The sequence below is a fragment of the candidate division WOR-3 bacterium genome, from assembly GCA_013177935.1.
Classification (GTDB): domain Bacteria; phylum Hydrothermota; class Tepidihabitantia; order Tepidihabitantales; family Tepidihabitantaceae; genus Tepidihabitans.
The window spans coordinates 57,672-115,342 of sequence record JABLXZ010000004.1 but is presented as its reverse complement, the minus strand read 5'-3'; the positions used below and the strand labels follow the sequence as shown (position 1 = coordinate 115,342).

The 57,671-nt window shown below is 50.5% G+C and carries 58 protein-coding genes and 1 tRNA gene (2 of these 59 cut by a window edge); 22 read left to right on the top strand and 37 right to left on the bottom strand.

The window, feature by feature from the left end:
• From HPY86_07170 to dprA, 5 genes are all read left to right on the top strand, one after another.
• Positions 1-2,924, top strand: the 3' portion of a protein-coding gene (locus HPY86_07170) for a S8 family serine peptidase (protein NPV14696.1). The gene continues 37 nt to the left of window position 1, outside the view; the window shows 2,924 of its 2,961 coding nt (coding positions 38-2,961); the start codon falls outside the window, past its left edge; its stop codon occupies positions 2,922-2,924.
• Between the two features lie 99 nt (positions 2,925-3,023).
• Positions 3,024-3,557: a 16S rRNA (guanine(966)-N(2))-methyltransferase RsmD gene (gene rsmD, locus HPY86_07165; protein NPV14695.1), complete on the top strand. Its 534-nt coding sequence runs from the start codon at positions 3,024-3,026 to the stop codon at positions 3,555-3,557.
• Entirely contained in the window at positions 3,554-4,078 is a 525-nt protein-coding gene (gene coaD / locus HPY86_07160; GenBank protein ID NPV14694.1) for a pantetheine-phosphate adenylyltransferase, read from the top strand. The genes rsmD and coaD overlap by 4 nt, the downstream gene beginning before the upstream one ends.
• A 6-nt stretch (positions 4,079-4,084) precedes the next feature.
• Complete coding sequence (gene obgE / locus HPY86_07155; protein ID NPV14693.1) at positions 4,085-5,062, top strand: GTPase ObgE; 978 nt, start codon at positions 4,085-4,087, stop codon at positions 5,060-5,062.
• A complete protein-coding gene (dprA, locus tag HPY86_07150) occupies positions 5,059-6,135 on the top strand; it encodes a DNA-protecting protein DprA (protein ID NPV14692.1) in 1,077 nt (358 codons plus the stop codon). The genes obgE and dprA overlap by 4 nt, the downstream gene beginning before the upstream one ends.
• Here dprA and nadC read toward each other — a convergent pair.
• Genes nadC through HPY86_07135 form a run of 3 tightly spaced genes read right to left on the bottom strand, consistent with a single transcriptional unit; the run spans position 6,132 to position 8,968 of the window.
• A complete protein-coding gene (gene nadC / locus HPY86_07145; protein ID NPV14691.1) occupies positions 6,132-6,950 on the bottom strand; it encodes a carboxylating nicotinate-nucleotide diphosphorylase in 819 nt (272 codons plus the stop codon). The two genes, dprA and nadC, sit on opposite strands and share 4 nt — an antisense overlap.
• Before the next feature lie 11 nt (positions 6,951-6,961).
• Positions 6,962-7,483: a response regulator gene (locus tag HPY86_07140; protein ID NPV14690.1), complete on the bottom strand. Its 522-nt coding sequence runs from the start codon at positions 7,481-7,483 to the stop codon at positions 6,962-6,964.
• Entirely contained in the window at positions 7,484-8,968 is a 1,485-nt protein-coding gene (locus HPY86_07135; protein ID NPV14689.1) for a PAS domain S-box protein, read from the bottom strand. It abuts the gene before it with no gap.
• A 162-nt stretch (positions 8,969-9,130) separates the two neighbouring features.
• Between HPY86_07135 and HPY86_07130 the strand changes: the two genes are divergently transcribed.
• A complete protein-coding gene (locus HPY86_07130) occupies positions 9,131-13,036 on the top strand; it encodes a hypothetical protein (protein ID NPV14688.1) in 3,906 nt (1,301 codons plus the stop codon).
• Here the strand turns inward: HPY86_07130 and HPY86_07125 are convergent.
• The 14 genes from HPY86_07125 to HPY86_07060 all read right to left on the bottom strand — a co-directional run bounded on the left by HPY86_07125 (position 13,019) and on the right by HPY86_07060 (position 25,379).
• Positions 13,019-13,756 (bottom strand): metallophosphoesterase, encoded by a 738-nt coding sequence (locus HPY86_07125; protein ID NPV14687.1) that lies wholly within the window; start codon positions 13,754-13,756, stop codon positions 13,019-13,021. The genes HPY86_07130 and HPY86_07125 overlap by 18 nt on opposite strands.
• Positions 13,753-15,099: a GHKL domain-containing protein gene (locus tag HPY86_07120; GenBank protein ID NPV14686.1), complete on the bottom strand. Its 1,347-nt coding sequence runs from the start codon at positions 15,097-15,099 to the stop codon at positions 13,753-13,755. The genes HPY86_07125 and HPY86_07120 overlap by 4 nt, the downstream gene beginning before the upstream one ends.
• A gap of 9 nt (positions 15,100-15,108) precedes the next feature.
• Positions 15,109-15,798, bottom strand: a complete 690-nt coding sequence (locus HPY86_07115; protein ID NPV14685.1) for a response regulator — start codon at positions 15,796-15,798, stop codon at positions 15,109-15,111.
• A gap of 19 nt (positions 15,799-15,817) precedes the next feature.
• Positions 15,818-16,486 carry a phosphate signaling complex protein PhoU gene (phoU, locus tag HPY86_07110; protein NPV14684.1) on the bottom strand — a complete coding sequence of 223 codons (669 nt, stop codon included), beginning with the start codon at positions 16,484-16,486 and terminating at the stop codon, positions 15,818-15,820.
• Positions 16,487-16,551: 65 nt separating this feature from the next.
• On the bottom strand, positions 16,552-17,310 hold the full coding sequence (gene pstB, locus HPY86_07105; GenBank protein ID NPV14683.1) for a phosphate ABC transporter ATP-binding protein: 759 nt from the start codon (positions 17,308-17,310) through the stop codon (positions 16,552-16,554).
• Between the two features lie 3 nt (positions 17,311-17,313).
• A complete protein-coding gene (pstA, locus tag HPY86_07100) occupies positions 17,314-18,213 on the bottom strand; it encodes a phosphate ABC transporter permease PstA (protein ID NPV14682.1) in 900 nt (299 codons plus the stop codon).
• The gene (gene pstC, locus HPY86_07095) at positions 18,210-19,130 is read right to left on the bottom strand and encodes a phosphate ABC transporter permease subunit PstC (protein ID NPV14681.1); all 921 of its coding nucleotides are present in this window, start codon (positions 19,128-19,130) and stop codon (positions 18,210-18,212) included. The genes pstA (HPY86_07100) and pstC (HPY86_07095) overlap by 4 nt, the downstream gene beginning before the upstream one ends.
• Positions 19,131-19,164: 34 nt before the next feature.
• Positions 19,165-20,028: a PstS family phosphate ABC transporter substrate-binding protein gene (locus tag HPY86_07090; GenBank protein ID NPV14680.1), complete on the bottom strand. Its 864-nt coding sequence runs from the start codon at positions 20,026-20,028 to the stop codon at positions 19,165-19,167.
• A 14-nt stretch (positions 20,029-20,042) separates the two neighbouring features.
• On the bottom strand, positions 20,043-21,233 hold the full coding sequence (locus tag HPY86_07085) for a hypothetical protein (protein ID NPV14679.1): 1,191 nt from the start codon (positions 21,231-21,233) through the stop codon (positions 20,043-20,045).
• A 151-nt stretch (positions 21,234-21,384) separates the two neighbouring features.
• Positions 21,385-22,146 carry a phosphate ABC transporter ATP-binding protein gene (pstB, locus tag HPY86_07080; GenBank protein NPV14678.1) on the bottom strand — a complete coding sequence of 254 codons (762 nt, stop codon included), beginning with the start codon at positions 22,144-22,146 and terminating at the stop codon, positions 21,385-21,387.
• Between the two features lie 10 nt (positions 22,147-22,156).
• Positions 22,157-22,906, bottom strand: a complete 750-nt coding sequence (locus HPY86_07075) for a phosphate ABC transporter ATP-binding protein (protein ID NPV14677.1) — start codon at positions 22,904-22,906, stop codon at positions 22,157-22,159.
• Positions 22,907-23,743 carry a phosphate ABC transporter permease PstA gene (gene pstA / locus HPY86_07070; protein ID NPV14676.1) on the bottom strand — a complete coding sequence of 279 codons (837 nt, stop codon included), beginning with the start codon at positions 23,741-23,743 and terminating at the stop codon, positions 22,907-22,909. It abuts the gene before it with no gap.
• The gene (gene pstC, locus HPY86_07065; protein NPV14675.1) at positions 23,740-24,579 is read right to left on the bottom strand and encodes a phosphate ABC transporter permease subunit PstC; all 840 of its coding nucleotides are present in this window, start codon (positions 24,577-24,579) and stop codon (positions 23,740-23,742) included. The genes pstA (HPY86_07070) and pstC (HPY86_07065) overlap by 4 nt, the downstream gene beginning before the upstream one ends.
• Positions 24,576-25,379, bottom strand: a complete 804-nt coding sequence (locus HPY86_07060; GenBank protein NPV14674.1) for a phosphate ABC transporter substrate-binding protein — start codon at positions 25,377-25,379, stop codon at positions 24,576-24,578. Before HPY86_07060 ends, pstC (HPY86_07065) begins: the two co-directional genes overlap by 4 nt.
• Positions 25,380-25,483: 104 nt before the next feature.
• Here HPY86_07060 and HPY86_07055 point away from each other — a divergent pair, with 104 nt between their 5' ends.
• The 12 genes from HPY86_07055 (at position 25,484) to HPY86_07000 (ending at position 38,849) form a co-directional block, all read left to right on the top strand.
• The gene (locus HPY86_07055; protein ID NPV14673.1) at positions 25,484-26,125 is read left to right on the top strand and encodes an outer membrane lipoprotein carrier protein LolA; all 642 of its coding nucleotides are present in this window, start codon (positions 25,484-25,486) and stop codon (positions 26,123-26,125) included.
• Between the two features lies 1 nt (position 26,126).
• Positions 26,127-26,522 (top strand): PaaI family thioesterase, encoded by a 396-nt coding sequence (locus tag HPY86_07050; protein ID NPV14672.1) that lies wholly within the window; start codon positions 26,127-26,129, stop codon positions 26,520-26,522.
• Between the two features lie 3 nt (positions 26,523-26,525).
• The gene (gene rimO / locus HPY86_07045) at positions 26,526-27,758 is read left to right on the top strand and encodes a 30S ribosomal protein S12 methylthiotransferase RimO (GenBank protein NPV14671.1); all 1,233 of its coding nucleotides are present in this window, start codon (positions 26,526-26,528) and stop codon (positions 27,756-27,758) included.
• 635 nt (positions 27,759-28,393) lie between these two features.
• The gene (locus tag HPY86_07040) at positions 28,394-29,122 is read left to right on the top strand and encodes a hypothetical protein (protein ID NPV14670.1); all 729 of its coding nucleotides are present in this window, start codon (positions 28,394-28,396) and stop codon (positions 29,120-29,122) included.
• A gap of 291 nt (positions 29,123-29,413) precedes the next feature.
• Positions 29,414-30,496: a hypothetical protein gene (locus tag HPY86_07035; GenBank protein ID NPV14669.1), complete on the top strand. Its 1,083-nt coding sequence runs from the start codon at positions 29,414-29,416 to the stop codon at positions 30,494-30,496.
• 364 nt (positions 30,497-30,860) lie between these two features.
• Positions 30,861-31,277, top strand: coding sequence for a hypothetical protein (locus HPY86_07030; GenBank protein ID NPV14668.1), 417 nt, complete (start codon positions 30,861-30,863; stop codon positions 31,275-31,277).
• Between the two features lie 87 nt (positions 31,278-31,364).
• Complete coding sequence (locus HPY86_07025) at positions 31,365-32,804, top strand: hypothetical protein (protein ID NPV14667.1); 1,440 nt, start codon at positions 31,365-31,367, stop codon at positions 32,802-32,804.
• A 165-nt stretch (positions 32,805-32,969) separates the two neighbouring features.
• Complete coding sequence (locus HPY86_07020) at positions 32,970-33,596, top strand: phosphoribosylglycinamide formyltransferase (protein ID NPV14666.1); 627 nt, start codon at positions 32,970-32,972, stop codon at positions 33,594-33,596.
• Positions 33,542-34,633 carry a Gfo/Idh/MocA family oxidoreductase gene (locus HPY86_07015; GenBank protein NPV14665.1) on the top strand — a complete coding sequence of 364 codons (1,092 nt, stop codon included), beginning with the start codon at positions 33,542-33,544 and terminating at the stop codon, positions 34,631-34,633. The genes HPY86_07020 and HPY86_07015 overlap by 55 nt, the downstream gene beginning before the upstream one ends.
• 29 nt (positions 34,634-34,662) lie before the next feature.
• Positions 34,663-36,111 carry an apolipoprotein N-acyltransferase gene (gene lnt, locus HPY86_07010; GenBank protein ID NPV14664.1) on the top strand — a complete coding sequence of 483 codons (1,449 nt, stop codon included), beginning with the start codon at positions 34,663-34,665 and terminating at the stop codon, positions 36,109-36,111.
• Between the two features lie 32 nt (positions 36,112-36,143).
• Positions 36,144-36,584: a hypothetical protein gene (locus tag HPY86_07005; GenBank protein ID NPV14663.1), complete on the top strand. Its 441-nt coding sequence runs from the start codon at positions 36,144-36,146 to the stop codon at positions 36,582-36,584.
• 123 nt (positions 36,585-36,707) lie between these two features.
• Positions 36,708-38,849, top strand: a complete 2,142-nt coding sequence (locus HPY86_07000; GenBank protein ID NPV14662.1) for a hypothetical protein — start codon at positions 36,708-36,710, stop codon at positions 38,847-38,849.
• 8 nt (positions 38,850-38,857) lie between these two features.
• Here HPY86_07000 and HPY86_06995 read toward each other — a convergent pair whose 3' ends face one another.
• Positions 38,858-39,352: a hypothetical protein gene (locus HPY86_06995; GenBank protein ID NPV14661.1), complete on the bottom strand. Its 495-nt coding sequence runs from the start codon at positions 39,350-39,352 to the stop codon at positions 38,858-38,860.
• A gap of 170 nt (positions 39,353-39,522) precedes the next feature.
• Between HPY86_06995 and HPY86_06990 the strand changes: the two genes are divergently transcribed.
• On the top strand, positions 39,523-40,743 hold the full coding sequence (locus tag HPY86_06990; GenBank protein NPV14660.1) for an imidazolonepropionase: 1,221 nt from the start codon (positions 39,523-39,525) through the stop codon (positions 40,741-40,743).
• Entirely contained in the window at positions 40,736-41,080 is a 345-nt protein-coding gene (locus HPY86_06985) for a VOC family protein (protein NPV14659.1), read from the top strand. The genes HPY86_06990 and HPY86_06985 overlap by 8 nt, the downstream gene beginning before the upstream one ends.
• Before the next feature lie 67 nt (positions 41,081-41,147).
• Here HPY86_06985 and HPY86_06980 read toward each other — a convergent pair whose 3' ends face one another.
• The 19 genes from HPY86_06980 to HPY86_06890 all read right to left on the bottom strand — a co-directional run bounded on the left by HPY86_06980 (position 41,148) and on the right by HPY86_06890 (position 55,156).
• The gene (locus HPY86_06980) at positions 41,148-41,417 is read right to left on the bottom strand and encodes a hypothetical protein (protein ID NPV14658.1); all 270 of its coding nucleotides are present in this window, start codon (positions 41,415-41,417) and stop codon (positions 41,148-41,150) included.
• An 84-nt stretch (positions 41,418-41,501) separates the two neighbouring features.
• The gene (locus tag HPY86_06975) at positions 41,502-42,521 is read right to left on the bottom strand and encodes a hypothetical protein (protein ID NPV14657.1); all 1,020 of its coding nucleotides are present in this window, start codon (positions 42,519-42,521) and stop codon (positions 41,502-41,504) included.
• A complete protein-coding gene (locus tag HPY86_06970) occupies positions 42,518-43,339 on the bottom strand; it encodes a phosphatidate cytidylyltransferase (GenBank protein ID NPV14656.1) in 822 nt (273 codons plus the stop codon). Before HPY86_06970 ends, HPY86_06975 begins: the two co-directional genes overlap by 4 nt.
• Positions 43,317-44,033, bottom strand: coding sequence for a di-trans,poly-cis-decaprenylcistransferase (gene uppS, locus HPY86_06965; protein ID NPV14655.1), 717 nt, complete (start codon positions 44,031-44,033; stop codon positions 43,317-43,319). The genes HPY86_06970 and uppS overlap by 23 nt, the downstream gene beginning before the upstream one ends.
• Positions 44,034-44,081: 48 nt before the next feature.
• Positions 44,082-44,639 (bottom strand): ribosome recycling factor, encoded by a 558-nt coding sequence (gene frr, locus HPY86_06960; GenBank protein NPV14654.1) that lies wholly within the window; start codon positions 44,637-44,639, stop codon positions 44,082-44,084.
• Positions 44,633-45,313, bottom strand: a complete 681-nt coding sequence (locus tag HPY86_06955; protein NPV14653.1) for a uridine monophosphate kinase — start codon at positions 45,311-45,313, stop codon at positions 44,633-44,635. Before HPY86_06955 ends, frr begins: the two co-directional genes overlap by 7 nt.
• Positions 45,306-45,899, bottom strand: coding sequence for a translation elongation factor Ts (gene tsf / locus HPY86_06950; protein NPV14652.1), 594 nt, complete (start codon positions 45,897-45,899; stop codon positions 45,306-45,308). Before tsf ends, HPY86_06955 begins: the two co-directional genes overlap by 8 nt.
• Before the next feature lie 2 nt (positions 45,900-45,901).
• Positions 45,902-46,630 (bottom strand): 30S ribosomal protein S2, encoded by a 729-nt coding sequence (rpsB, locus tag HPY86_06945; GenBank protein ID NPV14651.1) that lies wholly within the window; start codon positions 46,628-46,630, stop codon positions 45,902-45,904.
• On the bottom strand, positions 46,615-47,004 hold the full coding sequence (rpsI, locus tag HPY86_06940) for a 30S ribosomal protein S9 (GenBank protein ID NPV14650.1): 390 nt from the start codon (positions 47,002-47,004) through the stop codon (positions 46,615-46,617). Before rpsI ends, rpsB begins: the two co-directional genes overlap by 16 nt.
• A gap of 1 nt (position 47,005) precedes the next feature.
• Positions 47,006-47,437 carry a 50S ribosomal protein L13 gene (gene rplM / locus HPY86_06935; GenBank protein ID NPV14649.1) on the bottom strand — a complete coding sequence of 144 codons (432 nt, stop codon included), beginning with the start codon at positions 47,435-47,437 and terminating at the stop codon, positions 47,006-47,008.
• A gap of 77 nt (positions 47,438-47,514) precedes the next feature.
• Positions 47,515-47,982 carry a single-stranded DNA-binding protein gene (locus tag HPY86_06930; protein NPV14648.1) on the bottom strand — a complete coding sequence of 156 codons (468 nt, stop codon included), beginning with the start codon at positions 47,980-47,982 and terminating at the stop codon, positions 47,515-47,517.
• On the bottom strand, positions 47,975-48,346 hold the full coding sequence (gene rpsF, locus HPY86_06925; GenBank protein NPV14647.1) for a 30S ribosomal protein S6: 372 nt from the start codon (positions 48,344-48,346) through the stop codon (positions 47,975-47,977). The genes HPY86_06930 and rpsF overlap by 8 nt, the downstream gene beginning before the upstream one ends.
• A 12-nt stretch (positions 48,347-48,358) precedes the next feature.
• Positions 48,359-49,411: a redox-regulated ATPase YchF gene (gene ychF, locus HPY86_06920; protein ID NPV14646.1), complete on the bottom strand. Its 1,053-nt coding sequence runs from the start codon at positions 49,409-49,411 to the stop codon at positions 48,359-48,361.
• Positions 49,408-49,998, bottom strand: coding sequence for an aminoacyl-tRNA hydrolase (locus HPY86_06915; protein NPV14645.1), 591 nt, complete (start codon positions 49,996-49,998; stop codon positions 49,408-49,410). Before HPY86_06915 ends, ychF begins: the two co-directional genes overlap by 4 nt.
• 1 nt (position 49,999) lies before the next feature.
• On the bottom strand, positions 50,000-50,713 hold the full coding sequence (locus HPY86_06910; GenBank protein ID NPV14644.1) for a 50S ribosomal protein L25: 714 nt from the start codon (positions 50,711-50,713) through the stop codon (positions 50,000-50,002).
• A 9-nt stretch (positions 50,714-50,722) separates the two neighbouring features.
• On the bottom strand, positions 50,723-51,661 hold the full coding sequence (locus HPY86_06905; GenBank protein NPV14643.1) for a ribose-phosphate pyrophosphokinase: 939 nt from the start codon (positions 51,659-51,661) through the stop codon (positions 50,723-50,725).
• Between the two features lie 36 nt (positions 51,662-51,697).
• Positions 51,698-51,769, bottom strand: a tRNA-Gln gene (locus tag HPY86_06900).
• A complete protein-coding gene (ispE, locus tag HPY86_06895; GenBank protein ID NPV14642.1) occupies positions 51,755-52,648 on the bottom strand; it encodes a 4-(cytidine 5'-diphospho)-2-C-methyl-D-erythritol kinase in 894 nt (297 codons plus the stop codon). Before ispE ends, HPY86_06900 begins: the two co-directional genes overlap by 15 nt.
• A complete protein-coding gene (locus HPY86_06890) occupies positions 52,649-55,156 on the bottom strand; it encodes a prolyl oligopeptidase family serine peptidase (protein ID NPV14641.1) in 2,508 nt (835 codons plus the stop codon).
• Positions 55,157-55,651: 495 nt separating this feature from the next.
• Here HPY86_06890 and HPY86_06885 point away from each other — a divergent pair, with 495 nt between their 5' ends.
• Both HPY86_06885 and HPY86_06880 read left to right on the top strand, forming a co-directional pair.
• Positions 55,652-57,184, top strand: coding sequence for an acyl-CoA carboxylase subunit beta (locus tag HPY86_06885; GenBank protein ID NPV14640.1), 1,533 nt, complete (start codon positions 55,652-55,654; stop codon positions 57,182-57,184).
• A gap of 16 nt (positions 57,185-57,200) precedes the next feature.
• Positions 57,201-57,671, top strand: partial view of a methylmalonyl-CoA mutase family protein gene (locus HPY86_06880; GenBank protein ID NPV14639.1) — the 5' portion only. It continues 1,197 nt past the right edge of the window; only the first 471 of its 1,668 coding nucleotides appear in the window; it begins with the start codon at positions 57,201-57,203; its stop codon lies beyond the right edge, outside the window.

The window sequence follows — 57,671 nt, the reverse complement described above, 5'->3', positions numbered from 1 at the left end:
TCGCTGCAAGTTTCGGGCTAATCAGTCCGGACTTAGAGCGGCGTTTGGCTGAGGCGGATGGTGGTCGTCTGCCGGTGCAGATTGTGTTGAAGCGGCAGTTTGACCGTGATTTGCTGTACTCTTTGGTTGATGGTATGCCGCGGCGCGAGCGGCGGGTGGAGGTGGCGCGGATATTGAGTGATTTTGCGGCGCGGGAGCAGGCGGATTTGCTGAAGGAACTCAACGCTTATGTGGAGTCGGGAGCGGTGGCGGACATCAGGCCGATGTGGATAGTGAATGCGGTGTACTGTGAGGCGACGCCGGAGGTGATTCGGCGGATTGCGGCGCGTGCGGATGTGCACTATGTGAACTACGACCTGGTGCAGTGTCCAGATTTGCTTGACCCGCAGATTGAGGTTGATGGAGGTGATGAGATTGCCTGGGGTGTGCGTAAGATACGGGCGCCTGAGGTGTGGGCGCAGGGATTTACCGGTGCTGGTGTGGTGTGTGGTCACATAGACACCGGTTGTGATTACACCCATCCGGACCTTGCCGACCACATGTGGGAAGACCCCAACTATCCTCGATATGGCTGGAACTTTGAGAACAACACCAACGACCCGATGGATGTGCAGGGTCATGGTACGCATACGGCGGGCACGGTGGCGAGTGATGGGACGAGTGGCAGTCAGTGTGGAGTGGCGCCGGATGCGCGGATAATGGTTTGTCGGGTGCGCACGGTGGCGGATTCGGTGGCAGAGAGTCAGTGCTGGCAGGCGATGCAGTTTGTGGTAGCGCCGCCCTTGTCGCCGGGCAATGGTGCGGATTTGTACACGATGTCACTGGGCTGGATGATTGCGTGGGCGCCGCATCAGGCGACCTGGCGTCAGGTGGCGGACAATGTGAATGCGGCGGGAGTGATTCAGATTGTTGCGGCGGGCAATGAGCGGCAGAGTGCCACGCCGCCCAATGCGTTGCGTTGTCCGGGCAATGTGCCGCCGCCCTGGTGGAATCCGCAGAACACGGGCAGTGGTAGTTTATCCGGGATAATATCGATTGGTGCGACCGACTCGCTGGATGCGATTGCCTACTTTTCCAGTCCGGGACCTGTGACCTGGCAGACGGTAGCGCCCTACAACGACTATGTGTATCCGCCGGGATTGACCAAGCCGGATGTGAGTGCGCCCGGTGTAGCGGTGAAGTCCTGTCTGCGGGGTGGTGGTTATACTTTGATGGATGGGACATCGATGGCGACGCCCCATGTGGCGGGTACGGTTTGCCTGATGTTGTCGAAGAATCCGAATTTGATGCCGGCGGTGGTGGATTCGATACTTGAGGTGACCGCGGTTGACCTTGGTCCTTCGGGCAAGGACAACGACTTTGGTGCCGGCAGAATCGACGCCCTCGCGGCGGTGCAAGCGGTTCCCCGTGGCCCGGTGTTAAAACTGCGCCGGGTAATTGTTGGCGATTCGACCGGTAACAACGATGGCTATATTGACCCGGGAGAAACTGCTTCATTGGCGGCATGGCTTTTCAATGAGGGCAATGCCAATTGTGCCAATACGGTGGCACGATTACTTTCGTATGATAGTCGACTGAGGGTTGTTGATTCGCTCGGGACCTGGGGGATGGTGGTTCGCCAGGAAAGTGTTGCCAATTTTAGTGACCGTTTTTTGGTCCTGGCTGATACCGCACTCGTTCGGGGTACAGTGGTGCGCTGCAGTCTTTTTGTAAGTGGAGACAGTACCGATTATGCGACTACGCTGGGATTTGAGCTTCTGATCGGGATGCCAGGAAGACTCGTAATTGACCACGATACCAATAACTGCCGGTTGAGCGTTACCTGCCAAGGGACTATTGGCTATCTGGCCCCGGACAGTGAAGGAAGCGGATTTTGTTATCCGAAAAACAGCGCAAGTGTCCTGCGGTACGCCTCTTTTGCGTTCGGGACCGACACCAACTATGTCGTTGACCGATATTATACCCAGCCGGTTACCGCACCGCCCGACACCGAGTTTTATCTGGTGGACAGTGTGCGCAATATCTATCCACCCTTGAAGGGCGATGAGCATTTTCGTGCGTGGTATTCAGACCGCAATCATCCCCGTCAGCGTTATCTTGTTACTACACAGAATTCGTATGCCGATGGCAGAAGCGGGTACCGAAACTTTGTGGTAATGGTATTTGATGTCCAGAACAATGGTACTTCGCGTGTCGACAATTTTCATCCCGGCATTTTTGCCGACTTTACGATTGATACGACGGGCGATGTCTGCCGAGCTGATACAATACGACATTTCATTTATCTGTTGCCAGGGGTTGATTCGGGACCAGTGGTCGGTATTAGAGTGTTAGAGCCGGATTCTGGTGTCCATTTGAGTGCGATTGACCCGCAGATTTACTACCTACCCGACTCCGCTTTTCGAGATGCCCAGAAGTGGCGGTTTTTAAGCGGGGCGATTCAGTTACTGAACCCAGCGCGTCAGGACAACTGGGCGGTGGTTGCTGCCGCCGGACCATTCACAATAAACCCATTTGGTATCCGGCGTTTTGCAGTGGCGTTTGTCGGCGGCGCGAATGAAGATGAGGTACTGGTTAATGCCGATAGTGCCCGTGCCTGGTATCACCGTTATATTGGTTTTCACGAAGACCCGCGAGATAGAAGCAAGTTGTCGACCTTAATGACTAATCCTGGGATAGAGATTTTGCCTAACCCCAGCCGAAATCGGGCAGTTGTGCGTTATCAGGTTTCTGGTTCCGGAAGGGTGCGAATTGAAGCGGTTGATGTTACGGGTCGAGTTGTTGAACAGGTGATGAATAAAGTTGTACCCGCGGGCGAGGGGCAGATTGTCTGGCAGCCGAAAGGGCTGGGTCCCGGTGTGTACTTTATTCGGTTTGAGAGTTCGGAAGGGGTGGTGCAAGAACGCGTGCTCTTGCTGCGGTAAGCGAAGACGAGAGCCATTGAGTTGATAATACGGACCGGATAAAGCGAGCGATACGGGCAGTGTAGTGACAGATTGAGAAAGGTTTTTAATATTGCCTGAATGCGGATAAGTGGTGGTAAGCTTAAAGGCCGCAGGTTGGTTTATCCTCGGTCCGGAATCCGTCCGACAAAGGATATTGTCCGCCAGGCGATTTTTAATATCCTCGGTAATGAGGTTGAAGGAGCGCGAGTGTGTGATTTGTTTGCCGGTGGTGGCGCCCTGGGAATTGAGGCGGTTTCCCGCGGGGCAAAAGAGGCGGTTTTTGTTGAAAGGAGCGCGATAGTGCTGAAATGTCTTCAGGAGAATGTTGCCGAACTGGACGGCACCAGGATAATTAGAGGTGATGTGTTGCGGGTAGTGCCGAAGCTTAGAGGTGCCGGTTTTGATATTGTGTTTGCGGACCCACCTTATCAAAAAGGGTTGGGGCAGAAAGTAGTGGATGCGGTTTTAAAGTATGAGGTTTTAAGGGTGGGAGGTGTGTTGGTGTTAGAGCATAGTGTTAGGGAGGATTTTATTGTACCCCTACAAGGGAAAATGGAACGCCAGGAGCGGTATGGTGAAAGTGTCCTAACATTTTTCAGGAGGTTTTTATGAAAAGCCCGGAGCAAGAGAAACAGAATAGGAGGCAGAGAGACAAGGTTGCAGTTTATCCGGGGAGTTTTGACCCGATTACACTTGGGCATCTTGATGTGATTGAACGGGCATGCCACCTTTTTGACCGGGTGATTGTTGGTGTGGCTAAGAGAGAGGAGAAAAATCCGCTTTTTACCTGGGAGGAGCGTATAGCACTTGTCAGAAAGGTGACCTCAGGGATGAAACGAGTTCAGGTTGAGGGGTTTGACGGGCTTCTGGTGGATTTTGTACGGGAAATGGGAGCGAAAGCGGTGGTACGCGGACTGCGAGCGGTGATGGATTTTGACTATGAGTTTCAGATGGCGTTGACCAATCGGAAATTGGCGCCGGAGATGGAGACGATTTTTTTTGTGCCATCGGAGCGATACTTTTATCTAAGTTCATCGTTGGTACGGGAACTGGCGCGTGCTGGAGGCGAGGTGTCCTGTTTCGCGCCTGAGCCGGTGGTCGCAGCATTAAAGAAGAAGCTTGGCAAGTACTGATACTCGATGCGATTTGTTGACGAGGCGTTGATTTATGTGCGTGCCGGGGAGGGCGGAGATGGCTGTGTTTCGTTCCGGAGAGAGAAGTTTGTACCGCGAGGTGGTCCAGATGGCGGTGATGGCGGTGATGGCGGTTCGGTAATTCTTGTTGGTGATGAGCACCTCCAGACGCTTGCCGATTTTGTTTACCGGCGTCGATATCAGGCGAAGCGCGGCCAGCACGGGATGGGTAAGAATCGCCACGGGAAAAGTGGTGAAGATGTGATTTTGCCAGTGCCTCTGGGCACTGATGTGTACGATGCTGTTACCGGAGAAAAACTGGGGGAGGTGGTTAAACCTGGTGAGCGATTGATTGTGGCAAAAGGAGGAAGAGGAGGCTGGGGTAATACTCATTTTGCCACGCCTGTTGAGCGAGCGCCACGCAAGGCAGAACCCGGTGCTCCTGGTGAGGAGCGGACGCTACGATTGGTTTTACGCCTGCTCGCAGACATTGGGCTGGTTGGTTTACCGAATGCGGGAAAGTCAACACTGTTGAGGGCTTTGACCGCAGCAAAGCCCAAAATTGCCGATTATCCTTTTACAACTATTGCCCCGAATTTAGGAGTACTTGATAATGGACAGGTGCGATTTACGGTTGCAGATATGCCGGGTATCATTGCCGGTGCTCATCAGGGAAAAGGTCTGGGATTGCAGTTCTTACGCCATATTGAGCGGACGAAGATGATTTTGTATGTAGTTGATGGGTCACAAGGGAAATTAGAACAAGATTTTAATCTCCTGCAGGCGGAGTTGAGGCAGTACAATTCGGAACTACTAAAAAAGCCAGCGGTACTGGTGGTAAATAAAATCGACTTGATGGGTGATAACCGTCCCCGAATTAATGCTAACTTGCCGGTGGTCTGGGTTTCAGCCTTAACCGGTACGGGTTTGGCAGATTTGCAAGAAGTTATTGGCCGCGTCTTTCCTAAAAATAATGCTGTATGAAGGGGAAAGAGTTTTTCTTTGACCTTTACTCGGTGCCCGGGATGACGGAGTTCCGATTGAAAAATCTTTTGGCAAAGTTTGGCAGTCCAGAAGGGATATTAGGTGCTGAGGTTGATGAGTTAGTGCAAGTGGATGGCGTCAACGAGAATCTGGCGCGCCTGATTGCGTCTTATCAGCGCCCGCCTGAACTCCAGAGACGAATCGATGAGGCACAGCGGTTAGGTGTTAAGGTCTTTTGTTATCTTGAGGAGGGATATCCGGAAAACCTTAAGGGAGTACCACACATGCCGCCGGTGCTTTTCATCCGGGGAGAAATCCGTGAGCAGGACCGACTCGCAGTGGCGGTAGTAGGTACAAGAGTTCCGTCTTTTTATGGCGCCCAGGTGGCAAAGCGGCTGGGCCAGGAGCTTGCCCGTGGTGGTGTGACGATAGTTAGCGGATTGGCAAGGGGTGTTGATACCATGGCACATCGGGGCGTACTTGAAGCCGGAGGCAGAACAATAGCAGTGCTGGGTTGCGGGATTGATGTTTATTATCCGCCCGAAAATCGCCCATTGTTTGAGGAGATTGTTAAACAGGGAGCGGTGGTAAGTGAGTATCCTTTGGGAATGGAGCCGCTGGCGATGAATTTTCCCAAACGTAATCGAGTGATCTCAGCACTATCGAAGGCGGTCGTCGCAGTGGAAGCCGGAGAAAAATCGGGAGTTTTGAATACTTGTGCATGGGCAAGAGAGCAGGGGCGTGAGGTCTTTGCAGTTCCCGGTAGGATTGGCGATGAGCGCAGTCGGGGGACGAATCGACTGATTCGGGATGGGGCGAAAATTGTTACTGATACCAACGATGTGCTGGAATGGTTAGGAGTGAAGGCACAACAGGAAGAGCGGGCAGTAATTCCAGTTGCGGATGAGGAGAAACCGGTGCTAAAGGTGATTGATTCAGAGCCAAAGCACATCGACGAAATCTGTGAACTGGTGGGAATGCCAATGGCTGAGCTGTTGAACCTCTTGTTTCAATTAGAGGTTAAAGGTCTGGTCAAGCAGTTGCCCGGTAAGTTTTATGTTCAGGGAGATTAAGAGCGAACAATTTCCAGACTGATATCGGCGGCCGGTGCCGAATGGGTGAGGCAACCAATCGAGATGTAATCAACTCCGGTACGGGCGATGCGCTGAACATTTTTCAGACTGACACCGCCTGAGGCTTCGAGAATTGCCCGTCCAGCGGTAATCTGAACAGCGCGGCGCAGTTGCGGTACCGTCATATTGTCAAGCATAATGCGGCGGGCACCAGCGGCGAGAGCGACACGGAGTTCATCAAGGGTTTGCACTTCAATTTCGACGGGCAGGCGGCTGGTCTTGACCCGCGCCAGTGCTTCGGTAATAGAACCGGTTATGGCAAGATGGTTGTCTTTGATTAGTATCATATCGTATAGACCCCGGCGGTGATTTTTCCCGCCCCCGCAACGCACTGCATACTTCTCCAGTTCCCGCAAGACCGGGGTTGTTTTCCGGGTGTCAATGATTACCGCTTTGGTGCCCTTGACCCGGGAGACAAATTTGTCGGTTAGTGTGGCGATACCGCAGAGCCGGCACAGGAAGTTAAGGGCTGTGCGCTCCGCTGCGAGAATACTCCGTGCTGGACCGGTGACCATTGCTAAAACCGCACCGGCGCGGAATCGGCTTCGGTCCTGATAGAGCGCCTCAAACCGGATGCGGCGGTCAACAGTCTTAAACACCTGGGCGCAGATTTTAATACCAGCAAGGATACCAGTGGAGTGGGCAACGATATGGGCGGTTATTTTCGTCTTTTCCGGGACGATTAGGTTGGAGGTAATGTCACCTTTGCCGATGTCTTCAGCAAGGGCGGCTTTGATTAGTTGGCTGGTAGTCATAATGGTTGTCCCTAATTTTGTTTGTCTTGTTCGGCGCGTGCCTCTGCCTCTTTGCGACTCTGTTCTTCTGCCAGTTTGCGTTGTTCGGCGTGGGCTTTTTCCGCATCTGAAGGTGTCGTGCTTGAAGGCGAGGGTGGTTCTTCTTGAACCGTGGTTCTGAGTTTGAGTAATTCCTCGATTTTCGCCAGAAGAGTCGCCGGGTCAAACGGTTTAGTCACATAGGCATCAGCACCCATATCCATACCCCGACGCATATCGTCGGGTGAGGAACGGGCGGTAAACATTATTATCGGGACGGTGGCAAGGTCGCTGGACGCTTTAAGAGTGCGGCAAACGGTATAGCCGTCGAGGCGGGGTATCATCAAATCAAGGATAATCAAGTCGGGTTTTACCCGGCGAGCCTGAAATATTGCCTGATAACCATCACCTGCAATGGTCACCTCATATCCATTTTCCTCTAATCTTGCCTTGACCAGTTCCCGGAGATTGACCTCATCTTCGACAAGGAGAATTTTCTTTGCGTTGGTTTCCATTTATCCTTCCTCTTTAATTGGTAAAATCACGCTAAAACTGGTTCCTTCCCCAAGTGTGGAACGAGCCCAAACTTTACCGTGATGCAGTTCAACAATTGACCGAACAATCGCCAGTCCCAATCCGATACCCGGACCGTGCGGGTCAACCCTCTCAAATTTCCCAAATATCCGGTCAAGGAATTCCGCAGGGATACCAGGGCCCTGATCGGTGATGGTAACTTCAAGGTAGCCGGTGTTGGCAAGGATGCCACTTTCGGAAAGTACCGGGGCTTCCGGGTCAACAAAGTCGATTTCAATTCGGATCGTACCGCCTTCGGGCGAATATTTTATGGCGTTATCAAGGAGGTTATTGAATACCCGTAGCAACCGGTCACGGTCGCCAAGTACGGGCGGCAGTTTTGCCGGGGCACGGCGTTCAATCTTTAAATTATTTTTGCTGATCAACAGTCCGAGGCTCTCGAGCGCAATATTAATGACCTGGTTTAAATCGACCGCTTCAAGGTTAAGGATAACCTTGCCGGTTTCCATTCGTGCCACTTCAATCAGGTTGTCAATCATACGGTTGAGCCGGTCCATTTCTTCGCGGGCGATTGAAAGATAACGGAGCTGTTTATCTTCAAGCCGGCGGGCAGCGGTGTCAGCGAGTAGAGCGATTGCCTCTTTTATTGCGGCAAGCGGGGTGCGAAGGTCATGAGAGACCATAGCGATGAACTCAGTGCGAATCCGCTCTGCCTGTTTAAGTTCTGAGATGTCGCGGAGATAGCAAACAAGGGCACGGCGCGTGCCTTCTTCAACCGGTACAACCCGTAACTGGCATTCAATTTCACGACCGGTCCGATTCTGCAGTTTCACTTCGTGGTGAACTGGACCTAAGAGTCGGTGGGGGTCGGTGAAAATCGGGGCAATGGTTGCACGGTAATCCGGGCTCAACAGTTGTTCAAGATTCATTCTGCCTAACTGGGGTGCGCTGTACCCGGTTAACTCTTCCAGCCGACGATTGGCATAGATGAGTTGTCCGTTTTCAATAACACAGATACCATCGACAGAATTTTCCATCACCCAGCGAGACATACTTTCAGTTATACCGATAGTGCTGGTGAATACCGGGGATTCGATTACGGTGCCAATGTACCAGTCCGAGCCGTCGAGCGTCTTACGGATAAGAGTGGCGGAAACAGGAATCTGGCGACTGTCTCTGCCGATGATTCTTGTTTGTGTGATGATGCGTCTTTCAATGGGCGCAGCTGTGGCGGTTTCGATATCAGGGCGAATTTTACCGATGCGCGCGGCTTCAGCCGGTGGAAAGAATTCACGCCAGAGTCTACCGATAATCCTTTCCGGGATTTCATAACCCAGAATCCGTGCCAACCCGCGATTGGCAAATACGATGCGCCCTTCGTTGTCCGCGACCCACACCCCTTCCTGGAGGGTGTTCAAAAAGTCCGGGTCTTTGAGGAAATCTTCATAGGGTTTTATTTTCTTCATAACACACCATCAGGGCACAAGACCAATATTTTTTAGTGCGGATTACCGCAGATAACCTGGTCCATATAGCCCGGTTAGAAGTGTAATAGGCAATACCGGTTTGTCAAATTTATGCGGGTGTTATCGTTTGACTTCTATGCTATCCGGGGTGTAATTTAGTCGGTGGATTTTAAGAAAACGGCATTCTTAATCTTTATCTCTACGGTCAGTATGGGGTATGGGATTTGGTTGCCTGTGGAGTCAATCACCAATCGTTCGGGATTTTCGGATTTGACCTGTTACAGTAGCGCCCGGAGTGTTGTGATTAGTCCGAATGGAAATATCCATCTCACCTGGCGGGGAAATGTCGCTGGGGTTTATCAGGTCTGGTACTCCTGCTGGGATAGATTAACAGGAGAATGGTCGGAGGATACGATTTTGTCAAATGAGTTGAACGGTGCTGGTGACCCAACAATCGGTTGCGATTCACTGGGTAACCTTTATGTTGCTTGGATAACTGCTGGCGTTCTCAAACTCAAACGTCGTGGTTTCTCTTCCGGGGAATGGCAATTAGAGGACACATTTAGAACTGGTAGCGATAGAGATAGTGCGGTATCGATTGCGATTGATAAAGACGGAGTGGTACATCTCACCTGGGTGAGATTGGGCTCCGGAATGCAACAATGGTTATACTATGTTTATTACGACAGTGGATGGGGTGATTGCGATACCATTGCCCGTATTGGGAATGAATTTATATTAATTCACCCATCGATTGCCTGTACACCAGGCGGTAATTTGATAGTAGTCTGGCATCAGATGATAGAAAGTTTTACTAAAATGATTTTGGCAAAATTGAAGGTTAACGGTGTCTGGGGTGAGGTAGAAACAGTTTACAGCCGGGTAAATGCGGTCTCTCCTTGTGTGACCTGGAACTGGTATGATTCCACTTTTAATGTTGTCTGGATTGCTGGTAATAACTCTATCATGTGGCGTGCCCGAACAGCGGCAGGGTGGAGCGATACCATAAGATTTGGGCTCTGGACAGGGGCAAAGTTCTCACCCAGTGTTGCTGCAGATGATAGTGGCAATCTTCATTTTGTCTGGGTAAATGAAGACTCTACCTCCCAGCGCCACAAGCAGGTCTGTTATCAGAAACGAACTAATAATGGCATCTGGGAGGAGTTCAGAACTTTGACAGAAGGGGGAAATCAAAAGGACCGGATTTCAATCACGGCCCGGATGGGAACGGTTCAGGTGGTGTGGAGTGAACAGGTGGGTACTTTTAATTGGGCGGTTCGGGCGCGGCGTAAGATGCGGGCGCATGATGTTGGAGTGATGAGGATTGAGTTACCTCAAAGTGTAATTGATTCGGGCTCGGTATTTGTTCCTGCTGCCTGGATTGGTAACTTTGGAGACTTTGTAGACTCGGTTCGAGTATTGTTTGCAGTAGGTGATTCAGTGATGTGCCATTTTCTTGACAGTATTGCACCTGGGGATTCGGTGCGGGTAGTGTTTGATTCAATTGCTGTTCATGACCGGGAGTGGGTAGCTGTGGCCTGTTCAGTTTATGTTGCCGGAGACATAGATGAAAGAAATAACACTTTATGCGATAGTGTGTTTGTCCGGGTACAGGATGTAGTGGCAGAGGAGATATTAACACCCAACGGAAGAGTACCTGAGGGTTTAATCAGACCAAGGGTTAAAGTGTGGAATCGGGGTAATGATAGTGCGATGTTCGGTGTTGTTTGCTCGATTTTAACCCGAACCGGCTCCTTGATTTACAATGATAGTATTAGAATTACGCTTGGTGCTAATGTTAGCCGCGACACCGGATTCACACAATGGAATGCTCAGGTTGGTGATTATGTGATACGGGTCCGCACGGTATTATCCAAAGATATGCATCCGGAAAATGATACAATGAGTTGTGAGTTTACGGTAATTAGACACGATGTTGGTGTAGCGCGGGTTGTTTTTCCGGTTAATGTTGTGGATTCCGGGTTTTGTGGTTCACCAAGGGCGGTGATAAAAAACTTTGGAAGTGAAACTGAAAGTTTTCAAGTGTTGTTTCGCAGCGGGGTTGATTATCGCGACTCTTTAATTATCCAAGGGCTGGCATCAGGCGACAGTATTGACACAACATTTTCCAGATGGGAGGCAAGAACAAGGGGTTGGAATTCGGTCTGCTGTTCAACGCAACTGAATAACGACCATAACCATAACAACGATGCGGTAAGGGAGACGGTGTTTGTTCGAGTTAAGGATGTGGGAACGGTTCAGATTACGAGTCCGGGCGAAGTTGTTAATCCGGGGGAGATTCAACCTGAGGCGTTGGTCCAGAATTTTGGTAATGAGATAGCGAGTTTCTGGGTGCGATGTGAGATTTACGACAGCGCTGAGGTAATGGTTTATTGCGATTCGCTTGAAACCTTGCTACCATCGGACAGTTCCGGATTGGTATCGTTCTCCATCTGGCGGGCAAGCGGCGGTTTTTATACGATTTGGGTGGGAACGATGCTAAATGGCGATTTAAGGAGAGATAACGATTCAATCCGCCTGCAGTTTCGCGTTGTTAGAAGAGACGGCGCGATAATCAGAATCGCGGCTCCCCAGGATACTGTGCCAGAAGGGGTGATTGAGCCAGCGGTGGTGGTGGCAAATTATGGTGAGGAATCGGCGGAGATGTGGGTATATTTTGCAATTAGTAGGATGGGAGCCGACGTGGATTTTGAGTATGTTGACTCATCGAGCGCAATGGTTGAACCTGGTGCCCAGAGAGAGGTTTGTTTCCGCCAGTGGCGAGCAACATCAGGAGAGTATTTGACTTTTGCCCGTTGTGATTTATCCGGTGACGAAAACCCGTGCAACGACTCTCTCCAGAAGGTTGTGACCGTTGAATCAATTGTTTACCAGCGATGGCAAGAGGAGCTTTCGATTCCCGCTGGGCCAAGAAGTCTTACGGTGCGGGCGGGAGGGTGTTTAGTAGGAACAAGCGATAAGGTTTTTGCCCTAAAAGGCAGGTCTGATGAGTGGTACTGTTATGATGAGTATGCAGGTAGCTGGTTGGTGCGAAGACCGGTGCCGGGTGGTTTAAAAAACAGGAAGCCCAAGAGTGGTGCCGCAGTTTGCTGGGACCGAAGTGACAGAATCTATCTTTTAAAAGGTGGAAACACCAGAGAGTTTTGGTGTTATGAGATAAGCAAAGACTCCTGGCGAGAACTGCCCGGTCTACCGGACGGGACGAGAAATGTCCGATACGGTGCTGGATTGGCATTCGTTCCTAAACGAGACAGCGGTAGGGTGTACTGTCTGAAAGGTACGGGAACAAACGACTTTCTATTTTATTTAGTGGAAAAGGGTGAATGGCATTCGCGAAGGCCGGTACCACGTGGGGTGCTAAACAAACCGGTGAAAAGGGGCAGTGCAATTGTGGCAGTGGGGCAGCGAATATTCTGTTTGAAAGGTTCTACTAATGAGTTCTATGAGTATCTAATCAGCCGGGACAGCTGGCGGGGATGTGCATCATTGCCTTTTTCAGGTAGCAACGGTTTGCGGCGTTGTAAGGACGGAGCGGCGCTTGCCAGTGATGGTGTTAGTTATATCTATGCCTTTAAAGGTGGGCGGACGGTTGAATTCTGGCGCTACGATATACAGGCGGATACCTGGGAGGAATTGGAAAATATCCCAGTAGGGACACGGTGGCGACGAGTTGGGTCTGGTGCAGGACTGGCGTTTGTAGAAGGAAAAGTTTATGCGCTTAAAGGCGGCGGTTCCCGGGAGTTCTGGAGTTACGATGCCACAATGCTTCAAAGAGATGCCAACTTACAAAACAGGGATACCAATAGAAGTAATCACGAGCAAGGGTATCCGAACCGGGAGCCAGAAGGTTTATTCGATTTGACTTTACAAAAACAGGGGAATGGTCGCGGTCAATTACAGCCACTCATTTTTGATGCTTCGGGCCGGATGCGGGTTAATGAGAGGTTAAAGCCCGGGGTTTATTTTATAATATTGGGAGAGCGGAGGGTGCAGTCTTTACGAGTTAAAAAAGTTGTCGTTACAGGTGGCTTAAAGGGTCGCTTTTAGTTTTTTCTGAACTATCCTAGTAGCCACATTTATCTCTGTTAAAGTGAATTGTCTTTTAAATATTTTCAAGATGTTAAACGAGGGATAAGACCGACCTTTCAGGCGCTGTGAGGTAGCGGTGCCTCCAGTAATGAGCCAGGTTTTTTCGAGGAGCCAGACCCAGGGCCGATGCTTGTGGCCGGAGAGTATTATACGAATATCAAGGTCGATGCAAAGTTTTAAAACATCTCCGGCGTCAGTGGGTATGTGGCGTTCTCGACCGGTGCCGGGTATCGGCACAAGGTGATGATGCATTGCCATAATTTTAATTTGTGTCGGGTTACTCAATTTTTGCGTGATTATCGGATAATTAGCCCGGCCAATGTGTCCGTCATCAATGTCAGGCTGGCTTGAGTCTACACCAAATATTGCTATGTTACCTTTTTGGTAGAAAGGATAACGGGTACCAAAAATTTCTTCAAAAATTACATATCCTTCGTTGCGGGCATCGTGGTTTCCCGGAACGACGATTCGTTGTTTAGATTGAAAGCGCTTTAAATATGTTACTACCTGGTCATACTCATGAATATGACCTTCGGTGGTGAGGTCACCGGTGATAACTATGACATCAGGCATGAGCCGATTCTGCAAATCGACCAGTTTATTCCCCAATTCAGGAACAAAATAAGAGCCACCGAGATGCAGGTCAGATATATGAGCGATGGTAAAAGGCGATTTCATCTGTTCATTGGAAGGATTACGGAAAATTTTGAGCCCGTGCCTGGAGTGCTTTCTACCAAAACCTTACCCTGGTGGAGTTCGACAATATGTTTGACAATCGCCAGTCCCAAACCGGTTCCGCCGCTTTGTCTTGAGCGAGAGCGGTCAACAACATAAAATCGCTCAAAAATTCTCGGGATGTGTTCGGCGGCAATGCCGATACCAGTGTCCTGAATCGAAATTACTACCTGGTCATTTACGACTTTAACAGCGAGAGACACAGTGCCTTTTTCGGTATATTTGATAGCGTTATCCAGCAGGTTGATAAGTGCCTGTTCAAGCCGAAGCCCGTCACCTTTTATTACGGGAGGTGGTTCGGGTAGTTCATGCGTTAGTTTCAAACCTTTCTTTTTTGCCGAGTTCTCAAAGATAGCGAGAACATTAGTTGCGAGGGTTTTCAGGTTGACATCTTCCCAAAAGAGTTTGGCATCCGGATTTTCCAAAGCAGAGAGGTTTAACAGGTCCTGGACGAGGTTGATTAAGCGTTCGGTATGGCGGCGAACAATCTGCAGGTAAACAGCATTATCTTCATCGGCGGTTTCTTCCATTGTTTCAATATATCCCTTGATTGCTGTTAATGGCGTTTTTAGTTCGTGCGAGACACTGGCGATAAACTCCTTTTTCATTTTTTCGGCCTCGATGAGTTCAGTAATATCGTTAAAGGTCAGGAGACGCTGTCCAGTAGTAGGTAAATAAATCGCGCAACAGAGAAATGTCCTGGAGTTGATTTGAACCTCGGCGTTGAGGTTGGAATTTTCTTGATTCAACTGTTGAATAAGATTTGCCAGTTGGGGGGTACGAATGACCTCCCAGTAGAACTTGCCGACGACCCGTTCGACATTCAGAAACTGCTGAAACTTGTTGTTGACAATCAGAACTTTACCCTGGGGGTCAAGAATCAATAATCCTTCTTGCAATGAGCCAAGTATGGCATTCAACCACTCTTCTTTCTCTCGCAGCTGGGTGATGTCTTTATTGATGCGAGCAGCGGTGCGGTTTAACAAATTTAAGAGTTGAGATGCAATTTTCAATTTAACCGGAGCCGATTGAATAGGAGGTTGACCGGAGTCGATACGGTGGCAGATGGTTTCAATTTCTAAAACCAGAGTTTGAAACCGAGAAAAAACTTTCAAGGCGATAAGAATAGAGAAGATTATGAGAACACCGATGGCAGATAAGAAAGCGGTTGTACGAGGTATTTTTAAAAGCAAAAGAACCAACAAAATAATGACCGGACAACCGGCAATGAGAAGGTAACTACCGACAATATAAAGAAAGAGTTGTTTCTCTGGCCTGATATTCATGCCGTTGACTCAGAATTCGAGTTTATAACCAACCCCCCGAATGTTTCGGATTAATTCACCGAATTTGCCCAATTTCTTGCGAAGGTGCTGGATATGGACATCAATGGTGCGGTCTAATATCGGTTTATCATATCCCCACAGTTCGTCAATAATCTGGTCCCGAGTGAAAACCCAGCCCGGTTTTGATGCCAGTATCATTAAAATGCGGAACTCGGTAGCAGTGAGGTCAATTTTCCTACCCGCCGCTGTTACTTCATGCTTTTTGGGGTAAATAATCAAATCCGTGTCAATAGTAATTTTTTCGTCAGTCGTCATTTGTTCTTGTCGTCGCAACACAGCACGGACACGGGCAACAACCTCTTTCGGGGAAAACGGTTTGGTAATGTAGTCATCAGCACCTAATTCTAAACCGATAATCCGGTCCGATTCTTCTCCCCGCGCAGTAAGCATAATTATCGGAATTGAGGCAAATCGTGGCTCCTGTTTGAGAAAACGGCAGATATCAATGCCATCGACATCAGGGAGCATTAGGTCAAGGATTATCAGATTGGGGGTTACTTTTTCAAGGAACTGATAAAGCTCCCCGCCGCTTGTCATCTTCTTAACGCTAAACCCCGATTTTGTCAGATGAAGGGATAGTAGTTCGAGAATATCAGGCTCATCGTCAACTATCGCGATTAATTTGCTTCGTGCATGCAGTGTTTGTTCTGGAGGTTTTTCAGGTGACGGGTTCACATTTGCCATGTTTGATTACCTCGCCCGTCACGGCATAAACCACATCTTCGGAGATATTGGTTGCGAGGTCGGCAATCCGTTCCAGATTCAGAGAGATAAGCATCAGTTTCAAAGCCCGGTCAATAGTGGTGGCGTCACTGGTCATATAAGTGATAAGTTCACGGTTAATCTGGTCTTTTAAGGAGTCAACTATTGAGTCACGGGCACACACGCGGCGTGCCAGTTCGACATCTTTTTTAGTAAAGGCGTCGAGGCTGTCACGCAGCATTTGAATTGTGTGTTGTGCCATTCGAGGAAGGTCAATTAGTGGTTTTACCGGCGGGCGGGGGATAAGGAACAACGCTGCTTCGGCGATATTGACTGCATGGTCGCCGATCCGCTCAAGGTCGTTGTTGATTTTAATCACCATGGTTATAGTGCGGAGGTTAGATGCTTCGGGTTGATGAAGGGCAATGAGATTAATGGCGGTATCTTCAATTTCAATCTCAGCCTGGTTGATTTTGGGCTCGAGGTCGTTAATTACCTGCTCTGCTAAAAGGTGGTCTCTTTTCACCAGTGACTGGATACTGATATCGACCATCTTTTCTACTGCCGCTGCCATTGCCAGCAGTTTCTCTTTCAAATTTGCGATTTTCTCTTCAAGTAGGGTCATTGATTATTTCCTCTCTGTTTCTGTTAAAATGATAACTAAATTTTTTCGCTGGACAAGTGCCGACATTATCCAAATTTCCCGGTTAGGAAATCTTCCGTGCGCTTATCTTGCGGTTTTGTAAAGATTCGTTCAGTTGGTCCAAATTCTACGAGTTCACCCAGCATCAAAAAGGCACAGTATTCTGATACCCGAGCAGCCTGTTGCAGATTGTGGGTAACGATGACGATGGTGTAATACTTCTTCAGCTGGACAATCAGTTCTTCCAGTTTTGCCGTTGAAATTGGGTCGAGAGCAGACGCTGGTTCGTCGAGTAGAATTATTTCTGGGCCAACAGCCAGACAGCGGGCGATGCAGAGGCGTTGTTGTTGTCCGCCGGAGAGCGAAAAGGCGTTGTCCCAAAGTCGATGCTGCACTTCCTCCCAAAGGTTAGCTAATTGAAGCGCTTCCTTTACGCGCCGTTGTAATTCAATTCCCGATGCCAGATTGTGAATTTTTATCCCGAAAGCAACATTTTCGAAGATTGATTTTGGGAATGGGTTCGGTTTCTGGAAGACCATTCCAACCCTTTTGCGTAGTTCAATGACATCAATTTTCTCACGGTAAATATCTTCTCCATCAATCAAAATACTACCGGTGATTCTGGTTTCGGATATGAGGTCGTTCATCCGGTTAATGCTGCGCAGCAGGGTAGATTTGCCGCAGCCGGAGGGACCCATAATGGCGGTTACGGTCCGGGGTAAGATGGTAAATGAAATGTTTTTAAGGATGTGGTTTGTACCGAACCAGAGGTTCAGATTCTTGAACTCAATGTGTCCCTTTTCCATAATTTAAACCTGCCACTTGTTAGTTGTGGCAAAACGCATTCTGGTAAAAAAGGCGATAATGTCAAACGCGAGCACGAAAATCAGTAATACCACCGCGGTGCCAAATGCGATGGGGCGAACTTTCGTTAACTGGTCGTGTTGAGTTGCCAGAACGAAAATGTGATAAGGCAGTGCCATAAATTTCTCCAAAGGTGTGCGCGGAATCTGCCGGGTAAAATAGGTTACGCCGGTGAACAGAATGGGTGCTGTTTCACCCACGGTGCGGGCGATGGCAAGAAGAACGCCGGTAAGAATGCCCGGAAATGCGTAAGGTAAAACATTACTCCGGATTGACTCCCATTTCGTTGCGCCCAGGGCAAGTGCTCCTTCCCGGAAAGAGTTGGGTATTGCTGTAATAGACTCTTCCACAGTTGTGATAATCCAGGGCAGGCTCATCAGCCCGAGAGTTAATCCTGACGCGAGAACCGAAAGGCCGATCTGGAAGGCGCGAATGAATAGGGCAACTCCAAAGAGCCCGTAGACAATACTCGGAATTCCGGCAAGGGCGCGAATCGAGCTGCGCATTACCTGAGTAAAGATGTTGTTGGGTGCGTACTCAGCAAGGTAAATACCGGAAAATAACCCGACGGGCACCGAAAATAGAAGCGAAATCAGGGTTACATACATTGTACCGACGATACAGGGGAAAATTCCGCCGGCGGTCATTCCTTTTTCCGGTGGCTGCGTGAGAAATTTCCAGGAAATGACATTGATACCGTTCTTGAACAGGTAGAAAACCATAAACCCAATAAATAGAATGAAAATTATTAAAGGAATGGCGAGGATGACAAAACCGATGTTACTGGTAAAACGCTTTCTGGGAAGGTGGCGGTAATTTTCAGGCGGTGGTAACGGTTTGTTCATAAAGTAAAACTCCTTTTTTCCCGTCTGATTAACGATTCGGCGATAATGTTAGTCGCTAAGGCGATGACAAAGAGAACAAAACCCAGGGCAAAAAGGCTAAAGAAGTGGATAGAATTGGCCGCGGTTTCACCCAGTTCAATGGCAAGGGTAGTAGTGATGGTGCGAACCGGGTCAAATAGGGAGCGGGGAATGATGGGCGCATTCCCCGCTACCATCAAAACCGCCATGGTTTCACCAATTGCCCGACCAAAGCCGAGCATCACTGCTGCCAGAATACCGGAACGCGCTGCCGGTAGAATTACTTTGATTGCGGTTGTCCAGGGTGATGCTCCCAGAGCATACGCGGCTTCCCGGTAGGAGTGAGGAACCACGCGCAGGGCATCTTCGGATACCGAGATGATTGTAGGGAGAGACATCAGTGCGAGGATGACACTGGCGGTGAGCAGGTTTAAGCCCGAGGGCAGGTTAAAAATGCGTGCGATAAATGGGGCCAGGACCACAAGCCCGAACAGGCCGATAACGACAGAGGGAAATCCGGCAAACAGTTCCACGACCATTTTTACAGCAATGCGCACCCAACCGGTAAGTCTTTCGGCGATAAATAGGGCACCGGCAATACCCACCGGAACCGAAATGATAAGGGCGATGAGCGTTGTTAAAAAACTGCCCAGAAATAAAGGGATTAACCCGTAGCGCGGCTGTCCGTAAGCATCCGGATTCCAAACCGTACCAAATAGAAACCCGAAAACCGTCAGCGGCTGAGATTCTGGGTCGCCGGGGTCTGTTCCCGGTGCAGGAATGAAAGCACGTACGCCGTAAGAGAACAGAAAGAGAAGGATGCCAAACAAGACCCCGGCGGCCAATACCGCATTGATGAGGAAGGTTATTCCTGCGAGTCGGTCAATCTTTTTGCGCATTCTCACAGGGACCTTCTTTTACTTTTACCGTTGTTCACTGCAGTATTTTGTTGTTCTTTTCGATGTACGGTTGGGTAACTGCGACAAACCCTTCTTCTTCGACAATTTTCTGGCCTTCCGGACTCAATTCAAACCGGATAAAATCGAGTGCCGCGCCTTTGGGTTTACCGTTGGTGTACTGATAAAGCGGTCGGGTTAAGGGATAGGCACCGCTTTTAACATCGGCTTCGTTCTCCGGTGAAATGTAGCGGTCATTGGAAGTTTTTGCCACCGCCAATGGTTTTATTCCTTCAACATTGCGGAAGTAGCCCAGACCAACATAACCAATCCCGCCTTCGTCGGTTTTAACCGCATCAACAATCTGGGCGCTGCCGTTCATCTGGCGCATATAAGATGCGTACTCTCCCTGAACCACTTCTTCCCGGAAGAAGACGAATGTTCCGGAATTTGGCTGTCGACCATAGAGGACGATTTTTTTATTCGGTCCGCCAACATCTTTCCAGTTTTTGATTTCACCCCGGTAGATGGCACCGATTTGCTGGACGGTAAGGTTCTTTACCGGGTTCTTGCTGTTGACGATTACCGCCAGACCATCAAGGGCGATGACGATTTCCACCGGGTTTACACCCTGGGCGCGCGCCGCCGAGATTTCCTTTGATTTGATCGCGCGTGAGGCGTTGGCGATGTCGACCTCCCCGTTGGTGATTGCGGTGATGCCGACTCCGGAACCACCACCTGCGACCGAGACGGTGACATCACCCCGGACCGCTGAGAACCCCTCGGCAAGCCGCTGTACGAGGTTTAGCATCGTATCTGAACCTTTGACGATAATCATCTCGCCGGCAATGAGCGATGTGCTCAGTGCTAACGCTGTTATTAATGAAAGTACTTTTTTCATTTTACCTCCTTTATTTACAGTTCTGGTTTATTTATCAATGTACTCCACTCAAACCGGACCTGGGCAAGAAGTGCATCGGTCGGTTTTATTGCGCTGTTTTTAGGCTGGGTCCTGGTCCAGGCAAACTGGAACTCAAGACCGGGCTTACCTTTCTCGCGTCGGATTAAATGGTAGTTAAAACCCGCACCATAGCGGATGAAACTTTTGTCTTTATTGAGTTCCGTTTCGCTGTCGTGTTCCTCTTTACGGTCCCAGATTGAAAAACGGCCGAAGATTTCTAAACTACGCTTTGCCAGAGTAACCGTTGGCACAAGGTCTAATCCACTGAACGAGTATTTCTTGGTCTTTTCGGTTAAAGTGGAGTCGGTGACAGCACCAGCGCTGTCAAAGTTTATTTTGTAGTAACTGAAGTAGCGAGTGTAGCTGTAACTGATGTACTCACCGAGCAACGAGACCGGACCAAAAGCCAGTTTGAACATTGGGGCAAGGGCAAAACGGTTCTTATTTGTGGTATCGGCATTCATAAAGAAGGTGCTACCGGATTGGGTTATTCTACCCTTTTTATCGTTTTTGTAATGGCTCTGGTCAGCAGCATTGGTGAACATTGAGACGCCCAGCGCGATGCCCGGGAATGGCGTGAGCCGGATGTTACCGAGAAGTTCGGGTGACGTGTTGACATACTTGCCTGCATACTTATACCCTTCGCCGTTGTAGACACCGAGTTGCAGTTCTCCCAGACCGGAAGGTAGATAGCCATTAATGGTCAATCCGTAGTCGGCTGAGGCGCAAACACTCTGGTCGTCGGCAAGTGACTTTTCCGGATGGGTGTAATCCCAGGAGTAGATAAGACCGAAGTAGTGCTTCTGCAAGCCGGCGGTGAGGTTGAAGTCGCGCACACCGGGCAGTGCGATGTCGGCATAAGCCTCTTTAAGACGGACGGTGGCGCCTTCGGGATATTTATCCGAAGAGAAGATGTCCACGGTCATTTTGGTGAAGAATGCCGGCGACCACTGGTACGAGAATCGGAGATAGCCCCGCTCCAGAGAGAAGCGGCTGATGCTCGGGTCGGTAATCTTGAACCCCGACGATTGGTTGGTGTAGCGGAACCAGCCGTTATGCTCCAGTTCGGTTTGCCCTGGTTCCAGGGCGAACAGCACGGTGGCCAAAATTGCCACCCCAAACAGGACGATAGATTTACGCGACAAAGTTGCCTCCTTTTTTGGGTTTTTAAACATCGTTAAAATGGTAGGGGCAGAAAGTTAAACAGGTATAACCGTTTGGTTAATTTTTCGTTAACTCAAATGGTGGTATAGGGTATTTGGGCGAAATTTCTCTAACTAACTAATTATCGATCAATTAGCCAAATTTACCCGAGATGTAGTTTTCGGTGTCGGGTTGTTTAGGTTTGGTAAAAATCTGGCTGGTAGTGCCAAATTCAATCAAGCGGCCGAGTAGCATAAATCCGGTAAAATCTGATACGCGGGCGGCTTGCTGCATATTGTGGGTGACGATAATGATGGTGTATTTTTCCCGGAGCTGGCGCAGGAGTTCTTCGATGTGCAGGGTGGCAATCGGGTCGAGTGCTGAACAGGGCTCGTCAAGAAGCAGGACTTCGGGCTCGACTGCCAGTAATCGGGCGATACAAAGGCGCTGGCGCTGTTCGTCGGTAAGGGTTAAGGCGTTCTTGTTCAATTGGTCTTTGAGTTCGTCCCAGAGCCGGACCGCACGCAGACTGCGTTCCACGATTTCCGCAAGCCGGGAGTGACGCCGTTCACCATGAATCCGGGGACCATAGGCAACATTGTCAAATACCGAAAATGGGAAGGCGTTGGGTCGCTGAAACACCATTCCGACCCGCTTTCGCAGTTCCAGGACATTGAGCCGGTAAATGTTGACGCCGTCAAGGAGTATTTCTCCCTGAATGCGGGCGCCTTCAATCAGTTCATTCATCCGGTTAAAACTGCGTAAGAGGGTGGATTTGCCACAGCCTGAGGGACCGATAATTGCAGTGATGGCGCAGGATGGAAAGTTGATGTTGACATCCTGCACCGCCCGGAAGTTGCCGTAATACACATTGAGGTTTTGGGTCTGTAGTTTCGTGTTGCAGGTATCAAGCATCTTGCACTCCTTAACCGATGCGTCCCGAGATGTAGTCGTCGGTTCGTTGATCTGCCGGCCGGGTAAAGATGATTTCCGCGGTGTTCACCTCAATCAGTTGACCGGCAAGAAAAAAGGCAACCCGGTCCGATACCCGTGCCGCCTGTTTTACATTGTTGGTTACAAGGATGAAAGTATAGCGGGTTTTCAACTGGCGCATCGCATCCTCAATCTGGGCTGTGGAAATGGGGTCCAGTCCGGAACAGGGTTCGTCCATCATCACCACCTCAGGGTCAAGTGCCAGAGCCCGGGCGATGCAGAGCCGTTGCTGTTGACCACCAGAGAGCCGGAGGGCAGAGGTGAATAGTCGGTCTTTTACTTCGTCCCAGAGGAAGGCGGCACGGAGGCTCTGTTCCACGATTTCGGTTAGTTTTCTTAGGTTGCGGATGCCTTTGAGTCGAGGTCCGTACGCGATATTGTCAAAGATTGTGCCCGGGAGCGGAATCGGGGTGGCGAAGATGAGCCCGACCCGGCGTCGTAAAGTGTCAATGTCCCAGTTCCAGACATCTTTGCCGTCAAGCAGTAGTTTGCCGGTGCGGGTAAAACCGGGGTTGGTTTCAATCAGCCGGTTAATGGTTCTTAAAAGGGTGGTTTTGCCCGAATGTGCCGGACCGATAATAGAGAAAATTTCATGTTCAAAGATGGTGAGGTTGATGTCGGTGAGAATCGATTTGCCATCGGCGGTGACGGTGAGGTGCTCAAGGGTGATTTTCTCTTTCATCTATCGGAAGCGTCGGGTTAGTCTGAACAATAAGATATAGGCGATAGCGTTGATTAAAAGGATGGAGATGATTAAGAGCAAAGCGGTGCCGTAGGCGCGGGGCATTGAGATACCCTCACGGGCAAGGATGTAGAAGTGAACCGCCATGGTGCGCGCCGGGTCAAAAATAGAGCGGGGAATGCGGAGCGAGGAGCCAGCGGTGAATATTACCGCCGCGGTTTCCGCAACACTCCTGCCCAAACCAAGGATAACTCCCGTAAGGATACCGGGCAGGGCATTGGGCAGTACGACATTGAGAATTGTCTGGGATTTTGTACCGCCCAGCGAGTAACTGACCTCCCGAAAGGCATAGGGCACAGTGCGAATTGCCTCTTCGCTGGTGCGGATGATGGTCGGGAGAATCATCACCGCCAGAGTGAGGCTGCCGGCAAGAATCGACCAGCCCATCTTTAAGCGGATGACAAAGAGAATAAACCCAAATAAGCCAAAGATAATTGAAGGAACACCGGCAAGGGCATCAGCACCGAAGCGGATAATTCGGGTTAATGTTGACTCCCTGGTGTATTCGGTCAGGTAAACTGCCGTACCCACGCCCAGTGGTGTGGCTATGACAATGGCGAGCAGGGCGAGATAGATAGTGGCGATGATTGTGGGCAGGATCCCGCCTTCCTTGCCCATCCGCTCGGGCATTCCGAAGAGAAATTCCGGAGTTAAGGCCGGTGCACCTTTGGCGGTTATGTAGCCGATGATAAAGAAAAGAATGGTCAGGGTGAAAAGTGTGAGAAGGGCAAGGATGAGCCAGATCAGGCGCTGAGTTATCAGGGGGCGGTTGCTCATACTTTTCTCCGCAGGGCAAAAAGGGCAAAGGTGTTCAAGAGGGCGACGATAATGAACAGAACGACGCCGGTGGCAAAAAGCGCCTCTTGATGAGTGCCCGAGGCATAGCCCATTTCCAAAGCGATGTTGGAGGTCAGGGTGCGGACCGGTTCAAGGGGTGATTTTGGGATGATGAGGGCGTTGCCCGCAACCATTATCACCGCCATCGTTTCGCCGACGGCTCGTCCCATCGCAAGAATCAAACTGGCGATAATACCGCTTTTCGCCGCGGGCAGGGTTAGCCGATAGAGCGTCTGCCAGCGGGTGGCACCAACTGCGAGCGACCCTTCTTTGTAACTGAGCGGAACCGCGTTCAGGGCGTCAAGTGATATAGCGATGACCGTGGGTAGAATCATAATCCCGAGGATGATGCCGGCGGCAAGGACCGAAAATCCTGGTCCGCCGAGCGTCCTTCTAATTAAGGGCACCAGGACCAGAACGCCGATGAAACCATAGACGACTGAAGGGATACCGGCGAGAAGTTCAATCAACGGTTTGAGGATGCGGACACTCCAGCGTGGGGCAAATTCGGCAAGGAACATTGCACAGGCGAGACCAAGCGTGCCGCCGAGGATTAAGGCGAGGATGGTAACTTCAAGCGAGCCGACAATCATTGGCAAAATCCCAAAATGTCCTTTGGTTGGCGCCCAGGTTGATGAGAAAATGAAGTTCTGGGGTCCAATGCGGAAGATGAGCGGCAGACCTTCATAAAAGATGAAAAGGGCAATCAGGAACAAGGCGGCGATCGCGGAAAGGGCGCAGAGGAGTAAAATTTTTTCAAAAAACTTCTCTTTCAAGGCGCCACCTTTATCAGCCCTTCGTCAGCAAGCGTTTTTTGCCCTTCCGGTCCCAGTACGAAATCAAGAAAGGAACGGGCAAGGGTACTGGGTTCACCATTGGTGAGGAAAAGGAATTTGCGGGCAAGAGGATAGATATGGGCGGTGATGGTTGACTCAGAAGGGGTGATACCATCTACAGTCAAAGGCTGGACCCGTTCATCTACCAGTCCGAATGAGATGTAGCCGATTGCTGCCGGGTCGCTGGCAACGATTTCGCGCACCGCACCATTACAATCCTGAACAAGCGCATCCGCGGCGAAGTGTACATCTTTCATTACGATTTCTTCAAAACAACCCCGTGTACCTGACCCCTCTTCGCGGGTGATGACGGTGATTTTCTGGTCTGGACCCCCCAGCTCCTGCCAGTTGCGAATTTTGCCCGAGAAGACATCCTGTAACTGTTTTAGTGTGATGTTTCTTACCGGGTTTTGTTTGTGGACAATCAGGACGATACCATCAAGGGCGATTGTCCACTGCTGAAGGTTTTGTTCCTCGGGCGTTAATGGTCGGGAGGACATTCCGATGTCGCAGATGCGGTTCTGAACCGCACGGATACCAGCGCTGGAGCCGCCGCCCTGGACATTGATTTCCACGCCCGGGTGTTCCATCATATAGCGCTCGGCAAGGAGTTCAGCAAATGGTTGAACTGAGGTTGAACCGGCGATGGTCAGGCTGGTTTTGGCGCTCCGGCGACAACCCGCAAAGCAAATGAGGATGACAGGAAACAGGACGGCAAGTTTGATAATAAAGTTCCGCACCGGGTATTAAAAGTTAACGATTATTCCCATCGGGTCAAGTTTGGATAATGGAAGGCGACGGTGGCTCTTATTGACTGAGATGTAAGGAACATTATGATTTAGCGATGAAGCGTGGGTTATTTTTTATCATCTTGTGTTTTCCGTTTATTACCGCTTCGCTTTTTGCCGGCTCTGGAGACCAGCGGGGTGAAACTGGTCAAAATACCAGCTGGATAAAGTTGCGGCAACGGTATCTCGGGTTGAAATCGCTCAGCGGCGGTTTTACTGAGACGCTGGTGTCAGAGATGAGTGAAGAGACGACCTTTTTTGCCGGCAGTTTTTATTTCCAGATGCCCAATCGGTTCCGGCTTGAGGTCACGAAACCGATGCGGCAGGTGATTGTGGGCAATGATTCGATTGTCTGGTTTTATCTTCCCGCGGAGAAACGGGCGGTGATGCAGAAGCGGCGCGAGCCGTTTCCTTTGCTGGCATTTATCACCCCGCTTCTGGACACAACTGGCACAATAACCGAAGAGAACCTGCCTGATGGCACAAAGGTGCTTTTAATTCAGGATGATGATGGGTCAATTTTCCGGGATATGAGGCTGGAACTGGACCAGAGCGGGTTAAGGGTTGATGGTTTCTCTTTTTACGACGACTGGGGCAACTGGTGCCGGTTTGTTTTAAAGGGTCAAAAGTGGAATCCGGTGCTGGCACCAAAACTTTTTCAATTTGTGCCGCCTGCGGGCACAACGATTGAATATTAGTATGCCGCGGCTGGAGAATCGGGACACCTGTTTTGCCTGTGGCCGGCAGAACCCGGAGGGGCTGCAGTTGCCGATTGTGGCAGATGAGCAGGGCGCCCGGTTTGAAAGGTATGTAATTGCCGAGCGCTATCAGGGCTGGCACGGGATTGTCCACGGTGGCATTGTTGCGACCCTGCTTGATGAATTGATGGCGTGGACGGTTAAGCCCAGAGGTTACAACACCGTTACCGCCGAGATGAGCGTGCGTTTTCGCAAGCCGGTGCCGGTGGGAAAAGAGATTTCCGGTTCAGGCTGGATAACCGGTGAGGAAGGGAGAATCGTTTACACCAAAAGCCGGCTCGTGGACAGCGCAGGCGTTGTTCTGGCAGAGGCAACAGGCAAACTGTGGAAGGTGTAGACGGTGCGGGCAGCGGTGGTGGCACTTGGCTGTCCCAAAAACCGGGTTGATTCCGAACATCTCCTTGGAGCGTTTCTTGACGCCGGTTACGAACTGACCGAAACTCTACCTGAAGCAGACCTAATTGTCCTCACTACCTGCGCCTTTCTCTCTTCGGCGGTTCAGGAGACCGAGGATGCGATAAGAAATCTGGTGCGGTTGAAGGAAAATAACCCGTCTTTAAAACTCTTCGTTGCCGGTTGTCTGGTTGAAAGGTATGGCAGAAGTTTAAAGAAGCGATTCCCTGGTGTTGACCGCTGGCTTACGCTGAAAGAGATGAACCGATTTTTGCCCGGCAAAGATGCCCGGTTGATTTCGACGCCGAGCCACTACGCCTATTTGAAGATTGCGGATGGATGTGACAATCGATGCAGTTACTGTTTGATTCCTGATATCAGGGGTAAGTTTCGTTCCCGGCGCATCGAAGAAATTGTTGCCGAGGCTGAGGCGCTTGCTAGTGCCGGGGTTAAGGAGTTGATTCTTATCGCCCAGGATACAACGCTGTATGGCAAAGATGTTTATGGCGCACCAGCGCTGGCACGGTTACTCTCGAAACTGGAACAGATTAAAGGTTTACGATGGGTTCGGTTGTTGTACACCCATCCGGCACATCTTCAGGAGGATGTGATTGAGCAGTTCGGCTCAAACTCCAAACTGTGTCGGTACATTGACCTGCCCATTCAACACATATCAGACCGGATATTGGCGCTGATGAACCGGCGTTATACCCGAAGGGATGTGGAAAAACTGCTTGGTCGGTTAAGAACAGTACCTGAGATGCGGGTGCGGACAACGGTTATTACCGGTTTTCCGGGTGAGACTGAAGCGGAGTTTGAGGAACTTTTGCAGTTCGTCAAACAGACGCAGTTTGACCGGCTTTCGGGCTATGTTTTTTCACCGGAACCCGGTACCCGGGCTTCTACCTTGTCTGGTCAGGTTGATAAACAGACCGCACAGTTGCGGCTGCGCCGGATTATGCAAACCCAGGCGCGGATTTCGCGTGCCAAACTGCGTTCAATGGTGGGACAGAATACAGAGGTGTTGATGGATTTTCCTAATGAGGGCAGAACCGAATGGGATGCACCGGAGATTGATGGTGTGGTGCAATTGCGCGGGGAAAAGGCTTCTCCGGGCACCTTCATCAATGTGAAGATTGTTGCCAGTTCAACATACGACCTGACCGCCGAAAAGGTTTGAGCCGATTCAGGTTTGTTTCCTTAAAAACAGGACACCGTTAATTCAGCCGATTTTTGGGGTCTAATTTATCGATGGTAGGGGGTAAGATACCATCGGGCAATAAGTATTGAGATCTCGGGTGGAAAGAGTTTAAGGGGTTTTATTAAGGATCCAGAGAGGTGTTAACCGGGAGTTTTTACAGAAGATAGAATTCAGGTCGGTTTTAAGTATAACATTATGGATTGTCAATAATATAGGTAATCTAATGGTTTACGGAATAGGTTCAGAAACGACAGGAAGGGTGGTATAAGAGGCGGTGAATGATGGGGTGGTTAAGACTATCCCGGGGATTGCCCCCGGACAGGGGAGGGGGTCAAATTTGTCACTTTTCCTTATCTTTTCGTATATGAATATAGGGTAAGAAAATATGCAAGATGCCAGCGTCTTGACAAAACAGGTTTTTGCTGTATATTTTTATAGAGTCTACGATGACGAGTTTACTCTACTCTACTCTTTCTATCCTGTGATTTCTGGTTTTACAACAAGTCCGGTGAGGTGATTGGTGGCAGGGTGCGCCTCCGGTCCAGAATTGGGCTGGAGGCTCAAATCAATTAATGCGGCAATTAGGGATAAACAAAAAGAAAGGAGGTTGAAAAATGAGAAACTTTAAAGCCGCATTAGCAATAGTGGTTGCATCTTCGCTTTTGTTACCATCAGTAGTAATTGGCTACCAATGCAAGTACCAAAGCGGTACGGCTGTGGCTTTTGCTTCTTGTAGTAACTGCAACTTACCAGGGGCAAACTGTCCCCAGGGCGAGCAATGCCCGAGGCGAACTTATCAACGGGGTAAATGGTGGACACTCGTTGATTGTCAACAAGGAGGAGGCAAGAGTTATAGCGGTAATTACCATCCAAGTTTCCAGCTTCTGGGGTTAATCAATGAAGTTAAAAGCAACGGTTCTAAAGAAGGGAACTTTACGGTTAACGCGACTGAAGCGCCATTGGTCACCGCTGTAACCGCTGATCCTTTTGGGAATATGGTGAATTGGTTTAACTTTACATCGTTTGCTGGGCAGTACGCCCTTACCTATAATGAAAGCGAAAATACCATAACATTTAACATCATCGCTATCGAACTTGGGCCTTCAATGCAATGGGGTACAATATCTACCGGACCTAATACCGCAAATTGGAACATCAATGGAACACTCAATCTGGCAGATAATACATTTGTCGGCAAAGTTTCCGGTAATCTCAGCAACTTAATATATCCCGAAGCAACACCTGTGGAATACGAGCTCGATTTGAACGGAAACGTTGACTTTGATAGTAATACCATTACTTTTTCGGGTGATGGTTGGGTCTTTTACCCGTTCCAACCTTAGAATAAAAAGCGTGGTTAATGAGAAAGGGATGGGCGCCATAAATGGGCGCCTCTCCCTTATTAAACGAAATACCAAAACTGGGGATGAAGAACAAAACCCTCATTACAAGTCTGCGCGCCAAACTTGGCAATCTCATTCCCTTGCTCAAACATTGCTCACGTTTCCTTCTCTTTGCTCTAAAAAATGTGCCAACTTTTGATAATTTCTTTATTCGTTGGATGCGTTTCTATCAACAGTGAGTCTCAACTTCAGTTTTACATCAACCCCAGCCATCCACCGCCGGAGATGGGGATGACCGAAACCGCCGCGAACTTTATATCTTTTTATAACTTCCTTGACTATGCGGTTTATGAAGGGCTGGCACCACTTAAACTAAACGGGCCTTTATATCGCTTTGCCAAGTTACTCCTCTGGGACATTTCAAATATAAACTGGTTGGGAACTGTTGTCCATGAACTTGGACACGGACAGCGGGCCGTGGAAAATGGATGGAGCGTTGGTTATTACATCCCGTATAACTACCTGCCTTTTTCTCCTTGGCTTGGGTTACGGAGCGCATGGACATTTGAAGTATGGGATGTTGAGTCAGATAGTAGTAAATCTGGGGAAGAAGAAAGGGCAATGTTTACAGTTGGAGGTTTGGAAGCAGAAAGAGTGGCGGCGCGATTTCTCAGAAAGAAGTTTTATGGAATATCGCCGGTTAGGGGTACAGATTTTCTCTGGGCAGCGCTTTATGAACAAGGGACATCATTTTATGTCCTCAAGACAAAGATAGGTGATGGGGGCGATGTCTCGAATTGGTTGTGGGATATGGTTGCCCTCAAGACTGACGATTCTATTCCATCCTTTGATGAAAGAGAGAAGCTTTACCGAAATATCCGAAAAGAGTCGTGTATTTTTTCCCTGCTTAATCCACCTTTTTATCAGTCCTTGTATTACACGTTCAAGTTGTTATTTTTAGATTCGGTTCAGGTGAAGGTTGCGATGTTTAAAATTGGGAAAGTTCAGATTATGCCCGCATTTTCATACGGACTGACTTCACTCGGTACAGAACGGTATTTTGAGGTGTACTGGCGTGGCGACTCGCTATTTGGCAGTGGTTATATTGGCCACCTCTGGCGGATTTCCCAACCGGATGCAATCTGTTCTGGAGTTTATGTGGGAAATATTCCTTATGATAAAGTTCGGTTCTCTTTTGACCTCCACGGTTGGACAGGAAGACCATGGGGTTGTGCTCTGGAAACAGAGGTGGGAATAATCACCGCCAAGAGCATCTTACTAATTGCCGCAGGTGCTAAAACCACGGGGTATCTTCAAGGGTTGCCATATAACGCAACCGCTTGGCTCAGATTTGGTTTGAAAATATTATTGTAATGGAGGGATTGGCTTACTTGGTTTCGACCTACGCGGTGCGTTTCTTCATCTGTTACCTGACCCGATTGGCAAATATTTTTTCTGATTTATTTTAAGAGTACTTTTTCCTTTTGGGTATTACTGATGGCATCGTCGCTTTGTTTGTCCGTAAAGATGCCGGCGACTTGACAAAACAGGTTTTTTGCTGTATATTTTTACAGAGTCTACGATGACGAGTCTACTCTACTCTTTCTATCCTGTGATTTCTGGTTTTACAACAAATCCGGTGAGGTGATTGGTGGCAGGGTGCGCCTCCGGTCCAGAATTGGGCTGGAGTTAAACTTATTTAATGTGGCAACAAGAATAAAAAGTAAGGAGGTTTAAGATGAAAAGGGCACAAACTTTGATAACAATTCTCTTTATCCTGCCACTGCTCATCTATGCCGAAGAGGGCTTTTTCACCCGGAATGTAATGAGAAAGGACACAATACAACAAGTTTCTGGTTATATTGAATGCTGGCGTGCAAACAACCAGTCACCAAGTCCAGAACGGTACGCCACCTTGGCCTACAACCCTATGTCTCCCACCTATCCCGAATACCTTCACTGGTGGAATGGCGGAGAACCGCCGCTTGATTATGGCTGGGACTACACATTTATTGGCTGGCGTCTGGAAAATAACGATACTTTATTTTCCGACTACACCGACTGGACATCATATCCGGATAACACGGTCTGTGACACCTTTGACCTGTACCTTCAGTACCCAACCACAAGACCAGCGATTCCACGAAGACAATGATTGAAAAGTAAAAGTGAGGTAAATGTGACAGTTCTCTTAATTGTTTTAATTTCCCTTACCCCAGTCAATAGGCAAGAGTTAAACACGATGTTTCATCCGCAAATCGTCTGGGACCCTGAAACCTGCCTGACCGCGCCCCCTTATAACAACCCCCTTGAATGTCCTTATAACCCGATTGTTGTCTCTCCGGATGGTCAGATACACATCGTCTGGGGTTCTTACCGTACCAGCGACCCACTACAACCTCAGGTTTATTACAAGCGGTTTGTTCCTGATGTGAGCTGGACTCCGGACACCTGCATCAGCGCCGATTTGGCGCAATGGCACAAATGCTGCTATCCGGAGATTGCCTGTGACTCGCAGGGCAACATCCATACTGTCTGGCAGGAGTATCGTGGCTATCACATCTGGTATAAGATGCGCCGGGCTGATGGTGTCTGGGACAGTGTGTCAACTTTAATCTCGGTTGGTTCGGGCACACTACCACGGGGAGGGGTTCTTGTTTCCTGCAGTCCGGATGGTCATATTCATACGCTCTGGAAGGAGTCTTATCACCTTTACGGCACCTGGCTTGTGTATCGGGAAAAGGTTGGCGGGGTTTGGCAGCCGCCTCTTGTTCTGGACAGCGTTGGTCCTGATTCGGGAATTGCTTTACCTTATTTGGCTGCTGGACCTGACAATCGGGTCCATGTGGTTTATCTACTTCAGGGTGGCGGCATCAGCAGATATATCTATCGCTGTCGGAATGGCACGGTCTGGAGTCCAAGGGAGTTGATTCACGCTGGAGCCGATACCTTCCCCACCAGTGAAGTCCCATATTGGCTGCGAGTCAATCCCTTCACCGGTGAATCACATATAATTTTTTATCAAAGCGGTGGCAGTTACCACTCCTGGAGGTCTAATGGCATCTGGCAGCCAAGAGAAACACTGTATATAACAGGCGGTGACACAATAGGTGGATGCGACAACTTCACATTTACCAGGAACGGAATTGGTTATGGTATATTTTTTATGGGAATCCTTACCCGACATGTTGTTTATTACTGGTATCGTGAGCGGAACAGGAATGGTGAGTGGGGTCAAAGGTATTTAGTAAGACCGGGTGATTCCCTTCACCGCTATTATTTCTCCGGTTTTACGAGCGGTGGTGATGGACCAAACCCAGACCATCTATATTTTATCTGGAATATGACGGGCGCGAACAGTGGCGATACCTTCCAGATTTACTTTAAGCATGGTGCGCCCGGTCCGCAGGGGAGGAGTTGGAAAGAGCGGGTGCAGTCCGGTTTTACAGCGCTTAAAGTTAGTCCAAGAGGAGAATGTGAGTTCAATTTGAAAAGGGTGGGCTTTGTCCGGCTGGGTGTTTATGATGTTATGGGCAGGCAGGAGCGGTTGCTTGTTGCTGGATATAAAGAGCCGGGCAGATATATGGTCAAACTCCCGGATGATATAGCTTGCGGGGTGCACTTTATCCAACTTGAGGTGCCTGATACAAGAGTGGTGAAAAAGGTGGTGCTGGTGCGATAGAAAGAGTGATGTTCGCAATTAGGACAAATGAATTTTAACGGTAGAATTTAGCAAAAATAGTTTTGCCCTGCGATAGTTCCCTCAAAACAAAGCCATTTCAAAGAGATTATTTTTGAGGTGTGTTGTTTGTTTTGACAACCACCAGCGAATAATTACAATCGTAGTATGAAAGTCAAAAAGGGGATTGCGGTTCTGGCTTCAGGGCGCGGGACAAATTTTGAGGCTTTAGCCCGCAGTTGTGAACGGCCGGACTTTCCTGCGGAGATTAGAATTTTAGTTGTCAATGTGCCAGAGGCTCCGGTCTTGAATCGTGCCGCTACTTTTCGGATTCCAACTGTAACAATTGACCACCGTAACTTTTCCTGCCGTGCGGCGTTTGAGGAAGAGGTAATCAGGGCGCTTGAGCCACATCAAATTGACCTGGTTTGTCTTGCCGGGTTCAACCGGATTCTATCGCAAAAGTTTCTTGAGCGGTATCCGATGCGGATAATGAACATTCACCCTTCGCTCCTGCCCGCTTTTGCCGGTTTACAGGGGATTCAGGTTCATGAAGCGGTGATTAATTATGGGGTGAAAATTACCGGCTGCACTGTGCACTTTGTGACCGCAGACGTTGATTGCGGGCCAATAATCGTGCAAAGGGCAATACCGGTGCGGGATGTGGATACGCCGGAGTCGCTTTCTTTGCGGGTGCTGGTTGAGGAGCATCAGGCATATCCTGAGGCGGTGAGGTTGTTTTGCGAGGACAGGCTGGAAATACAAGGGCGGCGGGTGCTGGTGCGCTCCCGCTAACTACCCGGCTCCGGGTTGCGGTTGTCGGTTGTGGTGCCCAGGCACAACTGGTGCTTATTCCGGCATTGAAGGCAAACCCCTGTATTGAACTGGTGGCGTTGTGCGATAATGATGTCCGGAAGTTGCGTCATCTCGCTTCGTTGCACGGGGTAAAGAGGTATTACACCGACTTTGACCGGTTAAAGGAGGATGAGGAGGTTCAGGCGTTAGTACTCGCAACCCCCAATTATCTGCATGCACCGATGGCGATTGCGGCGATGGAGTACGGTAAGGATGTTTTGTGCGAAATGCCGCTGGCACTCAATTATCACGAGGCGGAGCAGATGGTCGCAGTAGCAGAACGGACCCGGCGTCGTTTGATGCCCTGTCTGGTGACCCGTTTAAGGCCTGATGTCCAGACCGTCAAGAACTTTGTTGACGGTCGGGAACTGGGCAAGGTGTACTATTGCAAGACAGGCTGGCTGCGTGGTCGCGACTCCTGGTCACCAACAGGCTGGTGGTATGAGCCGCGGCGCGCCGGTGGCGGTGCGTTCTTAACGCTTGGTTCGGCGTTGCTTGATTCGGCACTCTGGGTTTTGAAGCCGGCAAAACCGGTGCGGATTTATGGTGTGGCGGCAAAGCGAAATGCCCGTTCTGCGGTGGAAGACACTGCATTTGCCTTAATCAGGTTCGATTCCGATGTGGTTTTGACGGTTGAGGTGGGCTGGAGTTTGTTGATGGAGCGGGACTTTGTCTATTTCAATCTGTTTGGCACTTCGGGTGCAGCGTTGTTGAATCCGATTACCATCAACAAGGAGATGCATGGCAGGCTGGTGAACATCACACCCCAGATTCCGGAGAAGGGGCTTTTGCGCGAGGCGTACAGGCGGTTGATTGAACTGTGGGTCGATGCGCTTTTACAGGATTTGCCACCGGCGGAAACCGTTGCCGATGCCCTGACAATTTCCCGGATTACGGATGGTTTTTACCGGTCTAATGCTTCCGGTCAAGAGGTAGAACTTACTGAAGAAAGGAAGGCACCATCCGCCGGTTCCTGATACTTTTTTCCGCGGCACTTTGTCTGGGCTTGGCGTTTGCACCATTCCCGTTGCGGTTTTTAGCGTTTTTTGCGTTGATACCGCTCTTCTGGATAATAGAAAAGGGCAGCAAGGTGTTTTTCTGGGGCTGGCTTTTTGGATTTTTCGCTGCGGGGTTTCATCTCTGGTGGCTATGGTTTCTGGTTGTACCGGTGCAGCTGATAACCCGGCTGTTACTGAATATCGGCGTTGTTTTGCTGTTTGGCTATCTCGGGCTCTATACGGGTGTGTTTAGCATTCTGGTGCGGCGGTTCGGGTTGTGGTCAGCACCGCTTGTCCTGCCCCTGCTTGAGTTTGCCCGTTCCCGAACCCAGATTGCCTTTCCCTGGGATTTGCTCGGTTATGCAATGACCCCTTACGTACCTTTTATTCAACTGGCAGCACTGGGTGGGGTTTATCTTGTTTCTGCCTGGGTGGTGCTGGTGAATCTGTTGATTTATCGCCTGCTTTTTTCCCGGCAAAGGATAGGTTATGCTCTCGGTCTGGTTGTTGCTTTTTTAATTCCATTAGTGTACAGTCGCGCACATATCAAGCCACTTGCGCCCTGGTTTCGGGTGGCAATTGTCCAGCCAAATGTTTCACCGTTTGATAAGGGTGATTGGGATTCCAGGGAGCGGATTCAGTCGGACTTGATTCGGTTAACAAAAGAGGCGGCAAAGGATACACCCGATTTGGTGATTTATCCTGAGACGGCAACACTGGTCGATGTTTTGCATTCAACAACGATGGGACCGGCACTGCGGGCGCTTGCCGACTCATTGAACATTGAGATATTTACCGGTACCCCGATTTACGATGATGACCATCGCACCTGGCACAATGGTGCGGTCTTAATCCGTCCCGGGGTTGGAATAACCCAGCGTTATTATAAGATGCGGCTGGTGCCATTTTCCGAAAAAATTCCCTATGCCGATGAACTGCCAGTTATCCGGAAGTTGATCGGCACTGCGGATATGGGAAACTGGGACCGGGGCTGGAACTATACCGTGTTTGAGTCCAGGGTGGGCAAACTGTCCGGCCTCATCTGCTTTGAGGCGATATTCCCAGACCTGGCACGGGAGTTTTGCGCAAGGGGTGCAAAACTCCTGGTGGTTGTGACCAATGATGGCTGGTTTGGCACTTTGCCCGGTGCTCATCAGCATGCGGAACTGGCGGTAATGCGCACCGTGGAAAATGGGGTGCCGATGGTTCGTTCCGCAAACAACGGCATCTCATTTATTATTGACCCGTATGGCAGGGTTATCAAAAAGACAAAACTGTTCATTCAGGATGTGCTCATCGGTCAGGTGCCGCAGGCGATTGGTCCGACATTTTACCGGCGGTTCGGGGACTGGAGTTTGATAATCTATCCGATAGGCATTCTTTTGGGTCTGATTATGCAGCGGCGTGGGCGACGCCGTTTGCGGGAACGCCGGGCGATTTTTGCTCGCCGGATGTGAAGTGGAACCATTGAATTAAAATAGGAGGTCTTATGAGAATAGTTTTTATGACTCTCCTTCTTGCAATAATCGTGGCCAGTTTTGCCGATGTACCAGAGAGGCAGGAGGGCGTGATTCGTACACGCTGGGTTGAGGTGGAAGACGAAAACGGTAGAGTGCAGATTGACATAACCGCAGAGGAGAATGAACCTGATATTTTACTCTATGATAGTGATGGTGATGGTATCGTCGTGTTGAACAAAGACCAGGACACCACTGGGCTCGAAGTTTACAACAGGGAGGGAAAGATGCGATTGAAGATTTCAGCCCGGTACATCGTAATATTCGGAGATGATGCAAGAGAGCGGCTTCGATTAACGAAAGAGGGGTTTCGCTGTATGATGAAAAGGGTAAACTGGTTTTCTTTTTGGGTAGTAACCTGGGGCTTTTCGGGGGAAGATGGTAAGTTGAAGTTGCGATTGAGAGCAAAGTAGTTTTTTAAATTTTTCGCCAACGGTTCGGGCTTGTCGCTCTTTTGGGGTTAAACGAAGCATTGGACAGAAGAAAAAAACCGCGGTAAAATTTACAATCTACCATTTATTGTGAAAGGAGTTAGAATGAAGATGTTTTTTGTATTGGTTTTTTACTGGAGTGCAGTAGGGGCGCTCAATTTACCCGAGGCGGGCATGACTCCGGCTCAGGCGGTGCCTTTTGAGACGATTAAGGATTTGGCGTTGCGCAAGGCAGCGGCCGAGTGGCGCGGCTGTCGTTTAGGTGTGGTTGTGCCCTATGTGGACGAGAACGGTTATACCGCGGGCTATATGTTTCATTTCCGAACCGATGGCAAGGAGTTTCCTGATTATGAACAGGTGGTGGAGGACATTTTTGCCGAGCGGGAAAACCTCACAGTTAATACCGATTTGACCCGCTGGCGCTCAAATTATGCCCATGTTTTAATCTCCGCCCGCTACGACCGGGCGCCGATAGTTTGCTATGGGTATGGAGCATCGGAGTTCTACGCAATCGGGCGTGAAGGGCAAAGGCGGGCAGAGGAGGTTCTTGGTACGCCGGTTTTCCTTTCCCGGATTTACTTTGTTGCGCCAATGACATTTCTGGAGTTTTCCAGTTCAAACGGTGATAGGGTGATATTCAGTAACCATTTTGAACGGATGTGGCGCTCCCGCGCAGAGTTTGTCAACGATATCCGGCAGCAGAAGACGGCGGCAGGGGTTCAGGATGAAGACCCGGTCGCAGCGGCTCATTACCGGCAGGAGTGGGAACAAGTGCTCCAGAGGGACTTTTCTCAGTTCAATGAGGTGTATGTCCCGAATGCAGGACGGGCGCCGTTTTATGACTGGAGTTATGGCTGCACACCTACTTCCGCAGCGATGGTTTTAGGTTACATTGACCGAACTCAGGATTATGGTCGGCTGGTTGACTGGTTCTGGCAGCGATGGGATATGGTGGAAGGCGAATGGGACAAGCAGATTCCCAATGTTCAGCGGGAGTGCGCCTTAAGGATGTTCACCGATACAACAAGCGGTGGAACATATCTTGGTGCAATAGCCCAGGGGCTCTACCTTGTTGGCTATGACAATGGCTACGACTTTGAGATGGTTGAGGATTATGGCTCTTCAGGCAATGACTGGGCGTGGAATACAATAGTAGCCGAGATTGACGCTGGTTATGCCTTTGTCTGGTCGGCAATCTGGGCGATTCATTCACTCGCTGCGTATGGCTACCGGACACCGGATAAGGACCTTTATGTTCATAACACCTGGTGGACACCGGCTGAATGGTGGCATTACTCAGGAGATGGTCAGTCCCATGTTGCTTCGCCCCATCCGCGCGGCGGCGATGCCCACAAACTTGAGGTACGTTACCCGATGGGCGATACATTTTACAACTCCTTTGGCAGAGGTGAGGTTTTACAGGTCGGGGATACGATTGATGTCCGCTGGGACAACTTTGGCAACCCCGGAACCTGGGTGGCGATGGACATTTCTTTCAACGCGGGCAAAACCTGGTCGCTTCTTGACAGTGTTCCTGATACCGGTTTGTATCGCTGGTATCTCAATCCAACGCTGGTTCCTTGCGAGTCGGTGCGGTTGCGGTTCCGGCAGTATCACAATGGGGTGTTGACCGCAAACGATGGGACATTTGGTTGTTTTCGGTTGATTCGGGAACCGTTACCACCGACTCTGCTTTCCCCGCGTGCCGGCTCGCAGATTCTTAATCCACCGGTTGTGCTCCTGGTTGATACCACCCTGCGTAATGTTGACAGTTTTTGTTTCCGGGTTTATTACGGTTTGAGTGACACCATCTGGCGGGAAACAAAAACCGTGCCCTACTGTTCGCTCCCTGATACGATTTTCGTCTATAATCGCAGTTACAAATGGACCTGCAAAGCCCACAATCGGTTTGGCTGGGGTGCGTTTTCGGCACCGGCAGACTTCCGGATTAGATTTAACCCCGGAGTGGAAGAAAGACCGGACCAGCGTGCTCACAGTTTCTGGTCAGGACCGACGGTTCGGGCATCGAAGGCGGGCAGGATAGAATTTGGTTCAATCTCGGGGACTGAAGTTGAGATATACGACGCCACCGGGAAATTGGTGCGACCTCTGCCGGGACAGGGTTCGGGGAGTGTTTACTGGGACCTGACCGACGAGAAAGGTATTAGGGTATCGACAGGTTTATACTTTATTCGGGTCCGCGGGCAAGAAGCGGCTGGAACCCGAAAGTTGATTTTGCTAAACTGAAACTGACGTTAGTACTGGTCGCCGCCGTTGGTTAGCTTCTTTTCCATATCATCGGCAGCGCTTGCCACAGTAAATAGATAAAGCGAGAGCAGTTTCTTAATGTTCTCAGCGTCATAAACCATTTTGAATATCACATACGATTTACCCGAAGAGGATGTATTTATTTGCCAGAATCCGACCAAATTCTCGGAGTTGTCTTTTAACAACATATTGGCAATTTCTGCTGATAACGGACCTTCACAGCAGAAGACAGGAGACCAAATTTCCAGAACATCGTTTGCAAGAAAACTCTCTGTTTTTGAGTCAATAAATACCAATTGGGTACGCCCATCGACAGAAAATTCCACAGGAAATTCCAACTTGAATGTACCATCTTCGGTTATGGTGTATGATGTTTCCATGGAGTCGAGTTGTGCTTTAATCCACTGGCTGCAGTCCTTACCGTATGATGGATACAGCAAAGAAATTAGCAGGATTACACAGAGTGGCATTAACCGTTTCATACCTTTCCTCCTGTTACTCTTTTTTTCCCACATTACGGAAAGGCTCAGGACAACTGGACCCTGGCGTTTCGGTAAATGCAGGTGTTAGATTTTACCCCGGAAAAGGTTGATGTCAAGGTTGACATCCGGTAAAATTTGATTTATCAATAAGTTTTGAGATAATAACTATAATGAACGACGGGATGTTAATCACAAACTGTGGTCAGATTCTGACGCTTACTGGTTCGGAACTGGGCATAATTTACAATGGGGCGGTTCGCATCCGGGGCGAAAAGATTGTTGAGGTGGGTACGGATTTACGACTTCAGGCTGGTGAAGAGGTGCTCGATGCGAAAGGATGTGTAGTTTTACCGGGTTTTGTTGACCCGCACACCCATCTGGTTTTTGGTGGCTGGCGGGCAGACGAGTTTGAGATGCGACTGGCAGGAAAAAGTTACAAGGAGATTGCTCAGGCAGGGGGCGGAATTTTGTCCACGGTGCGCGCTACCCGTCAGGCATCCGAAGAGGAACTTTACACAAGGGCGCTCGAGTTTGTGAAAGAGATGGTTTCCTGGGGCGCAACTGCGGTGGAGGTGAAGTCGGGCTATGGTCTGGACACAGAAACCGAACTTAAGATTTTACGGGTGGCACAGCGGCTGGGGCAGATGGGATTGGTTGAGATTGTACCAACATTTCTCGGTGCCCATTCGGTGCCCACAGGGGTCGCAAAGCAGGATTATGTGCGGTTAGTAATTGAAGGGATGTTGCCAGCAGTTGCTAAGGCTGGGCTGGCACGGTTCTGCGATGTGTTCTGTGAGAACTTTGTGTTTGACGCGGACGAGAGCCGCCAGATTCTTCAAGCCGGTAAAGAGTTTGGTTTGTTACCCACGATTCATGCCGATGAGATTGAGTCTTCGGGTGGCGCTCAAGTTGCGGCTGAAGTCGGGGCAATTTCTGCCAGCCATCTTTTAAAGCCTTCTGATGCTGGACTTGAGGCAATGGCAAAAGCCGGGGTGATTGCGGTGCTTCTGCCCGGGACCTGCTTCTTTTTACAGGACACGCACAAACCACCGGTGAGAAGAATGCGGGAATTAGGGATAACTATTGCACTGGGCAGTGACTTTAACCCGGGTTCTTCGACGCTTCTGGCTCCACCTCTGACATTGCAGCTGGGCTGTATTCACTACGGCTTGAGTATTGTTGAAGCGATAAGAGGGGTAACAGTCAATGCGGCGCGGGCATTGAGACGGGATTTAGAAATCGGTACGATTGAACCGGGTAAACGGGCGGACATCGTTATTACCGATGTTCCTGACTATCGGCATCTTGCCTACCGGTTGGGCCACAACCCGGTGCGGGTCGTGATTCATACGGGTAAAGTCATTTATCAAAAAGGAGAAAAGAATGAATAGTTTATGTTACTGGGAAATCCCATCAACCGATATTAAACGGTCGGCGGAGTTTTATGCCCGATTGTTTGGCTGGAAGATGAGCGAGTCAGGCGAAAACTATATTATGTTTGATGTCGAAGACGGAATCGGGGGCGGGATTTATAAAGTATCGGAAATGCCGGAACCGGCAATTGATGTTTATATCAAAGTGGCGGACATCCCGGCGACGCTGAAGAGAGTCGAAGAACTGGGCGGGAAGATTGAGAGACCCAAAACTGAAATCGGCAACGAGTTCGGGTATTACGCTTTTTTCCGCGACCCGTGCGGTTGTCGGATTGGCATCTGGGCAAAAGAGTAAAAATGCTTTCTAAGTCTTTTGTCTTTTATTCAAAGGGTTTTAATTTCTGCTGAGCCGATGATACCGGCTACTCGCCTTCTTCCTGGTTTGGTTTGTAGTCGATACCCGGAATCCAGAGGTTCGGGCTTTCGACTTCAGTTGATTCGGGAGAAGGAGCGGGTTTTCGATAGTGGAGATAGAGGCGCCAACCCAGCCAGAAAAGTCCCGCGAGAATCAAGAGGAACAGGATAGTGTTTCCGATTCGGCGATAACGGCGTTTTGCCCGTTCCAGTTCTTCAAACTCAACCCGGCTCAGGTCTTCATCAAATTTATGTATTTCAATTTTTCCCTTTGGCATTGGATTATTATATGCAACAACTGGATTTAATGTCAACTGTCACGCCTCTGACAGGATTCTGGGTTATGGGAATTGAGTTGCGAATCAGGGGTTTAAGATCCAGCGGTTAAAGGCGTTGAGCCATTCCGGGGTTAGTTTGCCCCTGGTTAGTGCCTTTTCAAGGCTGGTGCGAGCGGTTTCCAATTCAATTGGCTGCCAGCGATGCCAGCGGGTTGTGCCATAGTTCTTTAGCGCATCGATAACAACGCTATTTTGTCCGGTAAGTTCGGCGACAGTCCCGAACTGTTTTTTAAGTTTTTTTGCCTTGTCGTAGAGCAGTTTGAAAAGTGCCGGGTAACGGTAGTCACGGGCAATGTGATGGTCAAGGATTAATGTTTTAAGCGCCGGCAGGGATAGAATGCGACAGAGGTTGATGATACTTTTTAACAGGTCGATGTCGGTAACAGGGTCACCTTGCAAAAAACTGGGGTAGCCATCAATCACCGCTTGCTGGGGGTTGAGCTGGCAGATTGCTGTCGTAACCTCATCATCAATCGGTCCGGCGACATCGGATGATATCAAAACAGACTCTTTGCCCCTTCGGACATCGGTCATGATTACCTTGCCCGGTTCCGCTTGTGCCTTGCCGTGCCAGAGGGGAGCGGAGAAGCCAATTTCGGTTTTCTTAAACTTGAAACGTCTGCCATCTGCCCAGATGATTTCTTTAGGTAAACCGTCAATCGTCTGGAAAAAGCGGCGCGCAGTTTCCTGCTGTTTTTTGGGAAGGTCGTTAATCGCCTTGGCAAATATGACCTTTCCTGAATAGATTTCCGGGTCCCGGTTATCGATGAAATGGTCGAGATGGTAGTGAGAAATTATTAGAATTTGGGAGCGGACACAGGATTCGCGGACCAGTTGCTGGAATCGGGTTAAAAGTTTCAGGCGCTGTTCTTCGGGCAGGGGAAATTCGTCGGTCTGTGCTGAGACTCCAGGGTCGATGGTTGCCACAATATCAGGGGTTTCGATGCGGGTGCACATCCCTTTTACACCGAGGGAGTCAAAGGCGATGCAGTGCAGCGTAAGGGCAGGACCTTCGCGAATAATAACCGGGTCGGTGAACTTCATCGAAGGAAGAGTAAGAGAATATAATAGAACGCCGGAATGGTGAATAAGAGGCTATCGATTCGGTCTAAAAAGCCACCGTGCGCTCCAAGGATGGTGGAACTGTCTTTTGTTCCCACCGCTCTTTTGAAGAGCGATTCAAACAGGTCACCGGCTTGAGCGATGGCGCCCAGCACGGCTCCTAATAGTACGGCAATGCCGGCTGAATACCGGCAAAATGGTGCCAATTTGGGTAGCCACAAGCCGCTGAGGATACCGGAGAAAACGATTCCCGAGAAGAAACCTTCTACTGTTTTGTTGGGGCTGAGGAGCGGTGCGAGTTTATGCCTGCCAAAGAGTCGTCCCAGGGCGTAAGCGGCGGTATCATTGGTCCAGGTTAATATCAGAGGAAAGAGGGTGAGCCATGGTGACAGGTTTTTATCCTGGACGACGCTGCGGATGAGAATCAGGTGCGATGGTAGAAAGCCAAGGTAAATCAGGGTGAAGAGGCTGTAGACCGGGATGCGGGGCAAGGGCTGACGCTGGGTTGTAGCCCAGAGGAAGACAATTGCGATGGGTGCGATGAGGAATTGGGGTAAAAGTTTAAAATGGGCAGCAAGGGCAATTGTCAGGTTAAGAAAGGTGAGCAACCATAGATTCAGATTGATTTCGGCAATGCGCAAAAGGTTAACGAACTCCACCGTTGCCAGAAGAACCCAGATGATAACGAGAATGGTGAGGACTTCGGGTCTGGTGTAAAGGATGATGCCCGCCACCGCCACGGCAAGAGCCGTGCCGATAACGATTCGACCGGCAAGACTATTCTTCTTTAATACGGCCAAAGCGGCGTTCCCTTCTTGAGAACTCCTCAATTGCTTCAATTAGTTGCTTGCGCCGGAAATCGGGCCAGAGGGTTTCGGTAAAATACAGTTCCGCATAAGCGAGGTGCCAGAGGAGAAAGTTGGATATGCGTTTTTCGCCACCGGTGCGAATCAGGAGGTCGATGTCGGGTAGTTCCGGGTCATAGAGGAAACGACGAAACTGGTCTTCGGAATCGGGTGGGGTGGCGATTGTACCCTTTTTACCCAGTGCCCAGATACGCTGGCAGGCGTCGATTATTTCGGTTCTTCCCCCATAACTCAAAGCGATGGTAAATGTCACACCGGTGTTGTGTTGGGTATCAGCCATAAGCGCACTTACTTTTTTCTGGACCGTTTCGGGAAAGTCGGTTAACCGGCCAATGGCACGAAAGCGGACATTGTTTTTTATCATATCATCCCGCTGTTCATCTACCGCCCGGTCAATCAATTTTATCAGGTTGTCAACTTCTTTCTTGGGCCTATACCAGTTCTCGGTTGAGAATGTAAAGACGGTGAGAAAGCGCACGCCAATCTCACCGCAGGTCTCAACAATTTCACGCAAAGCCTTTACGCCCTGGCGATGACCAAAGGTGCGCGGTAGTCCCCGGCGTTTTGCCCAGCGGCCATTGCCGTCCATTATTGCGGCGATGTGAACCGGAATACGCAGTTTAGTCATTATCCTGTTTTTGTTTGACTTATCGGAACGGGCTGAGGCGTCTCGTGTTTACCGCTCCATTATTTCAGCCTGTTTTTTCTCAAGCAGTTCATCAACCTTTTTTATGAACTCGTCGGTAATCTCCTGGATTTTCTTCTGGGCGAGTTTGGCGTCGTCTTCGGAGATTTTCTTCTCCTTTTCCAGTTTTTTTGCCTCTTCGTTGAAATCACGGCGTACCGCCCTGATGGCGACGCGGGTATCTTCGGCAAGTTTGGCGCAGAGTTTGCCCAGTTCCCGGCGGCGTTCTTCGCTGAGCGGTGGGATGGGAATGCGGACGAGATTGGCTTCGACCTTTGGCGTAAGTCCAAGCTCGGCTTTGAGAATCGCCTTTTCAATCTCAGGCAGAATCGTGCGGTCCCAGGGTTGAACTACCAGTTGTCGGGGCTCAGGGACCGAAATGTTGGCAACCTGTCTTAAAGGCGTCGGCGTGTTGTAGTAGTTTACTTTGATGCCATCGAGAATCGCCGGATTGGCACGGGCGGTACGGATACGGGCGAATTCACCGGCAAGTACTTCGAGCGCTTTTGTCATCTTGGCACGACATTCGTTGTAAAGTTTTTCTAACATACACAACTCCCGATTTTTTTACCTCCGATTATTTTTAGAATAGCATCAGGTTGACTGATGTCAAACACGACAATGGGAATTCGATGTTCCCGACAGAGGGCAAATGCCGTCTGGTCCATTATCTTTAGTCCTTCGGCTAAAGCCTTTTCATAGCTAAGGCGGGGGTAGAATTGTGCGTTCGGGTCCATCTTGGGGTCAGTGGAAAAGATGCCCGGGACATTGGTTCCTTTGAGGATAATTTCCATTTTGAGTTCCAGGGCGCGCAGAGCAGCCGCCGAGTCGGTGGAAAAGAATGGGTTTCCAGTGCCTCCGGAAAGGATGAGAATTTTACCTTCTTCAAGGAGTAGTCGTGCCCGGGCGATGTTGTACTGGGGGACAAATTTTCCCACCGGGAAAGCGGCAAGATGACAGGTTGGGACCTTCTGTTTCAGTCGTTCGGTAAGAATAATGCCGTTTATTACAGTGGCGAGCATCCCAGATTGGTCTGCAGCAACCTGGTCCAGTTGCCGGGCACTGCGGCCGCGGATGATATTACCACCGCCCAGAACTACTGCCAGTTTTACCCCTTTTTTGTGAGCCCGGCTCAACTGACGCACGAGGTCGGCAACAAGCGCCTCACGCTCGAAACATTCGCCGGACAGTTTTAAAAGGACGCGGTGGTAGCGGCTACTCACCCAGTTTGAACCGGGCGAAACGTCGGATGACGATGTTTTCGCCGAACTTGGCGATGTTTTCTTTTAGATAGTCACCGACAGTTTTTTCCGGTGCTTTAACAAATTGCTGCTCCAGAAGGCACACTTCAGCGTAAAACTTCTCGACCTTGCCCTGAACAATTTTTTCGACAACCGGTGCCGGTTTTCCAGTCTGGGCGGCCTGTTCCTGATAGATGCGTTTTTCCCGTTCAATCACTTCCTGAGGTACCTGAGTGCGATCGATGGCGATTGGGTCACAGGCGGCGATATGCATTGCAATGTCCCGGACAAAGCGCCGGAATTCCTGGTTGCGGGCAACGAAGTCGGTTTCGGTGTCAACTTCCACTAAAACGCCAAGTCGCTCCCCGGGGTGAATGTAGGCATCAACAACACCCGCCGCCGTAGGGCGTTCTGCCTTTTTCGCTGCTTTGGCGATGCCTCTTTTGCGTAAAATTTCAATCGCATGGTCAATGTTGCCCTGCGCCTCTTCCAGCGCAGTTTTGCAGTCCATAACTCCGGCACCGGTTCGGCGGCGCAGTTCGACAACTTTTTCCATCGGTTGAGCCATACTCATACCTCCCTTGATTGTTCCTCTGCCCCCATACCTTCAGTTTCAAATTGTTTTTTGCCTTCCATTACCGCATTGGCGATGATGCTTGTCACCAGTCTGATGGAGCGCAGCGCATCGTCATTCCCCGGTATCGGATAGTCAATCAGTTCCGGGTCGCCATTGGTGTCAATCAGGGCGATAATCGGAATTTTCATCCGACGGGCTTCTGCCACGGCGGTGGCTTCCCGTACCGGGTCGACAACAAATATCGCTCCGGGCAGCCGGTCCAGTTGCTGGAGACCGGCGAACAGTTTTGCCAGTTTCCGGTACTCCCGTTGCAGGCGCAGCGCCTCTTTCTTTGTGGCATTGAGCTGCGGTTGATTGAGCAACTGCTCAAGTTTTGCCAGTCGGCTAATACGGGTGGCGATGACCTCAAAGTTGGTAAGGATGCCGCCGACCCAGCGTTCGGTAACATAGCAGGAGTTACAGCGTTTTGCCTCTTCTTCGATTATCGGTTTTGCCTGGGGTTTGGTGCCGACGAAGATAATCTCTTTGCCGGATTCGGTTATCGAACGTACGACATCGTAGGCGGTGCGTAACCGCTCGAGCGTCTTTTCGAGGTCGATGATGAAGATACCATTTCTTTTCCCGAAGATGTAGGGTTTCATCTTCGGGTTCCAACGCCGGGAGTGATGTCCGAAATGGAGCCCGGCTTCAAGTAGTTGTTTAATGTTTAACGTTTGGTCCACTGGAACCGCTTCCTTCTTTTTGCCAATCCATACTTCATTCTTTCTTTTTCTCGCGGGTCGCGCTTTAGCAGCGCTGCCGCCTTAAGCTGGGCGCGCAGTTCCGGGTTGTAGGTCAACAATGCCCGTGCCGCACCCAGCGCTACCGCTCCAGCCTGAGCGGATAATCCGCCGCCTTCTACGGTACATTTGATTCCAAATGTACCACGAGTGCCGGTTATCTCAAGGGGCGCGAAAGCCACGCGCACCAAGTCGTTGCGGCCAAAGTAGGTTTCAAACGGTTTGCCATTGACCGTGCTTTCCGTGGTGCCCGGGATAAGCCGGACTTTGGCGACGGCGGTTTTGCGCGAGCCAGTTGCAAAGTATACTTGGTTCATATTATTCTATGGTTACCGGTATAAGTTTCTGTGCCTGGTGAGGATGCTCAGCACCGACATAGATGTGGAGACGGCGAATCCGTTTTGCCTGAAGGCGGTTTTTCGGTAGCATGCGGCGCACCGCCAGTTGCAGAGGACGGGTGGGAAATCGTTCAACCACCTGCCGGTAGGTTCGCACCTTCAGTTTTCCCGGCAGGGTGGAGTGTCGGTAGTACATCTTCTGCTCTGTTTTATTACCGGTTAACCGAATACCGCCGGCGTTGATTACCACCACATGGTCTCCAGCATCGATATGCGGGGTGTAGTTCGGGCGGTGTTTGCCCATAAGCAGGCGGGCGATGCGGGTTGCCAGCCGGCCCAGAACCTGCTTGTTGGCATCAATCAGATACCATTCGCCTTTTATTTCCGACTTTTTTGCTATCGAAGTTTTCATCGTAACAATCTTTATACCAGAAATATTACCCTTTGTCAATCTTTGCCTTGTTGAAGCCCAAACGCCACTTTTAGGTTTCAGAAGGGGATGTCATCGAGCTGGTCTTTCGGGATGTCGGGTTCTTCATCAACGGGTGGAATGGCGTCGATATCTGTTTCCTCGGGACCGGGTGCGGCACTGCGGTCGAGAATCTGCACATTGCGTCCGTAGATGTTGACCTCACTCCGTTTTTCACCGGTTGGGGTTTCCCAGCTGCGGCTGCGTAACTCACCATTGATCAATACCGCGGTTCCCTTTTTGAGCCGTTCACTAAGGCGCTCTGCCAGTTTTGCCCAGATAGTAACACTGAAGAAGTAAGTTTCGTCTTTCCAGTTTTCGTCGTTCTCTTTGAAGCGGCGGTTGACCGCAATGCGAAAGGAACAGACCGGCGTGCCCTTGGGCGTGTAGCGGAGGTCGGCATCAGCGGTGAGTCTTCCCATAATAATCACGGTGTTGAGATAGCCGAGCCGCAGATTGCCTGAACTGTTACGGGATTGTTCATTCATTGGACACCTCACCGGGTGTGGCAGCTTCGGATGGAGCCGAAGCGCCGGGCTGGGTTGCTGGTTCGGTGCCGGCAGGTGGATGGGGCAGACGGAAAAATGACAACCGGAGAATCTCCTCGCGGTGCATCAGGTCCTGGCGAACCTTTTCCGGTAGGTCGGCAGGACCAAGAAAGGTGATGAAGAAGTAGATGCCTTCGCGGTGTTTACGAACCGGATAGGCGAGGGCGCGGCGTTCGGTGCGAATGTCGTAGAACTTCCCGGCACCGTGGTTTTTCAAGAGGTTAACCAGCTCCTCTTGAAGCCGCTCTCCATCTTTTTCCGAGAGGTTGGGGTTAACGATTAATGTTAGTTCATAATTGTTCACAGGTCCTCCTTTTTATTTAAATCTGATTAACAGGACATCGCCGTCCTGTATTTGATAATTTTTTCCTTCAATTTTCACCTTACCTGCCTCATGGGCTGTTTTGAAACCACCCGCGGCAACAAGGTCCTGATAGGATACGACCTCCGCTTTGATAAAACCCTTGCCAATGTCGGTGTGAATCATATAGGCGGCTTCAAGCGCAGTGGTACCACGGGGCGCAGACCAAGCACGTGACTCTTCGCCTTTGACCGTGTAGAAACGGATGAGGTTCAATGCTGCGAAACATTGACGGACGATGCCCGCTGGTCCTTCGGGCGCAAGGTTGAGACTGGAACGCAACTCGCGTTTGTCTGGTTCTGGAAGTTCGGCAATCTCCTGTTCCAGGGCAGCAGAGAAGAGCAGGTTGGTGCGAGTGGCAAGCCGGGGGAATTTATTGGGGTCGGCAGGCTGTTCATCGCTGCAGTTGATACAGTAGACAACCGGTTTGAGGATAAACAGGTTGAACTCTTTTACCACCTGTCTTTCCTCGGCGGTGAGCGGCGGTGCGTCAAAACCCTGGCTGAGTGCCGCGCTTAATTTCTCGAGTGCTGAAATGAGGGTGTCTCTTTCCGGTGTTGCCGGCTCTTTGCGGGCGCTGGCAAGGCGGCGTTCGACAATTGCGAGGTCGGCGAGCGCCAGTTCGCTTTCCACAACCGCCACATCCCGTTCCGGGTCCACGGTGTCAAAGATATGGGTGATGTCAGGGGCGGTGAAATTGCGCACGAGGTGGAGGATGAGATGCGACTCCCGGATGTGGGCAAGAAATTTGTTGCCCAGTCCTTCACCCTGACTGGCACCTTTTACCAATCCGGCGATGTCAACAAAGTCGATGTGCGCCGGTGTGACTTTCCGGGGTTTTATTATCCGGGCAAGCGTTTCCAGCCTTTCATCCGGGACGGTTACGACTCCGACATTCTTTTCAATCGTGGTGAAGGGAAACAGGTCAACGCGGGCATGGGCACCGGTCAGGATGTTAAATAGCGAAGTTTTACCGACATTGGGTAAGCCGACAATTCCGACCTTCATAATCCCTCGGTAGAAGATGTTTGCCGGGTTAGTTCACACGGGGCAGGGGCGTTAATTCGATTCATCGCCTTTTGTAAGCCATCGGTAACCACGGAGATGCAGGCGTTAGCGGCACGTTCGAGGATTTCGGGCAGGAGTTTTGTTTCCTCCGGAGTAAAGGGCGAAAGGACATATTGTACCGCATCCATTCCCTGCGGGGCACCGATGCCGATGCGCAGACGGGGAAAGTCGTTTCGGTTCAGGTGATAGATTATTGAGGCAAGGCCTTTGTGGCCACCATCCGAACCTTTGGGCCGCAGCCGGAGCATGCCAAAGGGCAGGGCAAGGTCATCGACGACCACAAGGAATTCATCGGGCTGGGTTGTTAGTTGTTCCTTGACCACGACACCCGATTCGTTCATATAGAGGAGTGGTTTGACCAAGATTAGTTCGCTTTCACCACAGCGGGCACGTGACAGGAACCTGCCTGGTTGGTGATGGAACTTTACACCCAGACGTCGGGCAAGCGTATCAAGGGTCATAAACCCGATGTTGTGCCGCGTCTGGGCGTAACGCGTTCCCGGGTTCCCCAGGCCGAAGATGGTCATCTTACTTTTCCTTCTTCTTTTCCTCTTTTTTCTCCTTCTTTTCCTCACCCGCCTTACCTTTCTCTGGGGTCGCCTCTTCTTCACCTTCCTCTTTCTTCTTTTCCTTAATCACTTCGGGTTCCGCCACGGCTTCAGTGGGCGCCGGGGTTTCAATTGCCGCGGCAAGTTTACGAGGTGTAAGGATGGTGACGATTGCCGATTCAGCCGGCAGGAGAAATTCAATTCCTTCGTACTTCAGGTCGGAGATGTGGATTGAGTGTCCCATTTTCAGGTTGGTGATGTCGATGTCAATATGCTCGGGGATTTTATCAATAGTTGCCCGCACCGGGATTTCGTGGAGCAGGAGTTCGAGCATCCCACCCTGTTTTACACCAATGGCGGTGCCGTGGAGCAGAACCGGTACATTCATCGTAATCTTCTCATCGGCGTGAACCTTCTGGAAGTCGATGTGGAGGAAGGTGTTGTTGATCGGGTTGCGCTGAATCGTTTTGATGACACAGCGGACAACACCCTGACCGTCAATTTCGAGGTCAACAATCGGCGTACGTCCTTTCAAATCGCGGAGTACCTGCTGAAATTCGTGGGCGGACAGGGTCAGAAGCGTTGACGGGTCGCCGTGGCCATACATTACTGCGGGCAGCTGTCCTGCCCGGCGCATTTTGCGCACTTTTGATTTTCCAGTTTCAAGTCTGATTTTTGCCTTGATTTGTGCCATAACTCTCCTTTATATAAAAAGTGAACTTACCGACTCCTCGCGGTGAATTCTTAAAATTGCTTCCGCCAGTAACGCGGAAACGGAAAGCACCTTGATTTTGGGATGGTTCTTTTCCGGCGGTTGGTAAATGGTGTCGGTTATCACCACCTCGGTAAGTGGTGATTCACCGATAAGTTGTACCGCATTACGGGAAAAGATACCATGGGTTGCGGTGGCACTGACCGAACGGGCGCCAGCGTTGAGCAGCGCCGCAGCAGCGCGGAGTAAAGTGCCACCGGTGTCAATCATATCGTCAAAGATGAGCGCATCCATTCCGTCAACATCACCGACCACCCGCAGCGCCTCGCTCTGGTTCGGAGCGGCGCGGCGTTTGTCGATGATGGCGATGGGAATCTTGTCTCCCAGGCGTTCGGCAAAGCCTCTTGCCCGATTTGCCCGACCGGTGTCGGGCGCAACCACAACAAGATTTTCGGTCCGGGAGGCAAAATGTTTAACCAAAACGGGCGTGGAAAAGAGATGGTCTACCGGGATGTCAAAATACCCCTGAATCTGGTCGGCGTGCAGATCCATCGTCAACAGCCGGTCGATACCGGCACGGGTTAACAGATTGGCAATCAGTTTTGCCGAAAGCGGAACCCGGGGTTTGTCTTTTCGGTCCTGTCGGGCATAACCGTAATAAGGGATAACCGCGGTGATACGGCGGGCTGAGGCGCGCTTCAGGGCGTCAACCATCAGAAGTAGTTCGAGGATGTTGTCTCCAGGCGGCGGGGTCGGTTGAAGAACAAACACATCTTTACCTCGAACATTCTCATTGATGGTGATACGGATTTCACCATCGGCAAAGTTAGTTATCTCAGCGGCACCGAGAGGAATATCAAGATGCCGGGAAATCTTTTCTGCCAGGGGCCGGTTTGCCCGTCCCGAAAACAGTTTCAACTCTTCTGCCATCCTTTCCTCCCGCAACCGGGTTTACGGTTTAGTACGCTGGGGTGGAAGGAGTCGAACCTTCACGCCAGGATCCAAAGTCCTGTGTCCTGCCAGTTAGACAACACCCCAATTGTTGCGGCAATTCGGTCTTGACCGGGTGAAAATTGCGGAGAAACTAGCGAGTTCTCGTTTCGTCAACTTCAACACGGCCATCGGGTCAGGTCCTATAAACAGGCCATAGACCGTACTGCCGGAACCGGACAGGCTTGCCGCACAGGCGCCTTTTTTTAAAAGCAGGGCTTTTGCCCGTTTCAGTTCTGGAAACCGGCGGCAAACTACCGGTTCAAAACTGTTGTAAAGTTGCGCTGCGACCCCTGCCGGTTCATTGCGCCTCAACTTTAACGCCAGTATTTTAGGGGAAATCGGCGATGGTGTCAAATGTCGCCGTTGCCGGTCAAGAGCCTGATAAGCCCAGGCGGTATTGATGCCAAATTTGGGGATTAAGAGCATGAAGTTCAACAGGGGAAGGCGGATTTTTCGTAGCCGTTCGCCTCTGCCCCGGGCAACACAGGCGGAACCGCGCAGAAAAAATGGGACATCACTGCCCAGCTGGGAAGCAAGGCGGTGCAGGGTTTTCGGTGCGATGGGGAAATCAAACAGCGCAGACAGCCCGAGTAGTACGGCAGCGGCATCGCTGGAACCACCACCAAGGCCGGAACCGGGTGGGATGCGCTTGTGGATTTTAATGGAACAGCAGGGCGGGATTTTTATTTGCCGAAAAAACAGGTTTGCCGCCCTGTATGCAAGGTTCTGTTCCGGCGTGATGTTTAACTGGATGCCCGTGATTTTCAATGTGAGTCCGGAGCGGTTCTTTTTAATTTGCACCGTATCCCCGAATTCAAGCGGTACCATAGTGGTCACAATCTCATGAAACCCGTCGCTTCGCTTCTTGCCAACCCATAATCCAAGATTGAGTTTCGCCGGTGCTAAAAGTGTGACCTGTTCCATCTATTTTCCGATAAATGTGGTCTTTGGGTCAAACTTCCAGTCCGGGTCAAAGAAGCCGGCAGCCCGAACTCCTGCCCAGCCGTACCTTCTTACCCGGCGGTCGAAAACCAAAAAGTCAGGGATTGCGGTGCCGGAACCGATTACACCCCAGAAAAAGGACAGTTTGGTTGATTGCGGGTCAGTGCCCATCCGGATAAGGACAAGTTTTTCCGGGTTGAGCGGATTGGGATAGGAGAGAACAACCGCAACACTTTCTTCTTGCAGACCGGGTAGAGAAGAGCGCAGTTTGCCATCCCTGACGGTTAGCGGCAACTGCTTGGCAATGCGGCTGGTGAACCGGTTTTCTTCTGGTCCGCCCAACAGAATCAGGTTACGGTTCAAGGGGATGGGTGCGGTGTCCGGGACGATTTCGGTGTTGCCGTTGCCAATTAAAAACCAGCGCAGCGCCTCCTGATTTGCCGCGTGATGCAAAAAGTCAGCAACTTCGGGATTCTGTGTGCCATACACGATGGTAAACGGCTTCATCATTACCTGTTTTGCCGGACCGTAAAGTTCCGGGGTTTTGTGAAGTTTTGCGGTTCGAATTGGACCTATTTTCCAGCCGTGCCGGGTTTTATGGACGACGATGGTACGGGGAAGAGTTAGATTGGCGAGCACAGTTTTGCCGTCAATCTCCAGCCGGATGGTGCCGGAGAAAAACAGTTGCTGGTCAAAGTTGAGGGTTAACTGCTTGATGTTTGCGGTGAAAAGTTTGACCACTGAGTCGGTGGCAAACCCTTCAAGGCAGGCGTCGTAGCCAACATTTTCGACCCGGTCGATTTTTACCCAGTAACAGGAGTTAGACTGAGCGATGTCCGCGGTGCGGAATCTGATGTGCCTGGGACCTTGGTTTCGGCGGGTTTGCTTTAAGAAGCGCATCAAACTGGTGTCGTCAACACAGACCGTGCCATCCTCATAACTCCACCAGTGTTTCTGGCCAGGTACCTCTTTATACTCGTAGTTGTAGTTAAGGGCATCGAGCCAGAGGGCAAAGTTTCGTCCGTGCAGGGCGGGTACATTGTCATCATCGCCACCGTGAAGGATAAAGACCGGCAGGTTCCGGGCGTTTTCCAGAAACGCCGGGACATTGTCGGGTCGCATTGCCATATCACGCACCATCAGTTTTGCCGGTTCAGCAAAAGTATTGCTCTTTTGCAGGAAGGTTGGTACATAGAGGGGTAAGGAGGGCCAGCCTGCAGCCGGTGCAATCGCGGCAAACTGGTCACAATGGGCAAGTCCGATGTGCCAGGTGCCGTGTCCGCCCATAGAATGGCCCGTCAAAACCACCCGGTCCGGGTCAATCGGGAAACTTTTTTTCGCCTGCTGTAAAACCTCAAGCGCATCCAGTCTGCCCCAGTCCTGCCAGTCAAAACCGTAAGGCCGGCGGTTGGTGGGACAGACAATAAACGCCCAATCTTTGGGCTTGAAACATTCGGCAAGGCCTGACGCCTCAACTCCGGCGCCATGCAGGGAAAGGATTAACCCATAACTTTTTTTCGGGTCGTAATTCTCCGGATAGAGAACCGCATAGTACTGGCACGAGGAGTCAATCTCGGAAAGGAATGTTATTTTGTGGGCTTGGGTGATTTTGCGGGAGCGTAAGGTTATGGTGTCGGTGCGGGTCCAGTTCTGATAATGCAGGGAGATGACCATTGGATAGCCCGCGCTGTCAAAAGGGAGCGGGGGAAGTTGCAGTTTAAGCGCCGGCTTTTTTACACCCTGTGCCGGGATGTTTTTGAGGACGGTGTCGGTTAGAACAAATGTGTCAATCTTCATCGAAACCCGAACTTGGTCAACTGGTTCGGTTGTGGTATTGAGGAGGGGCAGTCCGCACCAGGTGACAAACCCGGAGTCGGCGATGAGGTCGCAGATGGTAATATCTTCGGTTATGGTGATAATCGGTTCGGCAACGGGCACCAACAGGAATCGGACCCGCTGGTCCCCAAAACCGGAAAGGCGCAAAATGATTCGATTTGTGCCCGAGTCAAGAGTCACCGGTACTTTGAACCAGTTGTTGGCATAGACATCACCTATATACCCTTTGCCATTCAAAATAAATCCGCCCAGTTTGGTCGGGACAACAAGAGCCCGGCACCGATTGGGTAGATTCAGTGCGGCATAGGCGTAGCCGGTTGCCATTATGCCGGCAATGCCGTAGTAGTCGGCGATTGTGTCCCAGCGCACCTGCTGGTAATCGGTTTTTAGCCAGCCGGATGAGTCGGCGGTTACTTTGTGCCAGTTTACCACTCCACCCTGAATTAGACTGGAGCGCAGGGTGTCACCTTCCCGGGGCGCAAGGTTAGCAACATCTTCAATCGCTTCGGTTATACCTTCACGCACCCCAACCGAGAACGGACCGCAGACCAGCCATTCTTTAATCACAATCGTGTCTTTTATTGAAGGGATTTCATCTGCCTGGATAAAAAAAGGGCAACACAGGACAATAACAAGGGGTAAAATTTTTCTCATAATCGGATATAGTTTAACCCTGTGATGATGCTGGTCAAGGATAGGTCCCTATATTTAGAGCCCGGAAATTGAAAAATCTCACGGTGCAGTTGTAAAGACGCCCTGTAAGCGTCTAAATTACAAAATGTTATTGGATTTCAGCCCGCCAGCACAGGGCTTGCCAATGAGCCGTTCCCGGGACGGTTTTTGGGTTCAAAGCTTAGGTTCAAGGAGCGGGTACCTGTCCCGCATTTCTGGTGCTGATAGGTGAAGTAAAATCTGGTCCAGAAAAGGGTGAAGTGGCAGGGTATGATTAGTCAAGTGTTATCGAGGAGATAGCCGGTTTTCTGAGGATGACTGTAATGGCTAAGATTAAAGGGGTGATTATAGTTATTCTGAACAGGATGGATTTTCCGGCTAAAATTGGGCTCATAATCGGCTGGTAAATCGTAATCAGTTGACAGGGGGTTGAGATGTTTTTACTATCAGTTATATATGTCAAATTATGAGCGTGTGATGGAGGAGTTGCGCCGTCGGACCGCAGAGGCGTTGAAGGGTGGCGGCGAGGAGCGAATTAAAAAGCAGCATGAGGAAGGGAAACTGACCGCCAGGGAGCGGATTGACCTGCTTCTGGACAAAGGGAGTTTTGTGGAATTGGACCGGCTGCGGGTCCACAGTTGCGTTGACTTCGGGATGGATAAGAAGAAGATTCCGGGTGATGCGGTGGTTACCGGTTATGGCAGGATTCACAACCGGCCCGTGGCGGTGTTTTCCCAGGATTTTACCGTATTTGGCGGCACGCTTTCTAAGGTGTTCGCTGAGAAGGTGTGTAAGATTATGGACCTGGCGATGAAGGTTGGGATGCCGGTTATCGGCTTGAACGATTCCGGTGGGGCAAGGATTCAGGAGGGGGTGGAGAGTTTAGGTGGTTATGCGGACATCTTTTTGCGCAACACCCTGGCATCCGGGGTTATACCGCAGATTTCAGCGGTGATGGGTCCCTGTGCTGGGGGTGCGGTTTATTCGCCGGCATTGACCGATTTTATCTTTATGACCGAGCGGACCAGTTATATGTTCATCACCGGTCCGGAGGTGATAAAAGCGGTAACCAAAGAGGAGGTGACCAAGGAGAAATTGGGTGGGGCGGATACACACAATGCGGTTTCCGGGGTCGCCCATTTCAAAGACATTGACGACCGGGATTTGCTGGAGCGGATTCGGAAGTTAATGACCTATCTGCCCCAGAACAACCGGGAGAAGCCACCGCGTATTGAATCGCGGGACCGGGCAGACCGGGATGTTGAAGGGATTGAGGAGATTATGCCCGATGACCCGCGCAAGCCTTACGATATGCTGGCGATAATTCAAAGGGTTGTTGACCAGGGGAGTTTTTTTGAGGTCCAGCAGCACTGGGCAAAGAATATAATTATCGGGTTTGCCCGGATGGATGGGATGGTGGTGGGTGTTGTGGGCAATCAGCCAAAGTTTCTTGCCGGCTGTCTGGACATTGACGCCTCGGTCAAGGGCGCGCGGTTTGTGCGGTTCTGTGATGCGTTTAACATCCCGATTGTCACCTTTGTTGATGTGCCTGGATTTTTGCCCGGTACGGCACAGGAGTACGGTGGCATCATCCGGCACGGCGCAAAGTTGCTTTATGCCTACTGTGAGGCGACGGTGCCAAAGATAACGGTAATTACCCGTAAGGCTTATGGTGGTGCCTACGATGTGATGTCTTCCAAGCACATCCGGGGCGACTTTAACTTTGCCTGGCCCACGGCCGAGATTGCGGTAATGGGGTCAGAAGGTGCGGTGAACATCATCTTCCGCAAGGAGATAAGCGAGGCGTCAAACCCGGAGGAGCGGCGGCGCCAGCTGGTGGCAGAGTACGAGGCAAAGTTTGGCAATCCGTTTAAGGCGGCAGAACTGGGTTATGTGGATGAGGTGATTGAGTTCAAGGATACGCGGCGCAAGATAATTTCCGGTTTGCGGATTCTTGAAAACAAGGAGTTGCGTAATCCGTGGAAGAAGCACGGTTGCATACCATTGTAACCGATAAGGGGTAGCGATGGCAGAAGATAAAGAAAGGTTGAAACGGGCACTTGAGCGGTGGGAGGCAGAGGTTTTAAAGCCGGCGCTGGAAAAGGCGCCCGAACAGAAGGACGATTGGGCGACAGTTTCGGGCATACCGTTGAAGCGGGTTTACACGCCGCTGGAACGGGAAGGGGAAGATTACCTTGAACAGCAGGGTTTGCCGGGAAGTTTCCCATTTACGCGCGGGGTTCAGCCGACAATGTACCGGTCGCGGCTGTGGACGATGCGCCAGTATGCGGGGTTTGGTTCGGCAGAGGAGACCAACGCCCGTTATCACTACCTTTTGAAGCAGGGTCAGACCGGACTTTCGGTGGCGTTTGATTTGCCGACCCAGATGGGTTACGATTCGGACCATCCGATGGCGCGGGGCGAGGTGGGCAAGGTTGGCGTAGCGATTTCAACGCTTGAGGATATGGAGCGGTTGTTTGCCGGGATTCCGCTGGAC

Coding starts and splice junctions, on each gene's coding strand:
- rsmD (NPV14695.1), top strand. CDS start 3,024: ATGCGGATAAGTGGTGGTAAGCTTAAAGGCCGCAGGTTGGTTTATCCT.
- coaD (NPV14694.1), top strand. CDS start 3,554: ATGAAAAGCCCGGAGCAAGAGAAACAGAATAGGAGGCAGAGAGACAAG.
- obgE (NPV14693.1), top strand. CDS start 4,085: ATGCGATTTGTTGACGAGGCGTTGATTTATGTGCGTGCCGGGGAGGGC.
- dprA (NPV14692.1), top strand. CDS start 5,059: ATGAAGGGGAAAGAGTTTTTCTTTGACCTTTACTCGGTGCCCGGGATG.
- nadC (NPV14691.1), bottom strand. CDS start 6,950: ATGACTACCAGCCAACTAATCAAAGCCGCCCTTGCTGAAGACATCGGC.
- HPY86_07140 (NPV14690.1), bottom strand. CDS start 7,483: ATGGAAACCAACGCAAAGAAAATTCTCCTTGTCGAAGATGAGGTCAAT.
- HPY86_07135 (NPV14689.1), bottom strand. CDS start 8,968: ATGAAGAAAATAAAACCCTATGAAGATTTCCTCAAAGACCCGGACTTT.
- HPY86_07125 (NPV14687.1), bottom strand. CDS start 13,756: ATGAAATCGCCTTTTACCATCGCTCATATATCTGACCTGCATCTCGGT.
- HPY86_07120 (NPV14686.1), bottom strand. CDS start 15,099: ATGAATATCAGGCCAGAGAAACAACTCTTTCTTTATATTGTCGGTAGT.
- phoU (NPV14684.1), bottom strand. CDS start 16,486: ATGACCCTACTTGAAGAGAAAATCGCAAATTTGAAAGAGAAACTGCTG.
- pstB (NPV14683.1), bottom strand. CDS start 17,310: ATGGAAAAGGGACACATTGAGTTCAAGAATCTGAACCTCTGGTTCGGT.
- pstA (NPV14682.1), bottom strand. CDS start 18,213: ATGAACAAACCGTTACCACCGCCTGAAAATTACCGCCACCTTCCCAGA.
- pstC (NPV14681.1), bottom strand. CDS start 19,130: ATGCGCAAAAAGATTGACCGACTCGCAGGAATAACCTTCCTCATCAAT.
- HPY86_07090 (NPV14680.1), bottom strand. CDS start 20,028: ATGAAAAAAGTACTTTCATTAATAACAGCGTTAGCACTGAGCACATCG.
- pstB (NPV14678.1), bottom strand. CDS start 22,146: ATGCTTGATACCTGCAACACGAAACTACAGACCCAAAACCTCAATGTG.
- HPY86_07075 (NPV14677.1), bottom strand. CDS start 22,906: ATGAAAGAGAAAATCACCCTTGAGCACCTCACCGTCACCGCCGATGGC.
- pstA (NPV14676.1), bottom strand. CDS start 23,743: ATGAGCAACCGCCCCCTGATAACTCAGCGCCTGATCTGGCTCATCCTT.
- HPY86_07055 (NPV14673.1), top strand. CDS start 25,484: ATGAAGCGTGGGTTATTTTTTATCATCTTGTGTTTTCCGTTTATTACC.
- HPY86_07050 (NPV14672.1), top strand. CDS start 26,127: ATGCCGCGGCTGGAGAATCGGGACACCTGTTTTGCCTGTGGCCGGCAG.
- HPY86_07040 (NPV14670.1), top strand. CDS start 28,394: ATGAGAAACTTTAAAGCCGCATTAGCAATAGTGGTTGCATCTTCGCTT.
- HPY86_07035 (NPV14669.1), top strand. CDS start 29,414: ATGACCGAAACCGCCGCGAACTTTATATCTTTTTATAACTTCCTTGAC.
- HPY86_07030 (NPV14668.1), top strand. CDS start 30,861: ATGAAAAGGGCACAAACTTTGATAACAATTCTCTTTATCCTGCCACTG.
- HPY86_07025 (NPV14667.1), top strand. CDS start 31,365: ATGTTTCATCCGCAAATCGTCTGGGACCCTGAAACCTGCCTGACCGCG.
- HPY86_07020 (NPV14666.1), top strand. CDS start 32,970: ATGAAAGTCAAAAAGGGGATTGCGGTTCTGGCTTCAGGGCGCGGGACA.
- HPY86_07005 (NPV14663.1), top strand. CDS start 36,144: ATGAGAATAGTTTTTATGACTCTCCTTCTTGCAATAATCGTGGCCAGT.
- HPY86_07000 (NPV14662.1), top strand. CDS start 36,708: ATGAAGATGTTTTTTGTATTGGTTTTTTACTGGAGTGCAGTAGGGGCG.
- HPY86_06995 (NPV14661.1), bottom strand. CDS start 39,352: ATGAAACGGTTAATGCCACTCTGTGTAATCCTGCTAATTTCTTTGCTG.
- HPY86_06990 (NPV14660.1), top strand. CDS start 39,523: ATGAACGACGGGATGTTAATCACAAACTGTGGTCAGATTCTGACGCTT.
- HPY86_06985 (NPV14659.1), top strand. CDS start 40,736: ATGAATAGTTTATGTTACTGGGAAATCCCATCAACCGATATTAAACGG.
- HPY86_06980 (NPV14658.1), bottom strand. CDS start 41,417: ATGCCAAAGGGAAAAATTGAAATACATAAATTTGATGAAGACCTGAGC.
- HPY86_06975 (NPV14657.1), bottom strand. CDS start 42,521: ATGAAGTTCACCGACCCGGTTATTATTCGCGAAGGTCCTGCCCTTACG.
- uppS (NPV14655.1), bottom strand. CDS start 44,033: ATGACTAAACTGCGTATTCCGGTTCACATCGCCGCAATAATGGACGGC.
- frr (NPV14654.1), bottom strand. CDS start 44,639: ATGTTAGAAAAACTTTACAACGAATGTCGTGCCAAGATGACAAAAGCG.
- tsf (NPV14652.1), bottom strand. CDS start 45,899: ATGGCTCAACCGATGGAAAAAGTTGTCGAACTGCGCCGCCGAACCGGT.
- rpsI (NPV14650.1), bottom strand. CDS start 47,004: ATGAACCAAGTATACTTTGCAACTGGCTCGCGCAAAACCGCCGTCGCC.
- rplM (NPV14649.1), bottom strand. CDS start 47,437: ATGAAAACTTCGATAGCAAAAAAGTCGGAAATAAAAGGCGAATGGTAT.
- HPY86_06930 (NPV14648.1), bottom strand. CDS start 47,982: ATGAATGAACAATCCCGTAACAGTTCAGGCAATCTGCGGCTCGGCTAT.
- ychF (NPV14646.1), bottom strand. CDS start 49,411: ATGAAGGTCGGAATTGTCGGCTTACCCAATGTCGGTAAAACTTCGCTA.
- HPY86_06915 (NPV14645.1), bottom strand. CDS start 49,998: ATGACCATCTTCGGCCTGGGGAACCCGGGAACGCGTTACGCCCAGACG.
- HPY86_06910 (NPV14644.1), bottom strand. CDS start 50,713: ATGGCACAAATCAAGGCAAAAATCAGACTTGAAACTGGAAAATCAAAA.
- HPY86_06905 (NPV14643.1), bottom strand. CDS start 51,661: ATGGCAGAAGAGTTGAAACTGTTTTCGGGACGGGCAAACCGGCCCCTG.
- ispE (NPV14642.1), bottom strand. CDS start 52,648: ATGGAACAGGTCACACTTTTAGCACCGGCGAAACTCAATCTTGGATTA.
- HPY86_06890 (NPV14641.1), bottom strand. CDS start 55,156: ATGAGAAAAATTTTACCCCTTGTTATTGTCCTGTGTTGCCCTTTTTTT.
- HPY86_06885 (NPV14640.1), top strand. CDS start 55,652: ATGGAGGAGTTGCGCCGTCGGACCGCAGAGGCGTTGAAGGGTGGCGGC.